Source organism: Agaricicola taiwanensis (assembly GCF_014635245.1).
Taxonomy (GTDB): domain Bacteria; phylum Pseudomonadota; class Alphaproteobacteria; order Rhizobiales; family Methylopilaceae; genus Agaricicola; species Agaricicola taiwanensis.
Window position 1 is genome coordinate 1 of record NZ_BMCP01000007.1, and the last position, 56195, is coordinate 56195.

Below are 56195 nucleotides of genomic sequence, written 5' to 3' on the forward strand. Positions count from 1 at the left end.
AAGGCGCGACCGAGGACAGCATCAAGGCCCATTACAAGGAGAAGACGGGCAAGGATCTGCCCGATGACTTCTTCACGAAGCCTTTCAAAGACCAGCTGACGTTCATTGAAGAGGCGGCCAGCAAGTCATCCGGGACGGACAGCACCAACTGGGGTCCTGACGAAGCCCCGAAGGTCGTCGCGCTGCTTCAAGAGTATGATGAGCTGCGCCGCGTGCCGGCCGAAGAAAGGACGGAGGAGCAAAAGACGCGGCTCCAGGAAGTGAGTACCGAGCTGAAAGAGAAGTACGGTCTCACCTCGTTTGATTTCCTTTTCGGTGCGGGTAATGGCGCCGGCGTCCCAGGAGATCTACCGTACATCGCGCAGCTTATGGGCATGACCGAGACGGAAGGTGCGACGCAGGAGAGCATCTCTGCCTATTACAAGGAGAAGACGGGCAAGGATCTGCCCGCCGACTTCTTCACGAAGCCCTTCGCGGAGCAACTGCCTATCATTGCGGAGGCGGTCGGCAAGCCATCCGAAACCGAGAGTTCCGGCTGGGAGGCCAGTGAGGCCAGCACGGTTATCGACTTGCTGGAAGAGTATCACGAACTGATCAGTGTGCCGGAGGCGAGCAGGACCGATCAGCAAAAGGATCGGATCGAGGAGATTGAGACGGGTCTGGCTAAATACGGCATTACTGATCCGGGCAATCTCTTCAGGACGACCGATTTGCTGCCGGATGGAGTTCCGGGAGAGGACAAAATGATCGCCCTCCTGATGGGTATGGGCGAGCAAGAACGCATCACGCGAGGGAGCATCAGCGAGTTCTACAAGGAGAAGACTGGCAAGGATCTGCCCGCCGACTTCTTCTCGAAACCCTTCGCGGAACAGCTGCCTATCATTGCCGAAGCAGCCGGCGATACTGAATAAATAGCATTAGACTGCTGCGATGGCCCCGCTCCACCGGAACGGGGCCATTTTTTTGCCACGGGATTTCCCGCATCGGTGATGAGTTCGTGAAACCCGCCGCGTCGGCGGGTTTTGCATGTCAATGCCTGAGCTTCACGCTTCCGAAGAGCGCTGGAACGGCGGTCATCTATGATGGTGACGCCCATATTCGTGGTAATGGGCCGCAGGTTTTACCTGAAACGGAACTCTCTCTTCTCCTTTCCATTGGTCTGATGACAGCGGCTGTGCCGCGGAACTTCGACCATAGAAAAAGGAGCAGTCGATGTCCTTCACCGATGTCGTCAATCAACCTTACGTCCTGCCGGACCTCAACGGTCCCGATCAGACCTTTGACCCCCAGGCCCTCGCCGGAGGCCCTTCCTACGGCGCGCAGTGGCCCTACGACGTGGTGCAGGCCAATCGCGTTCTTGAACTCCTGCGCGAGCTCGGGCGCGCCGATAACGATCCCGCGCTGACATCCGCCATCGAGGCGGAACTAGCCGAATTCGGCATCAATGATCCCATGGGCGCGACCACACCCCAGCTCGTGGCGCAGCTTCTGGGGCTGGAAGATTATGCCCATGCGACGCGGGAGAGCGTGGAGCAGCTGCTGGATGGCCGCGGGATCGAACTCCCCCAGAACTTCTGGAACATCGGCCTTGACCAGAATTGGCAGGTGTTGGACGCTCTCGTGGAGGAGAATTCGCGCCCGCCACAGTCTCTGACAAGCGCTTGAGCGGTAATGCCTTGATGCGTGAAAGTGGGAGGAGGCGCTTCCACGGCCGCCGTGCTTCGAGGGCGCGACGGGCCGGTCGGCCTCACTCTCCAGCCAGGGCCGGAGCGGGGCACCCACGCGAACGGGAAAATGGCTTTCAACCGAACGGTTTGCAGCTGCTTTTCCTAGGCTATGCGATCGCGGCGTGATATAAGAAAATCGAAATATTAAGATCATCCCGGAAGAGGGATTGCGCCCGCGCGATGAGCTGATATTTTATTGCCCTTGCTAAATGTCCGGATGAGATTATATTAAGGCCATCGATTATTGCTTGTGACCTTTGGTTGAGCGCCTCGCTCGTTCCGATTTCCCTTTCAACATCGATTGGCCGGATGATGGACGTTCGGCGACATCACTACGCGATTTGAAGGAAAATCGTCATGAATACAGGAACCGTGAAGTGGTTCAATAGCACCAAGGGCTTCGGCTTCATTCAACCCGACCAGGGTGGCGGCGATGTGTTCGTTCACATCTCGGCAGTCGAAAAGGCCGGCATGTACGGCCTCAACGAAGGCCAGAAGCTGCAGTATGAGCTGGTGCAGGACAAGAGGTCTGGAAAGACCTCGGCTGGAAATCTCCAGGCCGTCTGATTTGCATTTGCCTACGCTGACCACGGATGTACTGGCAGCGAATGGCTTGGAAAAGGTCGGGATCAGCCCGGCCTTTTTTGTTTCTTAAGGCGGACTTGCCGCTCGATCGGCCGTGCCCGAGCCTTACCTGAAAGAGGAGCAGCCGATGGCCGCTACCAAGGACAAATTCTTCGATGCCGCCAAGATCCCGCCTCGTGATCGTGCGGCCATCACCGACGACACGGCCAAGGCGATCATCGCAGCGGAGGCCAAGGCCCGCGCGAAGAAGACCGAGAAGCTGCGTGAGCTGCGCCTGCAGGCAGAGGCGGCCAATCCCGCGCCTGCTCCGGCTCCCAAAAAGGCCAAAGCTGCCGCAAGGAAGCGGAAGACCGTGGCGGGCTGAAACGCCTTCCTGTTTTTTCTCCCTGAACCATATGGCGCCTCTCGCCTGAACGACTTGCCAACGGCGGGGAACGCCACCGGCCCATCACGCGTTTCGTCCTCTCCTCAGCGTGCGTTTCGGGAGAGGTGATGGCACCGCGAGCCAACTGGAAGGGCGTCTTGAAGGTTGCGGAGCTTTCCTGCCCCGTGGCCCTCTATACCGCTGCCTCGACCTCCGATCGTGTCGCCTTCCACACCATCAACCGCGCCACCGGTCATCGCGTGCACCGGCAGTTCGTGGATTCCGCGACCGGCAAACCCGTGGAGCGGGAGGACCAGGTCAAGGGCTACGAGCTCGGAGCCGACGACTACATCATGCTGGAAGGCGATGAAGTGGCCGCCGCCGTGCCGGAGAGCGATAAGACGCTTGCGGTCGATACCTTCATCGCCTGCCCCGAAGTCGATGATGTCTTTTTCGACAAACCCTACTATCTGGCGCCGTCCGCTCCTCATGCCGAGGAGGCATTCGTGCTCATCCGTGAAGGCATGCGCGCCAAGAAAGTTGCCGCGCTGGCGCAGACGGTTCTGTTCCGCCGGGTTCGTACGCTGCTGATCCGGCCTCATGGTGAGGGCCTCATCGCCAACACGCTTTCCTTCGATTACGAGGTGCGTTCGGCCAAAGAGGTTTTCAGCGACATCACCGATTTCAAGATCGCGGGCGAGATGCTGGACCTTGCCAAGCACATCATCGACACCAAGAAGGGTGAGTTCGATCCGGCTGAATTCGACGATCGCTACGAGGCGGCGTTGGCCGAGTTGATCAAGGCCAAGGCCGAGGGCCGCAAGATCACGCCGCGCAAGGAGCCGAAGCGCGAGAAGGTGGTGGATCTCATGGAGGCGCTCCGGGCCAGTGCCGGCGTGAAAGAGGCGAAGAAGCAGGCGCCGAAGAAACGCGCGGCAGCCGCCCGCAGCAGGTCCAGAGCGCAAGAGCCGCGGCGGAAGGCGAGCTGATCCATGGCGCTGGAGGCCTATAACGCCAAACGCGATTTCAAGGCCACGCGTGAACCGAAGGGTCGCGTCGCCCGGAAGGCCGGCAACAGCTTCGTTATCCAGAAGCACGACGCGCGGCGGCTGCATTACGATTTCCGGCTGGAGATGGATGGCGTCCTGAAAAGCTGGGCGGTGACGCGGGGCCCGAGCCTGATGCCCGGTGACAAGCGGCTCGCCGTTCATGTGGAGGACCATCCGCTGGATTACGGCACCTTCGAGGGCACCATTCCCAAGGGCGAATATGGCGGCGGCACCGTGATCGTGTGGGATCGCGGCATCTGGAAGCCGATCCATGACCCGCACAAGGGTTACGCCAAGGGGCATCTGGAATTCGAGCTGGAAGGCGAGAAGCTCCGTGGACGCTGGCACCTCATCCGCCTCGCCGGCAAGCCGCGCGAGAAGCGCGAGAACTGGCTGCTCATCAAAGGCGATGACGAATTCGCCCGTGAGGAGGGGGAGGGCGACATCCTGGAAGAACGCCCGGAATCGGTGAAGACCGGCCGCACCATCGACGAGGTCGCGGGCGAAGAGCCCGGCTGGTCGTCGAAGAAGGGGCGGTTGCGGCCCGAGACGGGCGATGAGAACGGGCCTGTTCCGGCGAAGATGACGGCCAAGGCCAAAGCCAAACCGAAATCGTCCACCAAGACTGGGGCCGCCGCCCGTGCTTCGGGGCAAGCGGTCGAGACGGTGGAGCTCGATCCTTCCGCGCTGAAGGGCGCGAAGAAGGGCCCGTTGCCCGACTTTCTGGAGCCCATGCTGGCCAAGCTCGTCTCCGCGCCGCCTTCCGGCGCCGAATGGATCCACGAGATCAAGTTCGACGGCTATCGCCTGCAGGCTCGTATCGAGGCAGGACGGCTCAAGCTGCTGACCCGCAGCGGCCTCGACTGGACCAAGAAGTTCGGAAAGGACGTGGTGGAGGCCTTGAAGGCGCTGCCCGCCGGCACGGCGCTGCTCGATGGCGAACTGGTGGTGGAGAACAGCAATGGAGCGTCCGATTTCTCCGCGCTGCAGGCCGATCTGTCCGAAGGGCGGTTCGATCGTTTCGTCTTCTACCTGTTCGATCTGCTTTACCTCGACGGCTATGATCTGACGCGCGTTCCGCTGGTGGAGCGCAAGCGCCTGTTGGAGCAGCTCATCGGCGGCGAGTCTCGCCTGCTGCGCTATTCCAGCCATTTCGATGAGAACGGCGATCTGGTGCTGAACCACGCCTGCCGTCTCAGCCTGGAGGGCGTCGTTTCCAAGCTTGCCGAGGGGCCCTATCGCGCGGGGCGTGGCCGGTCCTGGATCAAATCGAAATGTTCGCTCCGCCAGGAGTTCGTGGTGGCGGGCTATGTGCCCTCCACAACCTCGCGCAAGGCCATCGGCTCCCTGATCATGGGGGTTTACGACGATGACGGAAATCTCATCCACGTCGGCCGCGTCGGCACCGGCTATTCCGCCGTGGTGGCCGAGGACCTCTTCCGGCGTCTAGAGCGCATGCGGATCGACCAGAGCCCCTTTGCCGCCAAGCTGACGGCGGAGGAGCGGCGCCAGGCGCGCTATGTGCGTCCGGACCTGGTGGCGGAGGTTGAATTTCGGGCCTGGACCGGCGACGGCCATCTGCGCCATGCGGCCTTTCGCGGGTTGCGCGAGGACAAGGACCCCAAGGAGATCCGCCGCGAACTGGCGAAAAGCAGCGCGGCGTCCGCCGCGCCCAAGCCGCCGCGGCGCACGGTGAAGCTGACGCATCCCGACCGGATCTATTGGCCGGAGGAGGGCGTCACCAAGGAGGGGCTCGCGGACTATTACGCCGAGGTGTGGCGGCACATCGCACCCTATATCGTCGGCCGGGCGCTGGCCCTGCTGCGCTGCCCGAGCGGGATCGACGGCGAGAAGTTCTTCCAGAAGCATGCCTGGAAGGGGCTGAACCCCAACATCGTCCTGGTGAAGGATCCCAAGGACAAGGACGATGCACCGCTCGTCAGCATCAATGATCTCGATGGGCTGATGGGGCTCGTGCAGTCGGCCACCCTCGAAATCCACCCCTGGGGCTCCACCGTGGCCAATTGGGAGAAGCCGGACACCATCATCATGGATCTCGATCCCGGCGACGGTGTCAGCTGGGAGGCGGTGATCGAGGCCGCCCACGAGGTGCGGGCGCGCCTGGAGGATGCCGGGCTGACGGCGTTCGTGAAAACCTCCGGCGGCAAGGGCCTCCATGTGGTCGCGCCGCTGAAGCCGAAGGCGGAGTGGCCGGAGGTGAAGGCCTTCACCAAGGCGATCGCCGAGGCCATGGCATTCGATGGTCCCGACCGCTATGTGGCGACCATCACCAAGTCGAAGCGCAAGGGCAAGATCCTGGTGGATTATCTCAGGAACCAGCGCGGCGCGACGGCGGTGGCGGCCTATTCCACCCGGGCGCGCCCCGGCGCGGCGGTCTCCGCTCCGCTCGCCTGGGACGAACTCTCGCCCGGCATCGGTCCGGCCTATTTCACGGTGGAGAACATGCCGACCCGGCTCTCGGCACTGAGCGCGGATCCCTGGGACGGCTTCCGCAAGGCGGCGGCGGTGTGGAAGGCCAAGTAAAGCGCCTAGTCTATCCGCCGCTCGCGACGGTCAGCTCCACCTTCAGGCCGCCTAGACTGGAGCGGTCAAAGCAAAGCTGCGCACCATAGGCCCCGGCGATGTCGCTGACGATGGCAAGACCAAGCCCGGCGCTGCCTGTCTCATCGAAGCGGCGGCCCCGGCCGGCGAGCGCCGCGAGACGGGCGTCATCCACTCCCGGCCCGTCGTCCTCGATCCGCAGCGTCATGCCGCGGGCCTCACGCTCCGCGCTGACCTGAACCCTGGTGCGGGCCGCGCGGAGGGCGTTCTCCATGAGATTGCCCAGGATCTCGGCGAGGTCTTCGGCACGCATGGGCCAGACCATATCGGGCGCCACGCTCATCTCGATGGCGATGTGCTCGCCGCGCGGCGTGCGGGCGAGGGTGCGCGAGACCGCATCCACCGCTGAGGCAAGAGGCACCGTGACCAGTGGGTCTGGCTGATGACGAAGGCGCGCACGGGCGAGCTCCCGCTCCACCGTCCGGCGCATCTGCACGGCCACCGCCTCGATGTCGGCGGCGATCTCCTGTTCACCCTTCGCTCGCAGGCGGGCGACATCGCTGGCAAGCGCCGTCAGCGGCGTGCGCAGCCCATGGGCAAGATCCGCCGCGCGGTCGCGGGCGCGGATCATCTCGGCTTCCTGAGCTTCCAGAAGCGTGTTCACCTCGGCGACCAATGGGGCAATCTCGCTCGGCACCTCCACCGCAAGATGCTTTTCCCGGCCCGCGCGCACTGCGGCCAGAGCTTCGCGCACGCGCGCGAGCGGCTTCAGGCCCAGACCCACCTGCACCCAGGCTGCGATGAGGATGAGAGCGGCGAGGAGGAGAATGCCAGGTATGAGATCGCGTGCGAAACCCTCGCGGAGCGCGGCAAGCTCGGCCCTGTCGATGGCGGCGGCGATGCGGAAGGAGCGCTCGCCTCCAGGCCCGGCCAGTACGACGGTGCGGGCATGGATTAGGGCCTCTGCGCCCTCCGGCGTTGCGCCGCGATAGCTTGCAATGACGCCCGGCGCGGCGGTGGCCGTGGGGGCGGGGAGGGTGCCGTCCCACAGCGAGCGGGAGCGCAGCATCTTGCCTCCCGTCACATCGGTGATCTGCCAGTAGAGGCCGGAGAGCGGGCGCTGGAAGCGTGAATCTGAAGGTTCACGGGCGAGAGTGGGGGCACCCGCGGCATCGATCCGCAGCGCGCCGGCAAGCTGGGCGATATGGGTGTCGAGCTCCTGCCCCAGCCGGCGCTCGACGTGGCGGCCGAAGAGATCGATCAGGCCCGCGCCGGCCAGACCGATGGCAAGGAGCGTTCCCAGGGTGGCGAAGATGAGAAGGCGCAGGCGGATCGAGCGCGACAGCACCTTCATGACGCACTGTCGGGCGCGGACATGATGTAGCCGAAGCCGCGCCGGGTCTCGATGCTGCCGGCCCCGAGCTTGCGGCGGACGCGGCCGACCAGAACCTCGACGGCATTGGATTCACGCTCGTAATGTTCAGCCTGGAGCTGCTCGGCCAGTTCCTGCTGCGGCACCACGCGGCCGGAATGGTGCATGAGATAGGCGACCAGCCGATATTCCTGCGGTGAGAGCGCCACGGCGGCACCCTTCACGGTCACGCGCATCTGGCGCGGGTCGAGCATGATCTCGCCGATCTGGAGCGCGGGCGCGGCATGGCCGTTGTTGCGGCGGATGACGGCGCGCAGCCGCGCCAGCAACTCCTCCATGGCGAAGGGCTTCGGCAGATAATCATCGGCCCCGGCGTCGATGCCCTCCACGCGCTCGGCCCAGGTGCCGCGCGCGGTGAGGACCAGCACGGGAAAGGCGCGCCCGCTCGCCCGCCAGCGCTTCAGCACCGACATGCCGTCCATGCCGGGAAGCCCAAGATCAAGGACCGCCGCGGCATAATCTTCGGTGTCGCCGCGAAACCAGGCCTCCTCGCCATTGGCCTCGGCATCCACCAGATAACCGGCGGCATCCAGCGCGGCGGCCACATCGCGCGAAATGCGGGCATCGTCCTCCACAAGCAGGATGCGCAACGGATCAGTCCTCATCCTCTTCGTCGACATCGAGAATGCGCCCGGTGCGGCCGTCGACGCCGAGTTCAACGATCCTCCCGTTGGGACGCAGGAGGCGGATCTCGTACTCCGGTGCATCGTCATCGCTGTCAAGCTCAACCTCCAGCACCTCGCCCGGATAGCGCGCCCGGACACGATCGAGGATGCGCGCGAGCGGCATGAGACGGCCTGCCTCGATCCCGGCACGCGCGCGATCGGCATCGTCATCGGCCTGGGCGGCGCCGAGACAAAAACCGAAAAAGACGAGCGAGAGGAGGGCGAGCCTGCGCGGGAGCATCCGTCACCCTGGCATGGGCAAGATGACAGAAGGCTGACAGCGGGGCTCAGCGATCCGTCATGGCGGCTCCGGCACAAATGGCTCCACCACGTCACGAGCCAAAGGAGATAATGATGATGTCTGCCATGAAACTCACCGCCGCCACTCTTCTCGTCCTGGGAGGTCTGTCCGCTCCCGCTCTTGCCGATGACGACGACGACCGTCGCTGCGCCTCCGTGCCCCGCGGCGAATGGCTGAGCGTTGCGGAAATCGCCAATCGCGCCAGCGCGGGTGGCTATGAGGTGCTGGGCGTGGAAAGCGACGACGGCTGCTGGGAGGTGAAGGCCTATGACCGCGACCGGCGCCGGGTCGAGGTGCACTATCACCCGGCGACCGCCGAGATGATCTATCAGGATTTCGATGATTGACGGGAAACCCTCCTTCGCTCTCCCCGTAGGGGAGAGCGAAGGGACCTAGCGGCCCTTGCCGCCGGCCTTGCCTCCGGACTTTCCCTTGGGGTCCGATGCCAGGCTCTTCTTCAGCGCGTCCATGATGTTGATGACGTTGCTGGGTTGGGCTTCGGCCTCCGCGGGCGCCTTTTTCACCGGGCGCTTGCGGCCCTTCTTGCGGTCGGCGATGATCTCCAGGAGCCGGCCCTGCACCGGGTCGTCCACCATTTCGGGCGTCCAGTGCTTCGTCCGCTCGTCGATGAGCTTCTTGATCATGGGCATGAGCTTGGAATCGGGTTTGGCCTCCCCGATCCCACCGAAATAGAGCGCGGGATCACGGACCTCGTCACCATAACGCAGGGTCCAGACCACGATGCCCTTGTCCCGGGGCTCCAGCATGACCGCGCGCTCACGGCGGTACATGACAAGCCGCGCGATGCCCACCATATCGGTCGCGGCCATGGCGTCGCGGATCACGGAAAAGGCCTCTTCCCCCACCGGGTCGTCGGGGACGAGGTAATGGGGGCGATCATACCAGACCCAGCCGATGGAATCGCGCGGGGTGAAAATGTCGATGTCGATGGTGCGGGTGCTCTCCAAAGCCACCGCTTCCAGCTCCTCATCCTCGATCAGGATATAATCGCCTTCACCGCGCTCGTAGCCCTTGACCTCGTCATCCTCGTCCACGGGCTTACCGCTGACGCTGTCGACGTAGCGGCTGACGACCCTGTTCCCGGTCTTGCGGTTGAGGGTGTGGAAGCGCACCCGCTCGTTCTCGGTGGTGGCCGGGGTCATGGCCACGCGGCAGGTCACCAGCGAAAGCTTCAGATAACCCTTCCAGAAGGTGCGCGGCGCCACGGATGCCCCATCACGAATGATTGCTTCTCCCGAACGTCCGACATCTTTGATTGTTCCCATGCTGTGCTAGACTACACTTATGAGAATCAAACGTGTCGGCCGCGTCACGGCGGAGGAAATCGCCGACATCGACGCCTCTTTTGATGTGATCTACGAAGCGATGCCACCCTTCGACGGGCCACGGCTTCAGCGGATCGAACCGGTATCGCCCTATCGGAAGATCTATACGCCCGATCCTGAGGATCAGGAGCAGGACGGCGACAAGCTGCTCGCGGTTGCCGAGGGCGGTGGAGGCCGCACCTGCGGATATCTTCGGGTATCGCGAGGCTGGAACGGCTTCGCTGTGGTCGAGGACATCGTGGTGGACCGCGACAGCCGCCGCTCCGAGCTCGGGCGGCTTCTGATGGATGAGGCCAGGCGCTGGGCAAGGGACGAAGGGCTGGCGGGTATCCGGCTGGAAACCCAGAGCAACAATGTTCCGGCCTGCATGTTCTACCAGGCGTATGGCTTTATGCTCGGCGGTTCTGATCGCCATCTTTATGCGGCGCTCGGAGAGAGCCGCCGCGAGACCGCGCTCTTCTGGTACTATTTCCTCCCGGGCGTGCTGCCGGCGGCGTGAGGCCAGGGCTTCCCGTCAAAGCCATTCCATAAAATAGTCATCTTCCGGTCAGCTTCTTATTGCCGCGGAGCACCCGGAACATATGTGGATTCCGTAAAGCCATGGGTGCGGTGGCGGCCGGAGTTGCTCATGAACCTGTTGCAGCAAAATGTCTGGCCATCAGGCGGCGGCGAAATGGGCGCCCTGACCCGTGCGCGGGACTGGAGCGCAACCAAGCTCGGCCCCAGCGAAAATTGGCCGTCACATCTGAAAAGCACGCTTGACGGCATGCTCGCCACCGCACTTCCCTGCACGCTGCTGTGGGGGCGGGATGCCATCGTCTTCTACAATGACGCAGCGCGGGAACTGATGGGGGATCGCCACCCCAAGGCGTTCGGTCAGCCCATCGCCGGCATGAGGATCGATCTCAGGGCCGATTGGGCGAGCGTGGTGGAGCGGGTCTGGCGGGGCGAAACCGTGATGATCGAGGACCAGCCCTATCGCCTTGGGAAGGGCGACAATGAGCGCCACTCCTGGTTCACCCACTACGTCAGTCCTTTGCGTGATGGGAAAGGCGAGATCATCGCCATGTGGGCAATCTCGGTCGATACCACAGCCCGTGTGGACGCCGAACGCCAGCGCAACAGCATCGAGATGGCGCTGCGCGACAGCGAAGAGCGCCACGCTTTCCTGCTGAAGCTCAGCGACGCCTTGCGGCCCCTGAACAGTTCCGCCGCCGTGCAGGAGACCGCCACCCGTATCCTGGGCGAGCATCTCGGCGCGTCGCGGGCCTGCTATGCGGAGATGCTGCCCGGTGACAGCGATTTCATCGTCGAGCGCGATTATCACATACCGCAGGTGCCGAGCATCGCCGGCCGCCACGGGCTCAGTGATTTCGGGCAGCAGCTGCTTGTCCGCTTCCGGGCCGGCGAGACGGTGGTGGTGGACGATATCCGCGTCGAGCCCATGTTCAATGACGTGGAGCGCACGGCCTATGAATACCTCCTGATCCGGGCCTTTGTGCTGGTGCCGCTGGTGAAGGAAGGGCAGCTGGTGGCAATGCTGAGCGTCCATGGCTCGGGGCCCCGCCACTGGACGGCGGCAGAAATCGCGCTGGTCGAGGACACCGCGGAGCGCACCTGGGCAGCGTTGGAGGTAGCCCGTGCCGAGGCCGCCCTCAGGAATAGCGAGGAGCGCTTCCGGCTGATGGCGGATGCGGTGCCCCAGATCGTCTGGGTCACCGACTTTCAGGGCAAGGTGCAGTTCTTCAACCAGCAATGGTTCGATTACACCGGCAGCTCGCCGGATCAGACCGCGACACCCGAGGTCTTCAGCAGCTACATCCATCCCGATGACATCGAGGCGACGAGGTCAGCGTTCGACGTGGCGCGCTGGACCGGCGGCATCTATCGCACCGAACATCGCCTTCGCGGCGCGGACGGGACCTATCGCTGGTTCCTGGTGCGCGCGCAGCCCTATCGCGATCCGGTCACCGGAGTGATCTCGCAGTGGTTCGGTGCCTCGGTCGATATTCATGAACACCGCGCGGCGGAGGCGCGCCTTCGCAAGAGCGAGGAACGCTTCCAGCAATTCGGCAACGCCTCATCCAATGTGTTGTGGATCCGAGACGCCAAGAGCCTGCAGTGGATCTATCTGACACCCGCGTTCGAGACGATCTATGGCCTGACGCGGGAAGAGGCGCTCAAGGGCGACAACTTCCAGCTCTGGCAGGATCTGATCCTGCCCGAGGATCGCGACAGGGCCATCAGCAATGTGCGACGCGTGGTGGCGGGTGAAAGCGTCACGTTCGAATACCGGATCCGCCGGCCCTCAAACGGAGAGATTCGCTGGCTCCGCGACACCGATTTCCCGCTGCTCGACGACGAGGGGCGGTTGCAAAGCGTCGGCGGGATCGGTCACGACATCACCGACACCCATGAGACCAACGATCGGCTGCAGGCGCTTGTCATGGAACTTCAGCACCGGACGCGCAACCTCATGGGTCTCGTCGGCTCGCTGTCGGACAAGACCCTGGAAAATGTCTCATCACTGGAAGAGTTCGGGCAGCGATTCAGGGACCGGCTGGGGGTGCTCTCGCGAGCCAACAACCTGCTTGCCCACGTTGACCGTGGTGGGGACGTCACCTTCGATCAGGTTCTCGACGGAGAGCTTGAGGCCGTCGGAGCTCTCGACGAACCGTTGGGACAGCGTGTTCGTCGCGAGGGCCCCCCGGGTGTGGTCTTGCCGGCCACCGGCGTGCAGGCGCTGGCCCTGGCGCTGAATGAATTGGCAAGCAACGCGCTGCGCCACGGAGCACTTGCCCATGAAAGCGGCGGCGTCGATATCCGCTGGCGTGTGGAACAGGACGGAAATGGCGCCCGTTTGATCCTGGTCTGGAAGGAAACCGGCGTCGCCATCCCGCAGGAGAAGCGGGAAGGCTACGGCCACGAGATCATCGGGAAGGCGCTGCCCTATCAGCTTCGGGCCGAAACGCGCCTGCGCTTCGACGAGGACGGTATCTTTTGCTCCATCGTGCTTCCCCTGAACCCCCGGATCGCCCGGCATGACGCGTGAGTTAAGACGTAGCCGGGTTCTTGTGGTCGAGGATGAATATATCCTGGCGTGCGAGTTGCAGCAGCATTTGGAGGGGGCGGGAGCCGAGGTTGTGGGCCCCGCGGCGACGGTGGATGCGGCTCTTTCGCTTCTGGCGGTCCATGCCGTCGACCGCGCCATCGTGGATATCAGGCTCGGCCGCGACATGGCCTATCCGGTGGCCGATGAATTGAGGGCGCGCGGGATCCCCTTCGTCTTCTTCACCGGATATGAGCCCGAGGCCATTCCCTCAGCCTATGCCGATGTGTTCCGCGGGGATAAGCCGCTGAACTTCAACGAGCTGACGCGCGCGCTGTTTGCCTGATGTCCATGGCCTGATACTCGCGGGCCCGCCGCGAGTATCAGGCGCTATGGCTACAGCATGGGCCGGCCCCCCGTGACGGGCACGATGGCGCCGGTGACGTAGCTGCTTTCCTCGGAAGCGAGCATCACATAGGCGGGGGCGAGTTCTGCCGGCTGTCCGGCGCGGCCGAGCGGGGTGTTCTTGCCGAAGTTCTTCACAGCTTCTTCCGGCATGGTGGACGGAATGAGCGGGGTCCAGATCGGGCCCGGCGCCACGGCGTTCACCCTTACGCCCTTCTCGGCCACCAGCTGCGCCAGCCCTGCGGTGAAATTGGCGATGGCGCCTTTGGTGGTGGCATAGGCCAGCAGCGAGGGCGATGGATCATCGGCATTGATCGAGGCCGTGTTGATGATGGTGCTGCCGGGCGGCATGTGCTTGAGCGCTGCCTGGGACAGATAGAACATCGAATGGATGTTGGTGCGGAAGGTCTTGTCCCACTCCTCCGCCGTGATGTCCTCGATGCTCTCAAAGCTCGCCTGATGGGCGGCATTGTTGACGAGGATATCGATGTGACCCAGTTCCTTCACGGCCCGGTCGATGATGTCGCGGCAGTGGGCCTCATCCTGAATGTCGCCCGGTACCACCACGGCCTTGCGGCCGGCTTCCTTGACCCAGCGCGCGGTTTCATCGGCATCGTCGTGCTCGTCGAGATAGGAAATCAGCACGTCGGCACCTTCACGCGCGAAGGCGATGGCGACGGCCCGACCGATGCCGCTGTCGCCGCCGGTGATGACGGCGGCGCGGCCCTCGAGGCGACCGCTGCCTTCATAGCTCTCCTCGCCATGATCTGGCTTGGGCATCATGGCATCGGTGTCACCCGGCATGGGCTGCTGCTGCGGCGTCTGCGGCGGTTGCGGATATTTCTTGCGTGGATCTTGAAGCATGGGTCTCTCCGAGCTGAAAACCGGGTCGTGGCTCTGCGCGCGGCAGGCCGGAGCCGAATGGTCGGTGGTCATGCACAGAGCAACTAGAAGCCCATCCATCAGTTCCATCGGTGAGACGAATGAGGATCCGGGCGCCGGCGTGTATGTGCCGGCGCTGCCGACAGCATCTGCGTCAGCAGCGCTTGCGCCCAAAATCTGACGAGACGCAGCAGGGCCGCGCCTCGCCTATTGTGTGATGTTCAAGCCAGAACAACCAACGGCGAGCCGAAACGGACCCGCTGGTAGAGGTCGACGATGTCCTGATTGAGCAATCTCACGCAGCCCGATGAAACGGCCTTGCCGATCGTCTCCGGATGGCTCGTTCCGTGCAGGCGATAAAGCGTGTCGCGGTTTCCTTCATGGACGTAGAAGGCCCGTGCGCCCAAGGCGTTGTCGATCCCGGGTGGCTGTCCCTGTCTCCATCTCGCGAGCTCCGGTTGCCGGGCTATCATGGACTCCGGTGGAGTCCAGACAGGCCATTCGCGGCCATAAGCGATGTGGGCGCGTCCGGACCACTCGAAGCCCGCCTTGCCGATGCCGACACCGTATCGCATGGCGGTTCCGCCGTCCTGAACATGGTAGAGATGGCGCTGCGCAGGATCGACGATCACTGTGCCCGGTTTCTCCGACGTCGGATAATCCACCACCTGCCGGTAAAACCGGGGCTCCAGCTTGGTGAGGTCCACGGCAGGGATGGGAAACCTCTCCTCCGGCATGGCCCTGTACATAAGCCGGGCGTGATCAGGAATGGACGTGGGCGGCACTTCATCAGGACGCCGCGGCGGGGGTGGTACAGCGGCGCAACCTGCCATGGACAGGGTGAGAAGACTGCCCAGGGAAGCCAGAACGGCCCGGCGGTCAGGATTTACGGTGAGTTTCATCGATGTCTCAACTGGTCGGACTCAGCCGAGGTCGCACTGCCTCGTCCGGAATGTTCATCCAGCGGGCAGCGTTGATCGGCGTGTTGGGATTGCCCCTCGCGCAGCAGCGCTCCGCAGAGTCTCTGAGGTGAAGTGCCGAGCTCGCTATCGCAGGGGGGACGTGTGGCGAGGAAAAAAGCCGCCAACTCGGCGGTCAGATACTCAAATTCATTTGGCTCTCCAGAGGCTTGCGCATGAAACCTACATGCGTACCCCCTCTGTCATTGGCCTGAGAGTTTCGTTGCACCCTTGTGCGGGGCGCGAACTTACACCGTCGGCGGGAGCGGATGCTCCACTTTCCAGAGTGTTGACTGAGGCGAGCGGTCCGGGTGCCTGAGAGTTTCCGGGGCGGTTGCTCCTTCGGCGGCCGGCACCGCCGACTCTCTCCCGCTCGTCTCCGGAGACCATGGGTGCTCATCTGGGGCTAAAATGTGATCGTGCACCTACGCCGCTAGTCGGGCCCCGGAAGTGTGGCAATTCTGACACTAAACCCGTCGCGAGTTCAGGGATGGTAAGTCCAGCGTCGATCGTCGCAGAAGCAGGCGTTGCCGCGCTGCGCCGATCTAGCGCCCGGCATCATTGTCGCGATCCGGCTTTTTCTCGTCGAGGTGCGGGTTTCGCGTGAGCTTCGGGGGATCGCTCGCGGGAAAAGACTGTTCGAGCTGCCGGTCTAGCTCCTCGTCCAACTCGCGCTTTTCCCGCTCTTCGCGGGTTTCCTTGGTTCCAGGCATTGTTACGGCTCCCAGGTCTTTGCGCCTTCGCCCCATGTTCGGCGCTTCAATGCAAGCGAGTTGGTGATTCAATCTCCCGCTGGCGAGGGAACGTCATCGACGGGTCGGTCGTTCCTCGGCATCCCTGAGAATCGTCGAGGACCGAGGCGGAGCGCTGCACGCACCCCGCCACGGATTGTTGGTCAGGCTTTTCAAATCAGATCACGCCCAGGGCATCCATTGCCTCGGCGACCCGGACGAAGCCGGCGATATTGGCGCCGAGGACATAGTCGCCAGGCGCGCCATATTCATCGGCGGTGGCGGCGCAGGTGTCGTGGATATTTTCCATGATCTGGGCCAGGCGCTTCTCGGTCTGGTCGAAGGTCCAGCTGTCACGCGAGGCGTTCTGCTGCATTTCCAGCGCGGAGGTGGCAACGCCGCCCGCATTGGCAGCCTTGCCGGGCGCGAACAGAACACCCGCTTCCTGGAACAGCCGCACCGCGTCGGGCGTGGAGGGCATGTTTGCTCCCTCGCCGACCGCGATTACGCCGTTCTCGATGAGCTTCTTGGCGTCGCGGCCGGTCAGCTCGTTCTGGGTGGCTGATGGCATGGCGATATCGCAGGGAACATCCCAGATGCAGCCGCCGTCGATGTAATGGCTGCCGGTGCCTTTGCGGCGCGCATATTCGGAAATGCGCTCCCGTTGCGCTTCCTTGATCTCCTTCACGAGATCGAGGTCGATGCCGTTCTCGTCGATCACATAGCCGTTGGAGTCCGAGCAGGCCATGATCTTGCCGCCGAACTGAGCGACCTTCTCCATCGTGTAGATGGCGACGTTGCCGGAGCCGGATACCACCACGCGGCTGCCGTCGAAGCTGCGGCCCCTGGTTTCCAGCATGCGCTGGACAAAATAGGTCGAGCCATATCCGGTGGCTTCCCGGCGTGCGCGCGAGCCGCCATAGAACAGCGCCTTGCCGGTGAGCACACCGGCCTCATAGCGGTTGGTCAGCCGCTTGTACTGGCCGAAGAGATAGCCGATCTCGCGGCTGCCAACGCCGATATCGCCGGCCGGAACGTCAGTGTACTCGCCGATGTGGCGGTAGAGTTCGGACATGAAGGATTGGCAAAAGCGCATGATCTCGCCATCGGAGCGGCCGCGCGGGTTGAAGTCCGATCCACCCTTGCCGCCGCCGAGCGGCATGCCGGTCAGCGCATTCTTGAAGGTCTGCTCGAAACCGAGGAACTTGATGATGCCGACGTTGACCGATGGATGAAAGCGGATGCCGCCCTTGTAAGGTCCCAGCGCCGAATTGAACTGCACCCGGAAACCGCGGTTGATCTGAACGTTTCCCTGGTCGTCGGTCCAGGGCACGCGGAAGATGATCTGGCGTTCGGGTTCGCAGATGCGCTCGATGAGTGCATTGTCCGCATAGGCGGGACGTTTGCCGATGACCCGGCCGAGGCTTTCCAGGACCTCGCGAACAGCCTGATGGAATTCCTGTTCACCGGCATTGCGGCGGATGACTTCGCTGAGTATCGGCTGCAGCTTTTCGTCTACAGATAACAATCCAATCTCCGTATAACCTTCCAACACGAGGGTTTTGCAACCCGGCGTCCTTGAAGCATTCCATGGATGACGACGCAAGTTGGCGGAAGGGGGTAGTCCGGAGAGGGAAGGCCGGTGTCGAAAGGGGAAGGGCGGCGAGATCGGCCGAAAGGCTCGGTTGACGGCCGTCGCCGGCAGGCTTATGTGCACTGCCATCATGATGACGCGCACCTTCCTTTCCGGAGTTTATTACGCACCGCTCCTCAAGCGGTGAACGTGCTCGTCATTTGTTCAACCGCTGCGTCGTCGGTGGTTGAAGCTTCTGGACACTGCTGACGTCTCGGCTTTCTCGAGGTCAGAAACGTGCAGTCCCTTCTCCCTTTCCCGCTTCCCCGCTCTGTCGGCATCATCGGTTTCGGCGCCTTCGGCCGTCTCATGGCGCGGCATCTGGCACCCCATGTGCCTGTGCTGGCCCATGATCCCGCGCCCGTTTTCAGCGATACGGCCATCCCTGGTGTCATCCGCGCCAGCCTTGAGGAGGCGGCCGGCTGCCCCGTCGTCGTGCTCGCCTGTCCGGTTGACCGGCTGGCCGAGGCGGTGGCGGCCATCGCGCCTCATCTTGTTCCCGGCGCGCTCGTGCTCGACGTCGCCTCCGTCAAGCTCATGCCGGCCGAGATCATGCACGCCGGGCTGCCCCTCCATGTCGACGTCATCGCGACGCATCCGCTGTTCGGACCCGAAAGCGCGCGTGAGGGCATCAGGGGCCTCAGGATCGCGCTCTGTCCGCTGCGCGGCGGCCGCAGGCTCGGGCTTGTTCGCGCCTTCCTGTCCGATGTGCTCGGGCTCGATGTCATCCCCACCTCGGCCGACGAACATGATCGGCAGATGGCGGCGGTGCAGGGGCTGACCCATATGATCGCGCGGCTGCTGATGCGCCTGGAGCCCTTGCCCTCGCGCATGACCACGCGGAGCTTCGACCTGATGATGCAGGCCGTCGGCATGGTGCGGCATGACGCGCCGGAGGTGTTCGACGCGATCGAGCGGATGAACCCGCATGCGGCCGGTGTCCGGCGGCAATTCTTTGGGCTTTCCGCCGAGCTTGAGCGCGAGCTGGCGCGGCCGGTGCTGCAGGTCATCGAGGGCGGGGAGGGGAAGCCCCGCGAGCCGATACCCGGCCTCAGAAATCCGCCAGCTTGCTCAGGATCGATTGCTTGACGTTGTCGAGATGCTGGGTGGCCGCCTTGGCGGCGCGGTCGGGATCGCCGCCCTTCAGCGCCTCGACGATCTCCAGATGTTCCTGGCAGATCGCGGGAAAGCGCTCGGGCATGCGCTTCATGGAGAACATGCGCGTCTTGCGCCTGAGATCGGCGATGATCTCGCCCATCAGCCGGTTGCCGGAGGCCTCGGCGATGGTGCCGTGAAGGTCGTCATCGATCTGATGATGATCCGGCACCGTCGGATCCCCGCCATCGCGCAGGGCATGGAGCCGGTGCGCGAGATCGTCCAGCACCTCCGCCGGGATATGGCCGGTGGCGCGGGCGGCAGCTTCCGATTCCAGAAGGCGGCGAATGTGGAGCGCCTCCATAAGGTCCTGGATCGTGATTTCGCGCACGGTGAGCTTGGCCTCGCCACGGCGCTCCAGCACGCGCTCGCCCTCCAGCCGATGCAGCGCCTCACGCAAGGGGGTGCGGGAGATGCCGACACGTTCGGCGAGGCGCCGCTCCTGGATGATGTCGCCCGGCCGAAGCTCCTTGGACATGATCATGTCGAGGATCGTCTCATAGGCCTGCGCGCTCAATCCTCTTGAGCTTTGTCGTTCGCCGTCCACGCCTGCATCCATTTTTTCCGCACGCATCCGAATTTCCCTCTTCCCCTCTTCGATCGACCAGTGGTATACCACTTGTGTTCAGCCTGAATATGTCTGTGTATCAGCCGCTGGGCGGACCTCAAAGAGAATTCAGCCTAGGCGCCAAAATCCGAAAACGGGGGCGCTTCAGATGATGTCGCAACGCGAACACCGCGTGTGACAGAGGGGATCAAACATGAAGAAGCTGCTGCGGCCCTTGGCCGTAATCGCGGGGCTATGCGCGGCTCTGCCCGCCTATGCGGAATTTCCCGAGCGCCCGATCGAGATCATCGTCCCGTTCGCCGCCGGCGGCGGCACCGACATCATGGCGCGCCTGTTCGCCGACGCGCTGGAAAAAGAGATCGGCGGCACCGTCATGGTGATCAACCGGCCGGGCGCCGGCGGCGAAGTCGGCATGGCCGAGGTCGCCGAAGCCCAGCCGGACGGATACAAGCTCGCCATTCTCAACACGCCCAACATTCTTTCCATTCCCATCGAGCGCAAGGCGCGCTTCACGACCGAAAGCTTCGATCTTCTCGGCACCATCGCCGAGGATCCGGGCACGCTCAGCGTCCACGCCAATTCTCCGATCAAGACGGTGAAGGATCTCGTTGCCGCGGCGAAGGAGAAGCCCGGGCAGTTGACCTATGGCACGGCGGGCGTGGGCTCCGCCGGCCACATCGCCATGCTGCTGTTGGCTGAGGAGGCCGGCATTTCCGCCAGCCACGTGCCCTTTACCGGCTCGGCGGGCGTGCGCACCGCGCTCCTGAGCGAAGACATTGAAGTGGCCACCGCCAACCTCGGCGAGGCGCAATCCTTCGGCGCGGGCCAACCCTGGCGCATCCTTGGTGTCATGGCCGACGAGCGTTCGGCCCAGGCGCCCGACCTTCCGACCTTCAAGGAAGAGGGCTTTCCCATCATGGCGGGCTCGCTGCGCGGGCTCGGCGGTCCCAAGGGCATGCCGGCGGATGTGCTAGAGAAGCTGCGCACCGCGATGAAGGCGGTGATGGAAGACAAGGCCTTTCTCGATGCGTCCGCCCAGGCGGCCGTCCCGATCCGCTACCTCGACGCCGAGGGCTTCGCGAGGGCTCTCGAGGAATCCAACCAGAGCATGCTGAAGCTTTGGCAGGCCCAACCTTGGAAACAGTGAACCGTCAGCCCAGAGGAGTGCGACGCATGACGAAAGTGAAGATGCTTCTTGCCGCCGCAGTGGCCGGCGTGCTGTCCCAGGCGGCGCCCGCCGCCGCGGAATATCCCGAACGCCCGATCACCATGGTCGTGCCCTTCGCCGCCGGCGGCGGCACCGACATCTCCGCCCGCACCATCGCCAAGTTCCTGGAGGAGGAGATTGGCGGCAAGATCGTCGTGGTCAACAAGCCGGGCGCCGCCGGCGAAATCGGCCTGGCCGAAGTCGCCAATGCCAAGCCCGACGGCTACACCATCGGCATCATCAACACGCCCGGCATCGTGACCATCCCGATCGAGCGCGAGGCCCGCTTCAGTCTCGACAGCTTCGACATGATCGCCGGCGTGGTGGACGATCCCGGCACCATCAATGTGCTGGAATCCTCACCCATCAAGTCCATCGAAGATCTCGTCAATGCCGCCAAGGAAAAGCCCGGCGAGATCACGGTGGGCACGCAGGGCGTCGGATCGGCCGGGCACATCGGCATCCTGCTGCTGGAGCGCGCCGCCGGCATCGACCTGAAGCCGATCCCCTTCACCGGCGCCTCCACGGCCCGCAACGCGCTGCTTGCCGGCGAAATCCAGGCGTCCATGGCAAACCTCGGCGAAGCGCTGACCTTCGCCGCCGGTGCCCCCTGGCGCATCCTCGGCGTGATGTCGCCGGAGCCGGCAGCCATCGCGCCCGAGGTGCCGACCTTCAAGTCGGCCGGCTACGACATCGAAGGCGGCTCGCTGCGCGGCATCGGCGCGCCCAAGGGCACGCCCACCGAAGTCCTCGACAAGCTCTCGGCCGGGCTCGCCAAGGTGGTGGAGAACGAGGAATTCAAGACGGTGTCCAAGAACACCTATCAGCCGCTGCGCTACGTGCCGCGGGATGAATACAACGAAACGCTGAAGCGTGCCGACACGACATTCCGGGAACTCTGGAAGATCACCCCCTGGAACAAGTGACTGATGGGGCCGGGCGGCGCCTCTCCGCCCGACCCACGATCCTTCTCTCCGACGTCAAACACTTACAGGTTGAACATGCGCACTGATCTCGTCCCCTATGCCGACATCGCCGAATATCTGAAGCGTGAGGACACCGTCCTCATCCCGGTCGGCGCCACCGAACAATATGGCCCGCACCTGGCGACCGGCACCGAGCTTCGGCTGTGCGAGCTCATGGCGCAGCAGGTGGCCGAGATCACCGGCTTTGCCGTCGTGCCGATCATGCCGTTCAACTACTCCTGCATGTTCCTGGATTATCCGGGCACGCTGACCGTGAAGATGGAGACCGTGGAGGCCTATCTGGGTGAGATGTGCCACGGCCTCGCGGAACAGGGCTTCAAGCACTTCTTCTTCGTCAACATCCATGCCGGTTCGCTCGGCCCCATCGAGAGCATCTGCCGCTCGCTGCGCAAGGAGTGGGGCGCCGTCGGCGGCCTCATCGACGTCTTCTCCATCATGCGCGATGTGGCCGGCGTCACCTACACCACCGACAAGGCGCCCACCGGCCATGCCTCGGAAATGGTGACCTCCGCCGCGCTGCACGTCTGCCCTGAGTACGTCTTCATGGACCGCGTCCAGGCGCCGCCTCCGCTGCGCTCCTTCGTGGACGGTGTGAAGACCGTGTCCTCGGGCAAGGTGTCCTTCGGCAAGTCCTCGTTCCAGGTGTTCTCCGACATCTCCGACTACACGCCGCTCGGCATGCAGGGCGACGCCAGCGCCGCCAATGCCGAGCAGGGCAAGGTCATCTGGGAAACCAGCCGCGCCTACATCGCCGAAGCCGCCAAGAAGTTCAGCGGCATGGTCCTGAAGCCCGAGGCGGCGTGATCCGACATGCTTGAGAACAACGTCAAGAAGCTGTTTCAGTCAGGCAAGCCCGCCGTCGGCACCTGGGCGACGCTGGTCGATCACCCCAAGTTCATGCGGCTGCTCGCCGCCACCGGGCTCGACTTCGTCATCCTGGAGATGGAGCACACCGACTTCACCATCCAACAGGTCGGCACCGCCGCCCTGGTGGCGCGCGCCTCAGGCATCACGCCCATCGTACGCCCCGCCGGCACCATGAACCCGCATGACCTGACGCGGCCGCTGGATGCAGGCGCGCAAGGGCTTCTCCTGCCGCGCGTCGACACGCCGGAGCAGCTGGAGGCCATCATCAAGGCCACGAAGTACTATCCGCGTGGCGAGCGCATCCTCAACATGCGCGGCTCGCACACCGACTTCCTGCGCCTGGCCGATCCGGCCGAGCAGATCGCCAAAATCAACGCCGGCACCATCACCGTGGCCATGGTGGAGACCCAGCAGGCGCTCGATGCCTTGCCGGAGATCTGCGATGTCGACGGGCTGGACGCCATCATGATCGGGCCCGACGACCTGTCGCAGGACCTCGGCGTGCCCGGTCTCGTCAAGCACCCCAAGATGGAAGCCGCCACCGAGCGCGTCATCGAGGTCTGCACGGAAAAGAAGATCCCGTGGGGGTTCTCGGTCCAGGACGTCGCCACGGGCAAGAAATGGATCGAGCGCGGCATCGGCTGGATGCCCTTCGCCAATGACGCCAACGTCCTCTTCAACGCCTTTTCCGCCGCCGCTTCCGAGCTGAAGGCGAAGTAACGCTAAAGGGGCCGGAGAGCCCAAGGAGACAAGACCCATGAAAGCCGTTTCGATGTACAGCCCCTACGGCTGGAAGGCGAAGATCGGACTGATCGTCCCCTCGACCAACACCATCAACGAGCCGGAATTCTGGCGCATGGCGCCTCCAGGCGTCACCATCCATACCGACCGCGTCATGCTGCTCGGCAAGGCCACCGAGAAGTCCTACTTCGAGATGGCGGATGCCCTGTCGCAGGCCTCCGACCGCCTCGCCACGGCGGAAGTGGATGTCATCGCCTATGGCTGCACCTCGGGCTCCATCATCTGCCCGCTGCCGGAACTGCTCGACCAGATGGGCTCGCGCACCAAGACCCCGGCCACCGCCGCCGCCGGCGGCGTGGTCGCCGGCCTGCGCGCGCTTGGCGCCAAGAACATTGCCGTGGGCACGCCCTACGTCACCTTCGTCAACGAGAGCGAGAAGCGCTTCCTGGAGGAAGACTACGGCTTCAACGTCGTCTCCATGCACGGCATGCAGCTGGGCGAGACGCAGGAAGAGCGCCGTGGCATAGGCCGTGTGCCGCCGCAGCAGGTCTATCGGTTGGCGCAGATGATCGACCGCCCCGAGGCGGACGCGCTCTTCATCTCCTGCACCAACCTCGCCTCGCTCGACGTGATCGAGGACATCGAGCGCGATCTCGGCAAGCCGGTGGTGATTTCCAATCAGGCCTGCTTCTGGTCATGCCTGCGCCTGCTCGGCCTGCCGACGCCGGTGGAGGGCTATGGCCGGCTCATGCGTGAGTGTCTCGACCCCATCACCATGGACGCCTTCAAGCCCGGCATGAAGCGCCTCATCGCATGATTGTCGAACCCGATCTTGCCTTGGCGGAGCATCTCTTCACGAGGCTGCACGACCTCTCCTTCGATGGCGTGGGCATCACCCGCGACGCCTATGGCGCGGGCGAGCAGAAGGCGCACGACCTGGTACGCAAGGCAGCCGAGGAGATCGGGCTTGAGGTGAAGCTCGACGCGGCGCTGAACCTCTACATCACGCTGCCGGGGCGGAACCGCTCCGCCCCTGTCATCATGACCGGGTCGCATCTCGACAGCGTGCCGCGCGGCGGCAACTTCGACGGCGCGGCCGGTGTGCTGGCGGGCCTTGCGGTGCTGGCCGGCTGGAAGAAGGCCGGGCATGTGCCGCCGGTGGATGTGACCGTCATGGCGATCCGGGCCGAGGAGAGCGCCTGGTTCCCCATCTCCTATCCCGGCAGCAAGGCGGCCTTCGGCAAACTGCCGGCGGAAGCGCTGGGCCTGCCGCGCGCGGACAGCCAGCGCAGCATGGCCGAGCACATCGCCGCCCTTGGTGGTGTTCCGGAACGGCTGAGCCATGGCGCGGCCGCCCTGAAGCCGGAAAACATCGCCTGCTTCGTCGAAACGCATATCGAGCAGGGGCCGGTGCTGATCGAGGAGGGGCTTCCCCTGGGGATCGTCACCGGCATCCGCGGCAGCTTCCGCTATCGCGAGGCGCGGGCACGCGGCGCCTATGCCCATTCCGGTGCCACGCCCCGGAGCCATCGCCGCGATGCAGTCGTGGCCGTTGCGCGGCTGGTCAATGCGCTCAATGACGACTGGGAGGCGTTGGAGGCGGAAGGCCGCGACCTCGTGGTGACCTTCGGCCGTTTCTCCACCGATCCGGCGCAGGCCGATTTCTCAAAAGTCTCGGGCCGCGTCGACTTCTGCATCGATGTGCGGTCGTTCGAACCGGAGACGTTGAAGGAGATGGAGCAACGTCTCAAGCGCCATGTGAAGGCCATCTCGGAGGAAACCAAGGTCACCATCGATCTCGGCCCCCGCACCTCCAGCGATCCGGCCACCATGGCTCCCTCCTTGAGGGCTTTGCTCATGCAGCGGGCGGAGATGCTCGGTATCGCGGCAAAGGAGATGCCCTGCGGTGCGGGCCATGACGCGGCGGTCTTCGCACTCCAGGGCGTGCCCACCGCCATGCTGTTCATCCGCAATGCCAACGGCAGCCACAACCCGCTGGAACATATGGAGTTTGCCGATTTCGCCGCCGGGGCGCGCCTGCTCGCCAGCGCGCTCGACATGAAATCTGGCGTCAATCTTGCCTCTGCTGATCAGAACGAAAGGCCCGCCGTCGATGCCTAAATGTCTTATCCTCCAGCCCATCCATCCCGCCGGCGTCGACGTCCTCAAGGCGGCCGGCATCGAGGTTGTCCATGCGTCCTCCGCGGCCATGGACGTGGTGGCCGCCGAGATCGGCGATGCCGACGCCATCATCACCCGCGACGCCGGCATCAATGCCGTCGCACTCGATGCCGCCAAGAGGCTCAAGGTCATCGCCAACCACGGCATCGGCACCAACAAGATCGATCTTGCCCGCGCCAAGGAACTGAACATCCCCACCGTCTTCACGCCCACCGCCAATGCGCGGTCTGTGGCCGAGCACACGCTGATGCTGATGCTGGCGGTGGCCAAGCGCACCGTTGCCGCCGACCAGGCGACCCGCAACAACGACTGGCGCTTCAAATATTCCGGCGGAATGGTCGAGATCTCGGGCAAGACCATGGGCATCATCGGCTTCGGCACCATCGGCCGCATCACGGCGGAAATGGCGGCCGCGGGCTTCGGCATGGACGTGCTGGTCTGGTCGCCCTCGACCCCGAAGGAGACGCTGGAAGCGAGCGGTTTCCGCGTGGCGGGAAGCCTTGAGGACGTCCTGAGGCAGTCCGATGTGATCTCGCTGCACCGCCCCTCGCGCCCCGACACCAGGCATATGATCAATGCGACGACGCTGAAGCTGATGAAGCCCGGCGCCATCCTCGTCAACACGGCACGCGGCTCGCTGATCGACGAGCAGGCGCTCTACGAGGCGCTGCGTGATGGCCAGATCCTTGGAGCGGGCCTCGACGTCTATGACCCCGAGCCCATGTCGACCGACAACCCCTTGCTGACGCTTCCCAACATCGTGCTGGCGCCGCATGTGGCAGGCTCCACCGAGGATGCCCTGCGCAACGCGGCCACGCAGTGCGCCGAACAGATCATCGATGTTCTTGCTGGCCAGCGACCGCCGCACATCGTCGACGTCTCCGTGTGGGAGACGCGCCGCCTGCCTTCCGCCGCGGAGGCCTGACCTGACATTCCGGGATGGGCCAGCGATCGCTCATCCCGCCCAAAGGAGAGCCGGACATGCAGAACTGGCGCATCGACAAGACGGATCTGGTCGGCGGCGGGCTGATGGCCCTCGTCGGCTTCCTGGTCTTCCTTGAAAGTCTGAACTACGACATGGGCGACATGGCCTCCATCGGGCCGGGCTTCTTTCCCCGTGCGCTCGGAATCATCGTCGTCATCTGCGGCCTCGGCGTCGCCGCCATGGCTTTCCTGCACGACGGCGTGCTGCCGAAGCCGAACTGGCGGGCCGTGGCCACCATCGCGGCCTCCATTCTTGCCTTCGCGGGTCTGATCCAGACCTTCGGCCTCGTCCCGGCGATCTTCGCCACCGTCATCCTGGCACGGCTGGGCGAGGCGGGGTTCAACTGGCGCCAGACGGTGCTCACGGCGATGGGTCTGTCGCTGTTCTGCTACCTCATCTTCGTCCTCGGCCTTTCCATTCCCTTCGCTGTCGTCAGGTGGCCGCTATGATGGAATCCCTTGCCAGCATGGGCGGCGGCATTCTCCATGCCCTCGATCCCATGACGCTGCTCTACTGCTTCGTCGGCGTCACGGTCGGCACCTTCGTCGGCGTGCTGCCGGGGATCGGGCCGCTCGCCACCGTCTCCATGCTGCTGCCGCTCACCTTCTATCTTGAGCCGACGCAGGCTCTGGTCATGCTGGCCGGCATCTACTACGGCTCGCAGTACGGCGGCTCCACGGCCTCGATCCTGCTGAACCTGCCGGGGGATGCGGGCGCAGCGGTGACCTGCCTTGACGGTTATCCGCTGGCGCGGCAAGGCAAGGCCGGAACGGCGCTGTTCGTCACCACCATCGGCTCCTTCATCGGCGGCTGCTTTGCGATCACGGTGCTGGTGCTGCTGGCGCCGCCGCTCGGCCGCATCGCCGTCTCCATGAGTTCGGCGGAATATTTCTCCATGATGCTGCTCGGCATCATCGCCGCCGTCACGCTGGTCAATGGATCGGTGCTGAAGGGCGTCGCCATGGTGGCGCTCGGTCTCGTGCTCGGCCTCATGGGCACCGATGTCATGTCGGGCACCATCCGTTTCGCCTTCGATATCCCCTACCTCTATGACGGCGCCAGCCTGGTGCTGGTGGCCATGGGGCTGTTCGGCGTATCGGAAGTGCTGGCCAGCATGGGAGCGGCCGACAACGACTGGGTGGCCAGCCAGAAGATCAGGCTGCGCAACCTGATCCCGAGCCGTGACGACATGAACCGAAGCTGGGCGCCCATCGCGCGCGGCTCGGTCCTCGGCTCCATCATGGGCATCGTGCCGGGCGCCGGCACCACCATCCCGGCTTTCCTGTCCTATGCCTTCGAAAAGCGCGTCAGCCGCACGCCGGAGCGCTTCGGCAAGGGCGCCATCGAGGGCGTGGCGGCGCCGGAGACGGCCAACAACGCGGCCGCGCAGACGGCCTTCATCCCGACGCTGACACTCGGCGTTCCCGGCGGGCCCACCATGGCGCTGATGCTGGGCGCGCTGATGATCCACGGCATCACGCCCGGGCCGCAGCTCATCACGCAGCACCCGGATGTGTTCTGGAGCCTTGTCGGCTCGTTCTGGGTCGGCAACCTGATGCTGCTGGTGCTCAACCTGCCCATGGTCGGCATCTGGGTGTGGATGCTGAAGATCCCCTATCGCATTCTCTACCCCGGCATCCTCGTGTTCATCTGCCTTGGCGTCTACAGCGTGAACTACTCCTTCGTGGATGTGATCATGGTCTGTGCCTTCGGCGTGGTGGGCTACATTCTGATGCTGCTGCGCTTCGAGCCGGCGCCGCTGCTGCTGGGCTTCGTGCTGGGGCCGATGATGGAGGAGAACCTGAGGCGCACGCTCCTCATCTCCAACGGCGACTTTTCCGTCTTCATCGAGAGACCGGTGAGTGCCGGGCTGCTTCTGGTCTGCGCCGGCCTCCTCGCCATGTCGCTGTGGGGCGCTGTCAGCGGCCGGCGCAAGAAGCTGCCACCATCGGACGAGAGCATGGCGATCGAAGCCCACAAGGCCTGAGCGTCTCGGGCCTCTAGTGAAAGACAAGCCGGGCATCGTGCCCGGCTTTTTCTTTGGGAAATCTGCGCAATAGTCGGTTCCGTCTTGCCGGAGCGCGAATTCTTCGGCTAAGTCGGACGATCCTCCCTGTCCGGCGGTGGCCGCCCCGGGCGCATCTTCCGGTGTTTCGATGTCTCTCGTTGTCATCCTCATCGCGCTCGTCGCCTTCATCGTGGTCGCCACGACCTGGGCAAAACTCAATCCGTTCCTGGCACTTCTCGTTGCCGCACTGATGGGCGGATTGGCCTACGGTATCCCGCTGACAGATCTGCCGAAAACAATCGGGACGGGCTTCGGCAACACGCTTGGCGGCATCGGCATCGTGATCGCGCTGGGCACCATCATCGGTGTCATCCTGGAAAAGTCGGGCGGGGCCATCAGCATGGCCGAGGGCGTGATCGCGCTGATCGGCCAGCGGTTTCCCACGCTGACGATCTCGATCATCGGCTATCTCGTTTCGATCCCTGTCTTCTGCGACTCCGGCTTCGTCATCCTGAATTCGCTGAAGAATGCGCTTGCAAAGCGGATGCGGGTTTCGGTGGTGGCCATGAGCGTGGCGCTCGCCACGGGGCTCTATGCCACCCACACCTTCGTGCCGCCGACACCGGGGCCGATCGCCGCCGCCGGCAATCTCGGTCTTGCAGATAATCTTGGCCTCGTCATCCTTGTCGGCCTGGTGGTGTCGGCTGTTTCAGCGCTTGGCGGCCTGTTGTGGGCGAATATCTGGCTGCGCAAGGATGACCACCTCCTCCTGAAGTCGGGCGAGGGCAGCGAACTCACGGACCCTGACATCGACTACCAGGCGCTGCGTGCGCGATACGGTGAAATCCCCAGCGCCGGCCGTGCCTTCGCGCCGATCATCGTGCCGATCCTTCTGATCTGCCTCGGCTCGATCGCGGCCTTCCCCGCGAATATCTTCGGCGAGGGCGCACTGAAGGCCGGTTTGATGTTCCTGGGGCATCCCATCCTCGCACTCCTGATCGGCCTTGCATGCGCCTTGCCGTTGCTGAAGCCGGGCAACAAAGCGCAAACCTTTGCCGACCAGGTGCAGGAGGGGCTCGTCGCCGCCGCGCCGATCCTGCTGATTACCGGCGCAGGCGGTGCTTTCGGCGCCGTGCTGAGCGCCTCGCCCCTCGGCTCCTATCTGGGGCAGACGCTGTCGGCCCTCGGCCTTGGGCTCTTCATGCCGTACCTGGTGTCCGCCGCCCTCAAGAGCGCGCAAGGCTCGACCACTGTTGCCCTGATCACGACCTCCGCGCTGGTGGCGCCGATCCTGCCGCAGCTCGGGCTCGACAGCGAGATGGGCCGCGTCCTGACCGTCATGGCGATCGGCGCCGGCGGCATGACGGTGTCCCATGTCAACGACAGCTTCTTCTGGGTCGTGTCGCAGTTCAGCCGCTTCACCCTGCCGACGGCGTTCAAGGCGCAGACCGGAGGCACCCTGGTTCAGGGTGCCTTTGCCATGGTAGCGGTGTGGGTGCTGAGCTTGATGTTCCTCTGAGCGTTGAGCCGTTGAGCAACTCTCTTCAGGTGCCGTCGGACGAGAGTATCGCGGCCGAGCAGGCAGGGTCTGCCATCGCGTGACAAAAGATAAAGCCGAGGTGTTCAACCCGGCTTTGTCGCGGCTGAGCGAAACGCAGCTATCCCGGATATTCCAGGTCTTCCGGCTTCTGGGTGGCACGGGCCCAGGAAACATAATCGCCGTATTGCTCGCGGATGATATCCCGCAGAGCTTTCCATTGCTCGGTGTCGCGCTCTTCCAGCGCCTCTCTCACGGCGTCACGCGCTCTTCCGGAGATCGTGCCCCAGCCGTCTTGCCGGAAGGCATTCTGCACACGGTTGCCGATGATGCCGGGAAGGTCATCGAACAGGTAATCGTCGGAAAAATGATAGATTTGCAGCAGGCGTGACACCTTGGCCTCATCGCCTCTCGCTTCGAAGGTATGAAGGTAGTGTCTGACAATGGTCCGCAGATAACCCTTCGCCTCTTCGTCGAGCACAGGAATCTCGTGATATGGAATGCTCATTCTGTCCTTGAACCACACCGCCAAAGCGTTCAGCGCGTTTTCGTAGTCCTGCGCGCTCGGGTACGCTTCCGGGTCATAAGAGTAGGCAACCAGCGCATCGTTGAGGATGGCGTTGTTCTCGGTAACGCCGCTGGCTCGGATCTCCTGGATGGCCTTTTCCGTCCAGCCGCCCTTCCTGCTGAGGATGTGGTCGCGCAACTTCGCGGATTCCTCGGGCGAGACACCTGCGCCCTTCAGCCAGTCATCGACGACGCGGGTGAGGGCGCCCGACCACCGGGGCCGGCCTGTTCCTTCCGCAAAGCGCAGGAAGAACAGAGACGAGTAATCATACTCGCCGTTCTGCACACGCTCGATCATGTTCCGCTCATAGATGGCGTGCCCCGCCGCCTCAGGGCTCTCCTTGCGGTCGATGACGCCCTTGTTGATCACGTTCCCTTCGGTGTCTTCCTGATGGAAGCGGATGACGCCGAGGAACTCATCATCCGAGCTGAAATAGGTGACGACGCCGGGCTTACCGGAAAGGAACTCGAAATAATCTTCCTCGGTCGTGATGACCTGGTAGCCGGCACCCTCCGACGAGCGCTTGTCCCAGCGGTGGTCGTCCGCCTCAGCCTCCATGCGGCGGATTTCCTCGTAGCGGGTCCACCAGTCCGCAGGATTCATGGCGCTGACACCACCCCAGTCACCGTCTTCATCGAGCTCGTCAAGGGAGGCGTAGGCAAGGCGCGTTTCATACCCGCGATAGGCATCGTAGCCGCGCTGCGTCCGTGTCAGGAATTGATAGGGGCCAAGGCCCACCGTAAGGGCCTCTTCGCGGTTAACGGGCGAATCGCGCAACTGCGCGATGTCGAAGGTCTGAAGGTTCACTTCACCCGTGGTGGCAGCATGATAGGCATGCAGCATTTCGTGGGCGAAGAGGCTGTCGCCCATCATGATCAGGCCATCCAGTTCGGCGCTGGGGAGGTCCTCCGCGGCGAGACGGATGACATGCTGGCCCAAGTCTTCCTCGAAATCGTATTCATCCGCGAGTTCGGTATGTTCCTCAACCCTCTCAATCACGACGGGATAGGCGCCGTTCTGCAGCGCCTGCAGGATTGCGGGGCCCTCCTGCCAGCCGGCGAAAAGGTCGAAGTAGTCGACCACCGTGTTGATGAAGTCGATCTGGTCGGCGCGGTCGACATAGGCATCCGCGAAATGTCCATAGATCGTGAAGTTGCCGAACCGGAGCGACACCGTTGGATGTTCAAATTCGCCGCTGTCGTCCTCGACCCATTCCGCCTGGCCCTCGATGCCGGCACGGTTCATGATCTCGGTGAAGCGGTCGATCAACTGCTGCTCGACCGGCGCATCGCCCCATTCGTTCGCCGCATCCAGCTCGTTGACGTCATCAAAGAAGGTGCGGCGGTCAAGGCCGCGCTCCAGGCGGTAGCCATTGAGGGCCCCGTTCCGGCTCCAGAAGCTGCCGAGGCCGATGGCGCGCGCCCAGTTCTCCTCCACCATGATGCCGTTGGAGTTGATCATGGTGTCGGTGTCGAGCCCCTCGAACATGTCGGCGGCGCGGATCAGATATTCCATCATCACCACGTCTGACGGCGACTGCTCTGGGCTGCCCCAGCTTTCTCCCGCCGTTGTGGCGTCGATGCCGCCGTCGCCGGTGAGGCGAATGGTGACGTGTCCGGTGAACGGATCGCGGTCGATGGCGTTGAAGTTGGCGTCGTGGCGCAGCGTGACCAACTGTGGCGCGCCGAAGAGGCGGTCAATGGTCAGGCGTCCGGTGTAATGGCGGCCGGCTTCGCGCAGGTTTCGGAGCTGCCCCATGATGAAGCCGACCTGCTCGGCCAGTGTGCGCTCAGCGCCGCCATCGATCACGATGCTGCCGATCTGAACCACGGCGCGTTCGTTGGCCGTACCCGCATCGCGGATCTGCCAGTTGAGCATAACCTCGTAGCCGAGGCGCTCGGAAAGCTCGCGTGCTATCTCGCCCGCTTCTCGCTCCTCGTCTTGATAGGGGCGAATGGCATAACCGCCGCCGAATTCAGCGGGCGAGGGAGCAGGCGGCGGGGGAGGCATGGCACCCATCCCTTCAAGTAGGGCGCCCCAACCGAGCGCCCCGTAAGGGCTTGCGATATAATCCGTGTTGCCGCGCTTCTTTAGCCTCTGCTCCAGTTCCAGGGGCGTTTCGCCGTGGCCATTGCTCGCCTCAGGGTTGCCACCGTTCTCCTTGAAGATTGCGAAGATCTCGTCACTGGCAAGCGCTGCGGAATGCATGGCAGTATTGCCATTGAGTTCATCGGCCCGATTGATGACCTCGGCGCGCTCCTCTTCAGGGATGGCGTCGAGCAGGGCCTTGACCGCCGCGACGTCGCCATGTGCCGCAGCGCGCGACAAGAAGGTAATGCCCTGGCGGTACTCGCCCTTGGCGGATGCTCCCGCGTTCAGAAGCGCCGTTATTCCCTCGATGTTGCGATCCTCGACCGCCTGCCCGAGTTCGCCCGTCATGCGGCCCAACAGATAGCGGGAGATGGAGATCAGGCTGGGGTCGGTCGCGTTCTCAACGCCCTCAATCGCCAGGTCGAGCGCGCTCTTGCCATTCTCATCGAGCTTCGCCATGTCGATCCGCCCGGTCTCGACCAACAGGCGGACGATTTCCTGGTTATTGGGTGCGGTCAGCGCCAGATGGAGCGCGGTGCGACCCTTGGCGTCCACGCCGTGAATAAGCCCCTCGGGCAACTTGGAAAGCCGGTCGCGGACCGCGTCGATGTCCCCCTTCTCGATGGCTTCGGCCAAGGCCCCGTCGAGTGATGATGTGTCCTCGTCCTGGTGGTCACGCGCAGAGGCGACGGACCGGGCGAAAACGGGATCTGCTTGTCCGTCGAAGCCGACATGCAAATCTTCCGGTGACGTCAGTATATTAATTTTCCTCATGTGAGATATAACCGCATCTTTCGTTTGTGGCGCGGTGCTATGATCTACAGATAGATTTGGCACAACACTCTTTTTCATTGGGCTCCGTCTCTGCGGCGATTTTGTTCAAAATCGGGCGCTCATACGTATTGGGGGTGGAGAGCTCATGTTAGTTATTCTTGAAACTATTAGTTGATACTTCAGCTGCGAACGCTGCTCCGCCTCTGACGGCGGCGCGCACGGTCATCGAGCCGTCGCTCGCTGGGGCGGAGCGGCTGCTTGTCCCCGCCGCGGCTGTCACGCCGGGCAAATGGCTCCGATCATTCTGCTCCATTCAGCGGAACGTTAGCGGCGCCAGCCAGTTGTTTCACCTGAACGCGGCAGCTCGCTCCCACTATGCGTGTCGAGGCTGGGCCGCGCTTAAGGAAGAACATCAATCCAGGGGAGTGGCGCTATGAGCAGCACCGATACCAGCGGGTCGCCCCGGCAAGCATCGCCGGAGAACGACGAGACAGTCCGCGTTCACACAGAAGGTTTTGCAGGTGATTCAGCCTCGCGCGGATCGCAGCAGGGATCATCCGGCGCCAATTTTCGCGATGACGCGCAGAAGGCCCGGGAGAAGATCGGCGAGGGTGCATCCTCGGCAGCAAGGGACATGAGGGCTCGTGCAGCCTCTTTTGCTGACGAACAGAAGGAATATGGCGCCGACCGCCTCGAGGGTGTGGCCCATGCGGTCGACAGTGCCGCCTCCGATCTCGAGAAGGAGATGCCGCAGGCGGCCGGCCTGGTCCGAGACGCGGCGCGCGGCCTCAATGATTTCTCGCGCAACCTGCGCGAACGCAGCACGGGCGACATGCTCCATTCCGTCAGCGATTTCGCGCGACGTGAACCGGCGGCCTTCTTCGGCGGTGCGGTTCTTGCCGGATTCGTGCTGTCACGGTTCCTGAAAAGCACCGCCGACCGGCCAGTGGACACCAGCAGCCAAAGCCAGGGCTTCCGCTCACAGGACCGGGGGCGTCAGTCCTCTACACGGCCTGATGTGGCACGCCCGGATGAGCGCGGCAGCTGGCCGGAAATGGAGGAGGCCGACGTTTCGGTGGCCTCATCCTCGGAGGTGACCTGGGACCGGCCTGCGGACTCGCCCTCGTCGCGAGCGACGGCTGGCGACAAGGCGGACCAGCCGAGCGTCAGCCCACGCGATGTAAGCGCGACCGAGCCCGGCATGGGCTACACAAATCCAAACGCATCCCGGCAGTGAGGAGGGTGACATGGCAATCCAGGACGACAACCGTTCCATCCCGGGCCTTCTGACGGGCCTGGTCGATCAACTGACGACACTGCTGCGCAAGGAGGTGCAGCTGGCCAAATCCGAAGTTTCGGAGAAGGTGACCCAGGTGAGTGCCGCCGCCGGCGCGCTGGCCGTGGCGGCCGGCCTCCTCATCGCCGGCCTGGTGGTTCTTTGCCAGGCGCTGGCCATGTGGTTGACGCGGTTCGACCTCTCGCCCGTGGCGGCTTCCGCCATCGTGGGTGCCGTCGTGGTCATCATCGGCATGCTCTTGCTGATGAAGGGCATCAGCAGCCTCAAGCCCTCCAACCTCGCGCCACGGCGCACACTGGAACAGACGCAGCGCGACGTGAACATGGTGAAGGAGCAGGTGCGATGAACGAGACTTATAAATCCTCCAGCGAGCTGGAGCGCGAGGTCGAGGACAGCCGCGCCCAGGTCAACAACACCCTGAACGAGATCCGGGAGCGTATGAGCCCGGGCCAGATGGTGGATGAGGCGCTGGCCTTCGCCAAGAACAATGGGGGTGCCGAATTCGGCCGCAACCTCGCGGTCCAGGCACGGGACAATCCCCTGCCGGTGCTTCTCATCGGAGCCGGCATCGCCTGGCTGATGAGCGGACGAAAGCCTGCCACCATGAGCAGCTATGCACAGAGCGCCGGCACTTCGCACGATCATACCTCGTCCAGTGGTCCCAGCACGCTGAGCAAGGTCGGGGACGCGCTGACCCGCACCGCGCATGACATGCGTGAGGCGGTGACCGGTGCTGCAGGCTCGGCCCGGAATGCCGCAAGCGGCGCCTATGGGTCAGCCCGCGATACCGTCAGCGGTGCCTACGACTCGGCGAGCGACGGACTTGCCTCTGGGCGCGACATGTACCATCAGCGGCGCGAGCAGGGGCAGGCCCTGGTCAATGACGTGAGCCAGCAGCCGATGCTGGTGGCCGCGCTGGGTCTGGCCGTCGGCGCGGCGCTCGGCGGCGTTCTGCCGGCGACACGCACCGAAGACCGGCTGATGGGCTCGGCCGCGGATGATCTGAAAGCGCGCGGCGAAAATGCCGCGTCCGAGGGTTATCAGCGCGGACGCGAAGTGGTGAAGGCCGCCGTGGAAGAGGGCGAGCACGAGGCGGAGAAGCAGGGGCTGATGCCCTCGCGCGCGAATGGTACCGGCCATCAATCTGCCGGGCAGGACGAGAACACCGCCCGGATGTGAGGGTCCTCGCATTCACCGGAACAGGGGGCGCAGCCGTGGGCTGCGCCTTTTTTTTTGGGGCGCCGACACCGTTCAAGAAACCGTGTCTCGGTTCTTCGGATCGATGCCGGAACATCGCGGTGGCCCAGTCATTGAGACTGCATGTGCGGGAGGCAAATTTCCCTGTCCCCGCCTTTCACCAACTGCGATGCGCCTGCTGCCTCTCGTCTGGGGTGGGGCTCAATGTCCGGCGCGCGCTACAAGAGAGGAGACAGCCAATGAAAACCCTTACCGCCGCTCTCATCGGATCAACCATGCTTGCCGGTGCCGCCATGGCACAGTCCGGATCTCCCGGCACCAGCGCCCAGCCTGCCGGAACGCCACAAGGCGCTGGAACCACCATGAGCCAGAACGTCGAAATGCGCGACGGCTTCATCGTTCAGCAGAAGGAAGATCAGATCCTCGGGTCGAACCTGATGGATGCCGACATCCGGGGCGCAAATGGCGAGGAAATCGGCGAGGTCGAGGACGTTCTCCTGGATCGTGAAGGCCGGGTGATCGGTGTTGCCGTGGAGGTTGGCGGCTTTCTCGGCATGGGCGAGAAGGAAGTCGCCATTCCGGTTGACCAGCTTGAGTTCGTCACACGCGACAGCAACACCGCCGCGAATGCGGCAGGCGGCAACGCCGCTTCCACCAGTCCGACGGAAGGACGCGCATCGACCGCGGCCAGCAACGCAGCCGGCGCCGATGCTGCAGCTGGAAACACAGCCGCCCGGAACAACCCTGCAGCCATGAACACCCCGGCCGCAGGCACCAACAATGCTGACGGCACGAACGCATCAGCTAATGCGAACAATGCGTGGAACTGGAGCAGCAGCACGCTCGACCACATCAAGGTCAACTTCACGCGAGAGCAGCTGGAGAAAGCGCCGGAGTTCCAGACCGCCAATGATGACTGATCGTCAGTCGTCGGACGGCAACCTGGGGGGCTTCGCGCCCCCCTTTCTTCATGATGAGCGTGTTACCGTCCAGTTCAGGGCCTCTCCGCCCTTGAAGACCACGATGTCGATGCCATCGTTCGTGGTCACGCGTTCAGGCGCCGTGGAGGGCTTCTGCTCGATGGTCATGGTGCCCTCGTTGACGGGCAGGCCATAGAAGGCGGGGCCGTTGCGTGAGGCGAAGCCTTCCAGGTGCTGCAGGGCGTTCTCCTCATGGAAGACCTGCGTATAGACCTGCATGGTGGTGGGCGCGTTGAACAGGCCGGCGCAGCCGCAGGCGCATTCCTTCAGATGAATGGCATGGGGCGCCGTGTCGGTGCCGAGGAAGAAGGTCTTCTCGCCCGAGGTTGCGGCCTTGCGCAGGGCGAGGCGGTGCTTCTCGCGCTTGACCACCGGGAGGCAGTAGTGATGCGGGCGGATGCCGCCGACCAGGAGGTCGTTGCGGTTCAGCACCAGATGATGCGGGGTGATGGTCGCGGCCATGCGGTCGGGATTGGCTCGCACGAAGGCAACGCCATCCTCGGTCGTCACATGCTCCATCACGACCCTGAGGCCCGGGTGGCGCCGCAGCACCTCCGATAGCACCCGGTCGATGAAGACCTTCTCGCGGTCGAAGATATCGACGTCGTGATCGGTCACCTCGCCGTGCACCAGCATGGGCATGCCGATCTTTTCCATGCGCGACAGCGCCGGCTCGATGGCGTCGAGCGAGGTGACGCCATGGGCGGAATTGGTGGTGGCATGGGCGGGATAGAGCTTGGCCGCCACCCAGACACCCTCGCGATGGCCGCGCTCCATCTCGTCGGGGCTGGCGCCATCGGTGAGATAGCAGGTCATGAGCGGCGTATAGCTGTGGCCGGCGGGAACGGCCGCCTTGATGCGCTCGCGATAGGCCGCGGCGGCATCCACCGTGGTGATTGGGGGCACCAGGTTGGGCATGACGATGGAGCGGCCGAATTGCGCCGTGGTGTGCGGGACCACCGCCTTCAGGATCTCGCCATCGCGGAAATGGGTGTGCCAGTCGTCCGGCGTGGGGATGGTGAGGGTTATTTCGGCTGTGGACACGGACGGGGCCTCCGGCGGCGGGTTGTGTTGCCCGCCTTATGGCACGAAGAACCCGCCTGGCCAATTCGACCGAGAACCTTCTGGCGACTTGTGAACTGACGCCGTCAGGCGGTGCTTGAGAGCTTCATCAGCACGATGCCGGACACGATCAGGGCGCCGGCTGCCAGGCGCATGGGCGTCGCGGCCTCACCCAGCACGATGACGCCGACGGCGAAGGCGCCAACGGCACCGATACCTGTCCAGATCGTGTAGGCGGTTCCCAGCGGAAGCGTTCTCATGGAAATCGACAGCAGCGCAAAGCTTGCGATCATGGTGACCAGGGTGATGACGCTCGGCCCGAGCAGCGTGAACCCGGCGGACTTCTTCATGAAGAAGGCCCATACGATTTCAAGCAGACCGGCGAGAACGAGATAGATCCAGGCCATGAACGGCCCTCCTGAAGTGGGCCGGGTCGTCCCGGGATGATATCCGATGGCGCGGGTCGTCCCACACGAACCCGAACTAGCAATCAGGATATCAGCCGTCAATTCGGTGCTGCTTTTCCCGGCGGCTGAGCCTCGCCCTAACGAAAACGCCCGGCGCGGGACCGGGCGTCTTGTTGCATCTTGAGGAGCGGCGCGGCCTACCGAACCTGGTCCACGTCACGCACGGCGCCACGCGCGGCGCTGGTGGTGAAATGAGCATAGGCCTTGAGCGCGGAGGAGACCTTGCGCTTGCGTGCGCCGGGCTTCCAGGCGTCGGCCCCGCGGGCCTCTTCGGCGGCGCGGCGCTCGCGGATCACCTCGGGCGCCACCGCTAGGTGGATGGTCCGGCCGGGGATGTCGATCTCGATGATGTCGCCATCCTGGACCAGAGCGATCAGGCCGCCCTCGGCGGCTTCCGGCGAGACATGGCCGATGGACAGGCCCGAGGAGCCGCCGGAGAAGCGACCGTCGGTGACGAGTGCGCAAGCCTTTCCGAGACCCTTCGATTTCAGGTAGCTCGTGGGATAGAGCATCTCCTGCATGCCGGGTCCGCCGCGCGGGCCTTCATAGCGGATGACCACCACTTCGCCCGGCTTCACCTGACCCGTCAGGATGCCGCTGACGGCATCGTCCTGGCTCTCGAACACCTTCGCCGGTCCTGAGAACTTCAGGATGGATTCATCGACACCGGCGGTCTTCACGATGCAGCCGTCGACGGCGAGATCGCCGGTGAGAACGGCGAGGCCGCCGTCCTTGGAGAAGGCGTTTTCGGCATTGCGGATGACGCCGTTCTCGCGGTCGATGTCGAGTTCATCCCAGCGGCGGTTCTGGCTGAAGGCGGTTTGCGTCGGCACGCCGCCTGGCGCCGCGCGATAGAAGTCACGCACGCTCTCGCTGGTGGACTGCACGATGTCCCAACGCGCCAGGGCCTCTTCCATGGTGGCACTGTGAACGGTGGGAAGTTCGGTGTGCAGGAGACCCGCGCGGGCAAGCTCGCCCAGGATGCCCATGACGCCGCCGGCGCGATGGACGTCTTCCATGTGCACGTCGGATTTCGCCGGCGCCACCTTGCAGAGGACAGGCACGCGGCGCGACAGCCGGTCGATGTCATCCATGGTGAAGTCGATCTCACCTTCATAGGCCGCCGCCAGGAGGTGCAGCACCGTGTTGGTGGAACCACCCATGGCGATGTCGAGGCTCATGGCGTTCTCGAAAGCCTTGAAGTTGGCGACCGAGCGCGGCAGCACGCTTTCATCGTCGGTCTCGTAGTAGCGACGCGTGATGTCGACGATGAGGTGGCCGGCCTCCACGAAAAGGCGCTCGCGATCGGCGTGGGTCGCCAGCGTCGAGCCATTGCCCGGCAGCGAGAGACCCAGCGCTTCGGTGAGGCAGTTCATGGAATTGGCCGTGAACATGCCCGAGCAGGAGCCGCAGGTGGGGCAGGCGGAGCGCTCGATCTTCTGAACCTCTTCCTCGCTGACCCGGTCATCGGCGGCGGCAACCATGGCATCGACCAGATCGAGTGCCACTTCCTTGCCTTTCAGGATGACCTTGCCGGCCTCCATGGGGCCGCCCGAGACAAAGACGGTCGGGATGTTGAGGCGCAGGGACGCCATCAGCATGCCGGGGGTGATCTTGTCGCAGTTGGAGATGCAGACCATGGCGTCGGCGCAATGGGCGTTGACCATATATTCGGTCGCATCGGCAATCAGCTCGCGCGAGGGCAGCGAATAGAGCATGCCGTCATGGCCCATGGCGATGCCGTCATCCACCGCGATGGTGTTGAATTCCTTGGCGACGCCGCCCGCCTTCTCGATCTCGCGCGCGACGAGCTGGCCGAGATCCTTCAGATGCACATGGCCCGGCACGAACTGGGTGAAGGAGTTCACCACCGCGATAATGGGCTTGCCGAAATCGCTGTCCTTCATGCCGGTGGCGCGCCACAGGCCGCGGGCACCGGCCATGTTGCGGCCGTGGGTGGTTGTGCGGGAGCGATAGGCAGGCATCTTGCTATTCCTGACGTTCTCTAGGACACGAGGGGCGACATATAACCCCTTTTTTCGCGGCGTGCGAACAGGTTGGCGTCGCACCGCGCGCAGCGGACCTTATGGATCAGGGGTATATGGGGTCTGACGGCGGCGATCGCGAGGGTATGTTTGCTTTTGTCGCGCTCGCACCGCCGGCTTCTAGGGATCGCGGTGGAAAATGATGGATTGATGCACGCCGGTGCCGGCGAGGGTGCCGTCACCCACCGCCAGCGCCACGGCGCCTGCGGGCCGGGCCGCGTCGCCGCAGGCATAGACGCCCTGAACGCTGGTTTCCTTGAACTCATTGGTCTGGATGTAAGGGCCGAGCGGGCCCTCCTCGAAGGCGCAACCCAGCTGTTCGGCCAGCGGGCTCGCCATGCTGGTACGCGTCAGGGTGAAGAGGCCGCAGAGCGATATCACGCGCCCGTCCTCCAGCTCCACATCGGCCCTTTCGCCGCTGATCCGCCTGATCCTGGTGGTCTCGACTTTGGCGCCGCGCCGTTTCAGTTCGGCCGCCTGTTCCTCATCAGGTGTGAAGGCGCCGTTGAGGAAGAAGATGGTCTCGCCCCAGTCCGGCAGCATGAGGGCATGGTGCATGGATCCTTCGGAGGTGGCGAGCACACCGATGGATCCCTGGTCGAGTTCATAGCCGTGGCAGTAGGGGCAGTGGAACACGGCCACACCCCAGCGCTCGGCAAGGCCGGGAATGGCGGGAAGCTCGTCGCAGACGCCGGTGGCGAGGATCAGCCGCTGGGCCTCATGATCCTTGCCGGCGGCGGTGACGTGGAAATCGTGGCCGATGGCAGAGGCCTTGTCGGCATTGGCGTCGAGCCAGTTGACCGTGGGATAGGCCATGAGCTGCGCCCTGGCATCGGCCAGGATATCGCCCGGAGCGCGGCCGTCCTGACCGAGGAAGCCGTGCGAGCTTTTGGCGAACCGATTGCGGGGGCTGCCCCCGTCGATCACCAGCACCTTGCGGCGGGCGCGGGCGAGCTGCAGCGCCGCGGCGAGGCCGGCGTAGCTGCCGCCGACGATGATGACGTCATGGATCATGCGGGTTTCCGTTTTCATGTAACTTCAATTGATACGTGAAGCGTCCGATGTCAAGTTTCAGGCGCGGCTCCAGTCGAAACAGCCGGAGGGCAGGGCCGTTCCGCTGACGAGAAGCGCGCCATGGCGGTAGAGGCGCCAGCGCCTGTCGGCGGGGATGTCCAGCACGACGACACCCATGGCGGCATCCGCCCAGACAAGGCGGGCGTCGGTCTCTGCCAGCGCCGCCATGACGTCGGCCGGCTCGATCCCGGCCCGGAAGACGGCGGTGGCGAAGGCTTGCCCGGGTGGCGGGCGCAGCGCCCAGAGGCCCGCGGCGCCGGTGACGAGACCGAGGATGGCCACCAGCGCCGCCGGACGCAGCCCTCGGCCCGAGCCAGTGCTGCGTTGCAGCCACCAGCCGAGCACGGCTGGAAGCAGGCCGAACAGGGTGAACCAGAGAAGATCCCAGAACAGCGGCACCTCGCTGTCGAGCCTGATGCGGTGGATGCCGAGCAGCCAGTGCGAGAGGAGGCCGTCGATGATGTGCCAGAGGCCGAACCCGATCAGGAGCGCGCCGATGGCGGGCCTCGGACCCGTTGCGGACAGCCTGCCGCGCGTGCGCCAAAGACCCCAGAGGCCGAGGGCGGCAATGAGATACATCAGCGCGTGGAAATAACCGTCCCAGAGCACCTGGAGGCGCAGGTCCGCCATGCCCGGCACGAGGCTGAGGAGATGATGCCACTGCAGGATCTGGTGCAGAAGGATCCCGTCGAAGAAACCGCCGAGGGCAAAGCCGAGCGTCCCGGCCCAGCGGGTGGGTGCGGCCATGGTTGTTCCCTCCTGGCGTGCCATACCGAACTGCCGGTTAAACGATCGTTCGAGGAGGATATGTTCCGAAGATAGCGGGACGCGGCGCGCCTTGGCCGGTCCGCGATGTTCTTTCCGCGGGATGACCGGGCTGCCGATCGGCAAGGCACGTCTGCTGTTCTCCGGTGGGGGAATGGTTCTGCCGCAACCATTAGTATAAATCGGAAGAATTTCTGTTAATATTATAGTAACGATCTATGCTCTCGAGGCGGCGGTGTACTTCCTGCAACCAATGGAGAGACGCTGATATGTGTGGTGGAACGGAGGGTGCTATCCTCCCCAACTTCGAAAACCTGTTTCTGAACCACGAAAACATCAATCTTCGGGACAACACCGAACTGCAGCTGGACTGGCAGGAGGTGGTCGCTCAACAGGCTACCCCGACCGAGACCCGCTGATCGGCCGATATCTGAGGGCGCCGCGAGGCGCCCTTTCTTTTCATGAGACCTTCAAAAGCGCAGCGAAATTGCCTTCCGGCGGCTGGGCTTATAGATGTCCTTCATGGAAAGTCGCTTCCTGGAAAGCCTTATCGCCGTGGTCGACTACGGCTCGATCAGTGGTGCTGCCCGGCATCAGAACCTGACGCCGGGGGCCGTGGCGCAGCGCATCCAGGCGCTGGAGGAGGAGATCGGGGCCAAGCTCATCGAGCGCTCCGGCCGCCGGGCGCATGCCACCGAGGCCGGCGTACAGGTGATCAAGAACGCGCGGCCCATCCTGCAGGCGATCCGTGAGCTGCCGACGCTGATCACCAACAAGTCCATCTCCGGTACCATCCGCATCGGCGCCATCGGCACGGCCATGACGGGCCTGCTGCCGCCGATCCTGAAAGAACTGTCGGTCTCCTGCCCGGATCTCGACATCTACATCGAGCTTGGCGAATCCAAGAGTCTCTATCGCCAGCTCATGGCACGGGAGCTCGACTGCGGCTTCTTCGTGCAGCCGGATTTCAAGCTGCCCAAGGCCTGCGAGCGCTTCATCCTGCGCCAGGAGCCGCTGGTGGTGCTGGCCCCCGCCACGCTGGACGAGCGCGACCCTCATGCGGTGTTGGCGCGCCAGCCCTTCATCCGCTACGACCGCAACAGCTGGGGTGGCCGGCTGGCCGATGCCTATCTCCAGCGCCACGAGATCGCACCGCACGAGCGCTTCGAACTCGACGCGCTTGACGCCATCGCGGTGCTGGTGGACCGGGGGCTCGGCGTCTCTCTGGTGCCAGACTGGCAGCAGCCCTGGCCGGCCGGGATCAAGGTGAAGAAGCTGCCGCTGCCGGATGTGAGCGTGACGCGGCAGATCGGTCTGTTCTGGATGCGGTCTTCGCCCTGGGAGAGCGTCATCCAGATGATGATCGCATCGGGCAGGGGCGGATAATTCAACATGAGAGGTCTGCGATAATCGTCATGCCAGGCCTTGTGCCTGGCATCCGCGCCTTATCTGCGGCTGCGGCGGAAAGAAATTCGTGGATGCTCGCCACAGGGGCGAGCATGACGACTGAAGTGTTGTTGAATTCGTCGTGACAGGGTCGGGGTGTAAAGACTCCCACTGGTCTTGGCCTCATGCTTCGACCCTTCGAGACGATCGCTGACGCGATCCCTCAGGGTGAGGTCGCTTGCAGCGACCCTCCGCATGAACGCAATGGGGGGTGGCACCCTCCAACAAGAGCCGGCCATAGCAAAGGCCTCATCCTGAGGAGCCGCCAGAGGCGGCGTCTCGAAGGATAAGCCACGCACTCCCTGATAGAAGTGTCAGGGATGTCTCCGAACATCTGTCAGATATGCCTCCAGGCCAAACACCGAGCCTTGGCCGTGACGTGGGCTTCTGTTCCGCTGTCAGGCGTTGGCGACCTCAACCGTTACATGCGAGAGCCCCGGGATGTGCGCGAGCTTTTCCCGGTAATGAGCCGGAGGTTGTGGATCTGCCGTGACCAGCGCCACAATAGCCCCATAGTGGCCCGGCCCGAGCCGCCAGACATGGAGGTCCGTGATCTCGTCGCCGGTGCCCTCGATGGCCTCGCGGATCTTGGCTGGTCGGTCCTCGCCTTTGGGCAAGTAATCCAGCAGCACGCCGCCTGCGTCCTTGACCAACCCAATCGACCAATGGGCGATGATGAGGGCGCCGACAACGCCCACGGCGGGGTCGAGCCAGAGCCAGCCGTAAAGGCTTCCGGCGAGGAGCGCGACAATGGCAAGCACCGAGGTCAGCGCGTCGGTCAGAACGTGAAGGTAGGCCGCGCGCAGGTTGTTGTCCCGGGCACCCGCCCGAGGTTCCTCGTGATGGTGATGATCGTGCCCGTGATCGTGGCCATGACCATGGTGATGATGGTCCTCGCGCAGCAGCCAGGCCGAGACGAGGTTGACCGCCAGTCCGAGCACCGCAACCGCGATGGCCTCGGTGAAATCGATCGGCACGGGCGCGGCAAGCCGCTGAAAGCTCTCCCAGCCGATCAGCAGCGCAACGAGGCCGAGCACGATGGCGCTGGCGAAACCGGCGAGATCGCCCATCTTGCCGGTGCCGAAGGTGAAGCGGGGATTGTGCGCGTTGCGGCGGGCGTAGCGATAGGCGAGCGCCGTGATCAGCATGGCGGCGGCATGGGTCGACATATGCCAGCCGTCGGCTACGAGGGCCATGGAGCCGAAGATGGTGCCGGCGGCGATCTCGGCCACCATCATGACAGCGGTGAGGGCGATGACGAGCCAAGTGCGGCGCTCGTTGCGGGTGTGGCCCTCGCCGAGGAAGACGTGGTCGTGCCTCTTGGGGTCCATCATTTCAGATACCTCCTGACGACCTCGATCAGCTCATCGGCGGCCTGCGCCCGGACGGTGGCGTCGCCCTCCTCGGCGGCATGCTCGCGGATGTGATGTTCGATCAGTTCGGCGGTGAGGCCGCTCATGGCCCCGCGCACGGAGGCGGTGAGGTTCAGGACCTCAGCGCAATCAGCATCCGCCTCCAGCGCGCGCTCGATGGCATCCATCTGCCCCTTGAGACGGCGCACGCGGGCGAGGAGCTTGGCCTTATGTCTGATCGTGTGGCTCATAGAATAGGGGGGTACCCTATTCTCGGTATCGAGTCGAGGCTGTTTCGTCGGCGCTGGACGAACCGAACTTAGCTGGGGCCGTTTGGTGGCCAGTCAGTTGGCGGTTGAGCCGATCAGGCGGCCGTAGCCGCTTTTGCCGTATTTCCGGATAGCCAGTTCGCCAGATCCGGGATGTCGTTGAAGAGATGGTCGGGCGCCGCTTTGACCAGTGCGTCCTGCGAAGCATAACCCCAGGTGACGGCGGCGCAGGTGATCTTCACCTTGCGGGCCGCTTCGATGTCGCGCGTTTCATCGCCGATGGCGAGCACCTCGGCCTTACGGTAGCCCTGCATCAGATTCCGGAAGCGACTAGCCTTGCCGAAGAGGCCGACGCCGCAGGAAAAATATGTAATGTGCTGCGCAGAGGGACCGAGAACCCGCCGGACGTTCGCCTCGGCATTGGAGCTGACAACTGCGATATCCACGCCCCGTCGTGCCAGTTGTTCCAGCAGGCCCGCCACGCCGCCGAACATTGAGATTGATGCCGCGGCATTCCGCTGCCTGAGATCGCGCGCGATCCGTGACAGGCTTCGGCGCGGGATGCCGAGCGCGGCGATGATGTCCCGGGTGCTTTTTGAGCGGAGCTCCTGTCCTTCGGCCTCACTCAGCTGTCGGAAACCATGTTGCGCGGCAACCCCATTAAACACGCTGAAAAACCAGGGCGCGCTGTCGGCTATGGTGCCGTCGAAATCGAAGATGACCAAGCTCAGCGTGCCGCAGGGCTGATATTGACCTTCCTGTTTCTTGCGAACACGGGCGCTGTTCGGCGACAGCAGATCATAGGCGATGCTGTTGAAGAGCGCGAGGTTTTCACTGCCGGATCGTCTGTAGAGCACACGTCCGCGCGGAACCAAGAGCCACGTCACCGCAAAAGCGGCAAACGTGATAAACACCGTGAGTCCGAGGAAACAGAGGAGGCTTATCTTTAGAAGGAGATCATGGTTGTAGCGGCCCTGCAAGTAGTCTTGCAAGCCATAGAAGGTGGCAAGCAGGGCTACGCCCAAGGCAGTCTGCTTCGCGACGTTAAATGTCAGGAGCGCGAGATATCTTGCTTTTAGTGCCGCCATTGAGAACTCACAACGGGTGGTGATGCCGCGAGATTCTTCGGCGAGCTGAAGCAGTTAGCACCACTCTGCCGAGTTTTGTCGATTGAAGCAAGCAAAGCTGATCGGTGAGCCAGAACTGCACTGGGCTATTCATCTGGCCGCAGCATCGCCACACCTAAAACATGTATCTCGTGGTCACACTGCAACTTTTCCTAAGCGTCAGGCATTCCGGGGGTCACATAGGCGTGCTCGGTTCGGTCGGAGCCGCCTCATCTGACCATTGGAGAACATCATGGCCGATCGCACAAAGCCCGTTACGCCGCGCAACGAGGGCGATCATAGCGCCCCGCATCTCAGCCCCGTTACCCCAGCGGAAGATATACGCACCATCATGATCAACCGCGTGTCCTGGGGCGCCGTCTTCGCCGGCGTGGCGCTTTCGCTGGTCACGCAGCTCCTGCTCAACATGCTGGGCGTTGGCATCGGCCTTGCCACGCTTGACCCGGCGACCGGGGACAATCCCGCCGCCTCCAGCTTCTCCATCGGCGCCGGCCTGTGGTTCACTGTCGCCGGCATCATCGCGGCACTGGTCGGCGGCTATGTCGCCGGGCGGCTTTCCGGCAAGCCGAAGGAATCCACCGCCGGCTGGCATGGCCTTACCACATGGGCGCTGACTACGCTCGTGATCTTCTATCTCCTGACCTCGACGCTCGGCACCGTTCTCGGCGGCACCTATCGCACCATGACCGATGCCTTCGGCGCCGTTGCTTCCACCGCCGGCTCTGCCGCGCAGACGGCGGCCGAGGTGGCCGGCCCGAACCTCGGCGGCATCACCGATCCCTTCGCCTCCATTGAGAACTCCGTGCGCAGCGCCACCGGCGGCAATGATCCGGCCGCACTGCGCGACGCCGCGGTGGCGGCCGTGCGGGCGGCGGTGACCGGTGATCAGGCCCAGGCGCAGGACGCGCGTGAGCGTGCGGCCCAGGCGATCGCCACGGCGCAGAACATCCCGATCGAGCAGGCCCGCACCCAGGTGACGCAGTACGAGGAGCAGTATCGCCAGACCGTGGAACAGGCGCAGCAGCGGGCCACCGAGATCGCCGATGCCTCGGCCGCCGTGGGCTCGACCGCCGCGCTCCTGAGCGCGCTGGGCCTGATCCTCGGCGCCATCGCAAGCTGGTTCGGCGGGCGCATGGGCGCTGTCGATCCCACCGTCAGCGGCTACACCGGCGGCACGGTCTCGGGTCGCATGTAAACGCGCGTCTTTGATCCCTTAAAGGCCCGGGGTCTCTGCCTCGGGCCTTTTCCTTCCGCGGATCCGAATGCGCGGACAGGGCTCTCTCTACAGCGGCGAGGGAACAGGCGGGGGAACAGGACGTTGCTTTGTGACGCCGGCCCGAGGGACGGAGCCAGGCGTGGTAAAGCTGAGCGTTTTTCATGATCATCGCCGACGACCGTCTTGCCGGTCGCATCCTCGCCAGCGCCTCCGATTTCGCGATCATCAGTCTTGATCGCGACCGGAAGGTCACGAGCTGGAACCCCGGCGCGGAGAAGCTGCTGGGCTGGAGCGCCTCCGAGATAATGGGGCAATCGGCCGATGTCATCTTCGTTCCGGAAGATCAGGAGGCCGGTGCTCCCGCCGACGAGATGCAGGTTTCGCTGTCGGTGGGAACCGCCATCGATGAGCGGTGGCACATGCGCAGGGACGGCACCCGCTTCTGGGGCTCTGGACTGATGATGCCCCTGATTGATGAAGCCGGGGAGACCGATGGCTTCGTCAAGATCATGCGGGACCGGACCGCCGAGCGCGCCGCCGAGCAGCGCTACAACGCGCTGACCGCCACCTTGCCCGGCTTTCTCCTGGTGGCCGATACCAACGGGCATATCATCGAGACCAATCAGGTGTTCCGGAACTTCACCGGGCGCGACGCGGCGGGGCTTCATGGCGACCGCTGGCTGGAGACGGTCCACCCGGACGATGCCGCGGGACTGGCGGCTCAATGGACGGGGGCCATCAGCAGGGGTGAGCCTTTTCACGCGCGCCTTCGCTTCCGCGGCAGGGACAACGACTATCGCTGCTATGCCTGCCGCGCCGAGCCGGAGCGGGACGAGGAGGGGCGTATCATCCGGTGGATGGGGACCTGCCTCGACGTCGAAGACGAGGCCCGGGCGCGCGCCGCTCTGGAGCGGCTGACGCTGACACTGGAACAGAGGGTGGTTAAAGGCTCAGAGGACCTCGCCTCCGCCATCGACAGCCTGCAAAGCGAGGTCAGCGACCGGATAAGAGCGGAGGAGGCGCTGCGACAAGCGCAGAAGGTAGAGGCCATCGGTCAGATCACCGGCGGTGTGGCGCATGACTTCAACAATCTTCTCACCGTCATCCGCGGAAGCGCCGAACTTCTCGGCAGGCCGGATCTGTCATCGGAGCGCCGCGAACGCTATCGCAAGGCCATCATCGAAACGGCCGATCGCGGCGCGACCATGACGGCCCAGCTCCTTGCCTTTGCGCGGCGGCAATCGCTGGAGCCTGTGGTGTTCGATGTCGCGAAGCAGCTCGACATGCTGGAGCACCTGCTGGCCACGACGCTGGGGCCGCGCGTCGACCTCGTTATCGAGGTCCGCTGTACCTCCTGCACCGTCCTTGCCGACAGCAATCAGTTCGACACCGCGCTCCTGAACATGGCCGTCAATGCCCGTGACGCCATGGAGGGGGTCGGCAGGCTCATCATCTCGGCTGACGTTTCCGAGGGCATTCCGCCGGTGCGGCGACATGCGGCGCGCCCCGGCCGCTTCGTCACCATCGCCGTCTCCGACACCGGCCCCGGCATTCCTCCCGAGCGGATCGACCGGGTGTTCGAGCCCTTCTACACCACCAAGCCGGTTGGGCGAGGCACGGGGCTCGGTCTTAGCCAGGTGCACGGCTTCGCCAAGCAATCCGGCGGAGAGATCGAAGTCGGCAGCGGGGATGAAGGGGGAAGCCGCTTCACCCTCTATCTTCCTCATGCGGAAGCGGGGACGCCGGTCACAGAGGAAGCCGAGAGCTCATCCGCCTCGCAGCAGGTCGAATATCGGGGAAACATCCTGGTGGTGGAAGACAACGAGGCGGTGGGGCAGTTCGCCACCGAGCTTCTCAAGGAACTCGGCTATTCCGCGACCTGGGTGAAGGACGCCGCCGCGGCGCTCGACATCATGGCCTGGCAAAGCGAGCGCTTCGACGCTGTTTTCTCCGATGTCGTCATGCCGGGCATGTCTGGCATCGAGCTCGCCCGGCGTCTGCGCGAGGAGCGGCCGGCGCTGCCGGTCGTGCTTGCAACCGGCTACAGCGATGCCCTCGCCGAAAATGGCACGAATGACTTCGAAGTCTTGCAGAAGCCCTATTCCGCCGCGCGGCTGGCGGAGGCGCTGAAACGCGCGCTTCCTTCCGATTAGTGCGCGACCTCTCCCCGCCGCCAGTAGGACACGACCAGGTGCTGGTCACGCGGCAGGCCGATGCCTGCCCGGAAATGGCGGCGAAGTTCCCTGAAAGCGCCGAATTCGGCACCGACCCAGGCGAAGGATTTGGCTTGCGGCAGGGCGATATCGGGCACGTCGCGGGCGAGGCTGCCACCCCTGGAGCGGTGCAGCCAGCGCAGGTCGATGTTGGCTCGTGTCTCGATCAGCTGCTCGTCGCCGGGCTCTTCCACCTCGATCATGGCGACGCCGCGGGCCTCGGGTGGCAGCATCTCCATGATGCGGGCGATGGCGGGCAAGGCGGTCTCGTCTCCGGCGAGAAGATAGAAGTCCGCCTCGCCGACGGAGCGGCCGCCGGGGCCGGTCATGCCGATGACATCGCCGGGCCTGGCGCGGGCGCCGAAGCGCGAGCCGGGACCGCCGTGGTCGTGCAGCACGAAATCGATGTCGATCTCGCCCGCCGCGACGTCGATGCGCCGGATGGTGTACTTGCGGGCCGCGAGTTTGGCCTCGCCTTCCGGCCAGGCGATGGTCCCGTCCGCCTTGAGGCTGGGCCATCGCGGCTGGACGCCATCAGGCGGCAGCAGCAGCTTCACGTGGAGGTCGCTCGCCGTGGCGTAACGGGAAAGGTTTTCGCCGTGGAGCGTCACGCGGCGCATGCGTGGTCCGATCTCCATGGCATGGCGAACCGTCATCAGCCGGAAGCCGGGCGGCGTGGTCGCGTCATTGCCGTCGCCGGTCCAGATGATGGAGGGCGCCGCCGCGCTGAATTCGATGACGTGAAAGGCCAGCATGCCGCGCAATTCGATGAGGTCGTCGAGCGCAGGCGCCGTGGCGGTCAGGACCAGCTCCGCGCCTTCGCGCCTGAGGCTGGCGCTGCCCTTGGGGAAGCGTGCCTCGCCGTAGCCGTCGCGGATCGTGACCTCGGCGTCGTGTTCCTCCAGATGTTCGCAGGTCCTGGCGATGATCGTGTCATCGGCGGCGCCTGCCACCCGGGCGGTCGCGGTGAATGTCATGAGGGGCCTCCGGTGGGCGCTGGGCCATCGACAGCGATCTGCAGGAATCCGCGGGAGCAGTTCTCCACGCGCGCGGAAATGGCATAGACCTTCGCCAGCATGGCCGGCGTGATGGTTTCGGCGGGCGCGCCTTCGCTATGCAGCCGTCCGTGATCCAGCACGATCAGATGGCGCGCCCAGCGGGCGGCAAGCGCCAGGTCATGGAGCACGATGACGACATTGAGCCCCTCGTCTGCGAGAGCCTTCAGCGTGGCCATGACGTCGACCTGATGGCGCAGGTCGAGCGCGCTGGTGGGCTCGTCCAGCAAGAGAAGCTGCGGCGAGAGCATGAGTGCCTGGCCCAGGGCCACCATCTGGCGCTGGCCGCCGGAGAGCTCCGCGATGGGGCTGAGCGCGATGTCGGTGATACCGAGGCGCTCCAGCACCGCCACAGCCTGGCGGCGCACCTCCGCCAGCGGGGTCACGGCGCCCTGCGTCGCCGGCGAGGCCTTGAAGGCGCCGATGAGGGCATCGAGCACGGTGAGGGTGACGCGCTGCGGGAGGCTCTGCGGCATGAAGGTGATGAGGCGCGAGCGGGCAGCGAGCTCCATCTTCAGGAGATCGTGTCCGCCGAGGGTGAGGGAGCCCTGCGCCGGTATGAGCCCGGCAAGCCCGCGCAGCAGGGTCGATTTGCCGGCGGCGTTGGGGCCCACGAGCGCGGTGATGCCGCCGGCGCGGACCGGCTCCAGCGTCAGCCCCTCGATGATCGTGCGGCGGCCGTAGCCGACGCGAAGGTTGCCGATGCGCAGATCAAGCCCCATCACATGCGCTCGCGCTTCAACAGGATGAGGCCGACGTAGACGGGCACGCCGACCACGGCGGTGACGACCCCGATGGGCAGCAGCGCGCCGGGCACCAGAAGCTTGGCCGCGACCGAGGCGCCGGACATGAGTATGGCGCCGGTGAGGGCGCTGGCGGGCAGGAAGAAGCGATGGTCCTCGCCGATGAGGAGCCGGGCGATGTGCGGCCCAACGAGCCCGATGAAGCCGATGGAGCCCACGAAGGCGACAGCGGTACCGGTGAGGATGCTGACGCGCAACAGCGACAGGAAGCGCAGGCGCGAGACATCGATGCCGAAGGCGCGAGCGCGCTCGTCGCCGAAGCGCAGCGCGTTCATGCGCCAGGAGGCCTTGAGGGAAAAGGGCAGCATGGCGGCGATGACGGCGGCAAGGATCGCGACGCGGCTCCATTCGCTGCGGGCGAGGCTGCCCATCATCCAGAACACCACCTGCTGCAGCGCCTGGGCGGAGGCCATGAACTGCATGAGCGACAGGAGCGCGTTGAAGGAGAACACGAGCGCCGTGCCGAACAGGATGATGGTATCCGCGCCATGGCCGCGCAGCCGGCTGAGCACCTGCAGCAGCATGGCCGCCAGGAAGGCGAAGAGGAAGGCGTTGGAGGCGATCAGCACATCGGGCGGGAGGCCGGGAAAACCAATGCCGAGCACGATGGCGAGAGCCGCGCCGAAGGAGGCGGCCGAGGCCAGCCCAAGCGTGAACGGCGAGGCCAGGGGATTGTCGAGCACCGACTGCAATTCGGCCCCCGACAGCGACAGAGCGGCGCCGACCAGCACCGCCATGAGCGCCGAGGCAAGGCGCACGTCGAAGATGATGACACTTTGCGTGCGCGTGAGGCTGGATGGATCGACCAGCCCGCGCAGCGTGTCGAGCGCGGTGAGGGAGGAAGGGCCGGTGATGAGGTCGCAGAAGAGGGCGACAAGGGCCAGCGCCGCCAGCGCCAGCGTCAGCAGGAAGCGGCGGCGGATGAGTGCTGTGTGAGCCTCGATTGCCTGTTCAGCGGTCGTCATGGCAGGTCGATCATCAGGATCACAGCGAGACGGTGAAGCGCCCGGTGAGGGGCAACGCGAGGTAGCGCTGGTTGATTTCGGCCAAGGTCGCCTCAGGATCAAGGTCGGAGAAGAGATCCGGGTGCAGCCAGCGGGCGAGCGCTTCCACTGCGATGATGTTGACCGGCGTGGCGTGCAGCAGGTGCCAGAAACCGTGGACATTGCCTTGGGCGACTGCGTCGATCTCCGCCACTTCGGAGCCGGCGACGGCGGAGAGGAGCGTGCGGTGGGCTTCCTCCTCCTTGACCTCTGGGCCGATGACGAGACCCTGTGTGCCCCGCAGATGCGGGCCGCCGGTGGTCACGAAACAGTCGATGGGGTGTGAGAGGACAAATTCCCGGTTGGCGCGGATCCAGGGCGTGGTGGTGGAGAGCTCCGCCCCGATATTCTGGCCGCCGGCAAAGGTGATGAAGGTGCCGAGGCCGGCCTCTCCCGGCACCCAGCAGCAGTTCCAGCCGGGTGCGCCGGCCATGGACTGGAGAAGCACCGAGGGGCGCTGCGGGCGGGCCTCGGCCAGCCGGTCGGCGATGCGCTTCAGCCGCGCCTCATGGAAGGCGGCGAAATCTTTGGCCTTGTCGCGCGCCTCGCCGCCCAGCGCGGCGCCAAGGCGGCGCATGGAGGGCGCGGTGTTGGCGAGGGGATCGTGGAAGAAATCGACGAAGACCACCGGCACGCCCACATCCTTCATGCGAGATAGCACCGAGGTGGATGTCGGGCCGGGGCCATAGCAGCCGCCGAAGATGGCGAGATCAGGCTCGGCCGCCAGCGCCAGTTCCACCGAGAAGGTGTCAGGACTTGCCATGCCCACCACCTGGGCCTCCGCCAGGGAGGGGGTCTTGCGCTGGTAGGCTTTAAAGATCTCGGGGCTGTGGCGGGTGAGATCGCCCTGCCAGGCCGCGATGAGGCTTGCCGGATCCGGGTGGATCAGGGCGAGGGCGAGAAGGATGTGGCCGTCACCGAGGAGAAGCCGCGACGGAGGCGGCGCCGCCCAGGCCGGCGGGACGGCCGCAGCCGCGAGCGCGGCGGCCATGAGGCCTCCGAACGCGCGGCGCGACACTCCTTCAGATGGCGGTCGGGTCAATGGTCACCAGCGATAGGTCAAAGTGCCAAGCACGGTGCGGCTGTTGCCCCAATAGCAGGTGTTGAGGTCATTGCACGAGGAAACATACTCCTTGTCGAAGAGGTTCGACACGTTGAGCGCCAGTTCCGCGCCCTTCAGCTTCGGGCTCGCCTTGCCGAGGTCGTAGCGGGCGGCGAGATCGACGAGGGTATAGCTGTCGGTCTCGAAGGTGTTGGCGGTGTTGGCCCAGCTGCCGTCGACATGGCGGATGCCGCCGCCTATGGAGAGGCCCTGAAGCGCGGCGTTCTGGAAGGCGTAATCGAGCCAGAGCGAGGCCGTGTTGTCAGGCGTGATCGGCAGTTCATTGCCGATCACGGCCGGATTGATGTCGTCGGTGATCTCGGAATCGAGCACGGTCCAGGCTCCAAGCAGTGTCAGCCCGCGCGTGAGCTCCATGCGCGCCTCGAACTCGAGCCCTTTCACCTTGACCTCGCCCACCTGGGTCTGCGTCGGGGCGGCGCCCGCGATCACGTCCTGCTGGGTGATCGAGAAGCCGGAGACCTGCAGCATGCTGTTGCCCCAGCTCTGCGGCTGGTACTTGATGCCTGCCTCCCACTGTTCGCCCGTCGTCGGGTCCGGCGCCGAGCCATCCGCCAGCGCGCCGACATTGGCCTGGAAGGAGGTGGCATAGCTGACGAAGGGCGCGAGCCCATTGTCGAAGTTGTAGATGAGCCCGGCGCGGCCGGAGAAGGCCCTGTCATCGGTGGACAGGTTGCGGGCAAGAGGATTGGCTGCGGGAGCGCGGTTGGTGAACTCCCCGTCTACCCAGTCATGCCGGCCGCTCAGCATTAGCGTGAAACGGTCGAACTTGATCTGGTCCTGGAGATAGACGCCGACCTGAGTCTGGCTCTGGTCCACATCATTGGTGATGGTGCTGATGGGGCCGGGCAGGCTGACGATGGTGCGCGTGAAGGGATTATAAAGGCCCGTCGAGCCGCCGGAGGTGCCGAAGAAATAATCGATGTCGAGGTGGCGGTAGTCGAGGCCGGCCAGCACGCGATGGGCGACGGGACCGGTATCGAAGGAATATTCGAGCTGGTTGTCGACCGAGAAGGCGTCAACGCGGTCGCGGATTTCGACGCGGCGGGTGGTGATGTTCTGCAGCTGACCGCCGCCAAAGCCGAAGCCGCGAATGGTCTTCAGATCATAGTCGACGGTCGAGAACCGAAGGTTCTGCCGGAAGGTCAGATCATTGGTGACGTCGTGGCGGAACTGATAGCCGACCGATGACTGCTCCAGGTTGAAGTCGTCGTAGTCAGGATCGCCCAGAAAGGTGTCGCGCGGAATGCGGCCATTGGGATTGTAAGAGAAAGTGCCTTGCGAGGGCAGGAACTGCAGCGATCCGGAATCGAGGTTCTGGTAGTTGCCGAGCAGGGTCAGCTCGGTGGCATCACTGGGCCGGATGGTGAAGCTCGGCGCCACCGCGATCTGGTCGTTGTCGACGTGATCGACGGAGGTCTCGCCAAGACGGCCGGCCGCGATGAAGCGGTAGAGGAAGCGCTTGTCGGCATCGATGGGGCCGGAGATATCCAGTTTGGCCTGGCCGTTGGTGGGATGACCGCCGGACAGCTGCACCTCGCCCTGGTGCTCATCGGTCGGAAGCTTGGAGACCTGATTGTAGATGCCGCCTGGCGGCGTCTGGCCATAGAGCACGGAAGCCGGGCCCTTCAGCACCTCGATGCGCTCCAGGAAGAAGGGGTGGGTGCGGCCCCAGGCATAGGTGCCGCGCGGCAGCGGCAGGCCGTCGAGATAATCGGGCGACTGGAAGCCGCGGATCTTGATCCAGTCGGCGCGCGGATCGTTGCCATAGATCTCGGCGGTGATGCCGGGGGTGTAGCGCAGGGCCTCGCTGGCGTTCTGCGCCTTCTGCATCTCGATCTGGGCTTTCGGCACGACGGAGATCGACTGCGGTGTCTCAATGATGGCGCTGTCGGTCTTGGTGCCGGAGGCACTGCGTTTTGCCACCGTGCCCTCGACCGGGCCGTTGGCGCGCTCGCCGCTGACCACGATGGCGGGAAGTTCCACTTCCGGCTGGCTTTGCGCGAGAGCCGGCGAAAGGAACAGGACGAGAGAGGTTCCGGCCAAAAGGCCGCCACGTACAGACTTCAATACATCCCGCGACGGAACCATTTCCCAGCACCTTTCCAATCAAGAACCACACGCCCCAGTGGCGGTTGTGTAGTGGTGCGGATTATGGAAAGGCAACGAGGTGAGGATTCGGGTTTCTTACTATTTCATGCGCAGGAATTTAAATCAGTTTGAAAGAGTAGAAGGTTGGAATAATTCCAAAATCTTATATTGCTCGAGAAATACTTCTTTGGATTTATTCCAGATTTTCCTGGTAA

53 protein-coding genes and 1 riboswitch (1 of these 54 running past the window's edge) are annotated in these 56195 nt (G+C 64.3%); of the genes, 29 read left to right on the plus strand and 24 right to left on the minus strand.

Annotated elements, in window-relative coordinates:
* From IEV58_RS16730 to ligD, 6 genes are all read left to right on the plus strand, one after another.
* Window positions 1-911 (plus strand): hypothetical protein (locus IEV58_RS16730; RefSeq protein WP_188410970.1); only part of this gene is annotated, 911 nt, incomplete at its 5' end.
* A 301-nt stretch (window positions 912-1212) separates the two neighbouring features.
* Window positions 1213-1665 carry a hypothetical protein gene (locus IEV58_RS16735; RefSeq protein ID WP_188410971.1) on the plus strand — a complete coding sequence of 151 codons (453 nt, stop codon included), beginning with the start codon at window positions 1213-1215 and terminating at the stop codon, window positions 1663-1665.
* Window positions 1666-2084: 419 nt separating this feature from the next.
* On the plus strand, window positions 2085-2294 hold the full coding sequence (locus IEV58_RS16740) for a cold-shock protein (protein ID WP_188410972.1): 210 nt from the start codon (window positions 2085-2087) through the stop codon (window positions 2292-2294).
* Window positions 2295-2439: 145 nt separating this feature from the next.
* Window positions 2440-2676: a hypothetical protein gene (locus tag IEV58_RS16745; protein WP_188410973.1), complete on the plus strand. Its 237-nt coding sequence runs from the start codon at window positions 2440-2442 to the stop codon at window positions 2674-2676.
* A gap of 128 nt (window positions 2677-2804) precedes the next feature.
* Window positions 2805-3665, plus strand: a complete 861-nt coding sequence (ku, locus tag IEV58_RS16750; RefSeq protein ID WP_188410974.1) for a non-homologous end joining protein Ku — start codon at window positions 2805-2807, stop codon at window positions 3663-3665.
* A 3-nt stretch (window positions 3666-3668) separates the two neighbouring features.
* Window positions 3669-6269 carry a DNA ligase D gene (ligD, locus tag IEV58_RS16755; protein ID WP_188410975.1) on the plus strand — a complete coding sequence of 867 codons (2601 nt, stop codon included), beginning with the start codon at window positions 3669-3671 and terminating at the stop codon, window positions 6267-6269.
* 10 nt (window positions 6270-6279) lie between these two features.
* On the opposite strand, the gene IEV58_RS16760 is transcribed toward ligD, so the two are convergent.
* The 3 genes from IEV58_RS16760 to IEV58_RS16770 are packed head-to-tail and all read right to left on the minus strand — an operon-like array spanning window position 6280 to window position 8625.
* The gene (locus IEV58_RS16760) at window positions 6280-7641 is read right to left on the minus strand and encodes a sensor histidine kinase (protein ID WP_188410976.1); all 1362 of its coding nucleotides are present in this window, start codon (window positions 7639-7641) and stop codon (window positions 6280-6282) included.
* The gene (locus IEV58_RS16765) at window positions 7638-8309 is read right to left on the minus strand and encodes a response regulator transcription factor (protein WP_188410977.1); all 672 of its coding nucleotides are present in this window, start codon (window positions 8307-8309) and stop codon (window positions 7638-7640) included. The genes IEV58_RS16760 and IEV58_RS16765 overlap by 4 nt, the downstream gene beginning before the upstream one ends.
* A gap of 4 nt (window positions 8310-8313) precedes the next feature.
* A complete protein-coding gene (locus IEV58_RS16770) occupies window positions 8314-8625 on the minus strand; it encodes a PepSY domain-containing protein (protein WP_188410978.1) in 312 nt (103 codons plus the stop codon).
* Window positions 8626-8750: 125 nt separating this feature from the next.
* On the opposite strand from IEV58_RS16770, the gene IEV58_RS16775 reads away from it, so the two are divergent.
* The gene (locus tag IEV58_RS16775; RefSeq protein ID WP_188410979.1) at window positions 8751-9032 is read left to right on the plus strand and encodes a PepSY domain-containing protein; all 282 of its coding nucleotides are present in this window, start codon (window positions 8751-8753) and stop codon (window positions 9030-9032) included.
* Between the two features lie 45 nt (window positions 9033-9077).
* Here IEV58_RS16775 and ku (IEV58_RS16780) read toward each other — a convergent pair whose 3' ends face one another.
* Complete coding sequence (gene ku / locus IEV58_RS16780; RefSeq protein WP_229729554.1) at window positions 9078-9971, minus strand: non-homologous end joining protein Ku; 894 nt, start codon at window positions 9969-9971, stop codon at window positions 9078-9080.
* A 19-nt stretch (window positions 9972-9990) separates the two neighbouring features.
* Here ku (IEV58_RS16780) and IEV58_RS16785 point away from each other — a divergent pair, with 19 nt between their 5' ends.
* The 3 genes from IEV58_RS16785 to IEV58_RS16795 all read left to right on the plus strand — a co-directional run bounded on the left by IEV58_RS16785 (window position 9991) and on the right by IEV58_RS16795 (window position 13426).
* Complete coding sequence (locus IEV58_RS16785) at window positions 9991-10530, plus strand: GNAT family N-acetyltransferase (RefSeq protein WP_188410980.1); 540 nt, start codon at window positions 9991-9993, stop codon at window positions 10528-10530.
* A gap of 129 nt (window positions 10531-10659) precedes the next feature.
* Window positions 10660-13083: a PAS domain S-box protein gene (locus tag IEV58_RS16790; RefSeq protein ID WP_188410981.1), complete on the plus strand. Its 2424-nt coding sequence runs from the start codon at window positions 10660-10662 to the stop codon at window positions 13081-13083.
* The gene (locus IEV58_RS16795) at window positions 13073-13426 is read left to right on the plus strand and encodes a response regulator (RefSeq protein ID WP_188410982.1); all 354 of its coding nucleotides are present in this window, start codon (window positions 13073-13075) and stop codon (window positions 13424-13426) included. The genes IEV58_RS16790 and IEV58_RS16795 overlap by 11 nt, the downstream gene beginning before the upstream one ends.
* 50 nt (window positions 13427-13476) lie before the next feature.
* On the opposite strand, the gene IEV58_RS16800 is transcribed toward IEV58_RS16795, so the two are convergent.
* The 4 genes from IEV58_RS16800 to gdhA form a co-directional block, all read right to left on the minus strand.
* Complete coding sequence (locus tag IEV58_RS16800; protein WP_188410983.1) at window positions 13477-14349, minus strand: SDR family oxidoreductase; 873 nt, start codon at window positions 14347-14349, stop codon at window positions 13477-13479.
* 239 nt (window positions 14350-14588) lie between these two features.
* Window positions 14589-15269 (minus strand): L,D-transpeptidase, encoded by a 681-nt coding sequence (locus IEV58_RS16805; protein WP_229729555.1) that lies wholly within the window; start codon window positions 15267-15269, stop codon window positions 14589-14591.
* 350 nt (window positions 15270-15619) lie between these two features.
* A riboswitch (glycine riboswitch) is annotated at window positions 15620-15708 on the minus strand.
* 163 nt (window positions 15709-15871) lie between these two features.
* Window positions 15872-16039, minus strand: a complete 168-nt coding sequence (locus tag IEV58_RS16810) for a hypothetical protein (RefSeq protein WP_188410984.1) — start codon at window positions 16037-16039, stop codon at window positions 15872-15874.
* A gap of 196 nt (window positions 16040-16235) precedes the next feature.
* Window positions 16236-17585, minus strand: coding sequence for an NADP-specific glutamate dehydrogenase (gene gdhA / locus IEV58_RS16815; RefSeq protein WP_188410985.1), 1350 nt, complete (start codon window positions 17583-17585; stop codon window positions 16236-16238).
* A gap of 342 nt (window positions 17586-17927) precedes the next feature.
* Between gdhA and IEV58_RS16820 the strand changes: the two genes are divergently transcribed.
* Window positions 17928-18779: a prephenate dehydrogenase gene (locus IEV58_RS16820; protein WP_229729556.1), complete on the plus strand. Its 852-nt coding sequence runs from the start codon at window positions 17928-17930 to the stop codon at window positions 18777-18779.
* On the opposite strand, the gene IEV58_RS16825 is transcribed toward IEV58_RS16820, so the two are convergent.
* Window positions 18742-19419 carry a GntR family transcriptional regulator gene (locus tag IEV58_RS16825; RefSeq protein ID WP_188410986.1) on the minus strand — a complete coding sequence of 226 codons (678 nt, stop codon included), beginning with the start codon at window positions 19417-19419 and terminating at the stop codon, window positions 18742-18744. The two genes, IEV58_RS16820 and IEV58_RS16825, sit on opposite strands and share 38 nt — an antisense overlap.
* 187 nt (window positions 19420-19606) lie before the next feature.
* Here IEV58_RS16825 and IEV58_RS16830 point away from each other — a divergent pair, with 187 nt between their 5' ends.
* The 10 genes from IEV58_RS16830 (at window position 19607) to IEV58_RS16875 (ending at window position 29907) form a co-directional block, all read left to right on the plus strand.
* The gene (locus IEV58_RS16830) at window positions 19607-20560 is read left to right on the plus strand and encodes a tripartite tricarboxylate transporter substrate binding protein (protein WP_188410987.1); all 954 of its coding nucleotides are present in this window, start codon (window positions 19607-19609) and stop codon (window positions 20558-20560) included.
* Window positions 20561-20586: 26 nt separating this feature from the next.
* Window positions 20587-21546: a tripartite tricarboxylate transporter substrate binding protein gene (locus IEV58_RS16835; protein WP_229729557.1), complete on the plus strand. Its 960-nt coding sequence runs from the start codon at window positions 20587-20589 to the stop codon at window positions 21544-21546.
* A 75-nt stretch (window positions 21547-21621) separates the two neighbouring features.
* The gene (locus IEV58_RS16840; protein ID WP_188410988.1) at window positions 21622-22410 is read left to right on the plus strand and encodes a creatininase family protein; all 789 of its coding nucleotides are present in this window, start codon (window positions 21622-21624) and stop codon (window positions 22408-22410) included.
* 6 nt (window positions 22411-22416) lie between these two features.
* Window positions 22417-23193, plus strand: a complete 777-nt coding sequence (locus IEV58_RS16845) for an HpcH/HpaI aldolase family protein (RefSeq protein ID WP_188410989.1) — start codon at window positions 22417-22419, stop codon at window positions 23191-23193.
* Between the two features lie 37 nt (window positions 23194-23230).
* Complete coding sequence (locus IEV58_RS16850; protein WP_188410990.1) at window positions 23231-24031, plus strand: maleate cis-trans isomerase family protein; 801 nt, start codon at window positions 23231-23233, stop codon at window positions 24029-24031.
* A complete protein-coding gene (locus IEV58_RS16855) occupies window positions 24028-25335 on the plus strand; it encodes a Zn-dependent hydrolase (protein WP_188410991.1) in 1308 nt (435 codons plus the stop codon). The genes IEV58_RS16850 and IEV58_RS16855 overlap by 4 nt, the downstream gene beginning before the upstream one ends.
* A complete protein-coding gene (locus IEV58_RS16860) occupies window positions 25328-26320 on the plus strand; it encodes a hydroxyacid dehydrogenase (protein WP_188410992.1) in 993 nt (330 codons plus the stop codon). Before IEV58_RS16855 ends, IEV58_RS16860 begins: the two co-directional genes overlap by 8 nt.
* A 56-nt stretch (window positions 26321-26376) precedes the next feature.
* Window positions 26377-26829, plus strand: coding sequence for a tripartite tricarboxylate transporter TctB family protein (locus IEV58_RS16865; protein ID WP_188410993.1), 453 nt, complete (start codon window positions 26377-26379; stop codon window positions 26827-26829).
* Window positions 26826-28367 carry a tripartite tricarboxylate transporter permease gene (locus IEV58_RS16870; RefSeq protein WP_229729558.1) on the plus strand — a complete coding sequence of 514 codons (1542 nt, stop codon included), beginning with the start codon at window positions 26826-26828 and terminating at the stop codon, window positions 28365-28367. Before IEV58_RS16865 ends, IEV58_RS16870 begins: the two co-directional genes overlap by 4 nt.
* Before the next feature lie 169 nt (window positions 28368-28536).
* Window positions 28537-29907 (plus strand): GntP family permease, encoded by a 1371-nt coding sequence (locus IEV58_RS16875; protein ID WP_188410994.1) that lies wholly within the window; start codon window positions 28537-28539, stop codon window positions 29905-29907.
* Between the two features lie 139 nt (window positions 29908-30046).
* Here IEV58_RS16875 and IEV58_RS16880 read toward each other — a convergent pair whose 3' ends face one another.
* Window positions 30047-33358 carry an ankyrin repeat domain-containing protein gene (locus tag IEV58_RS16880; protein ID WP_188410995.1) on the minus strand — a complete coding sequence of 1104 codons (3312 nt, stop codon included), beginning with the start codon at window positions 33356-33358 and terminating at the stop codon, window positions 30047-30049.
* 433 nt (window positions 33359-33791) lie between these two features.
* Here IEV58_RS16880 and IEV58_RS16885 point away from each other — a divergent pair, with 433 nt between their 5' ends.
* The 4 genes from IEV58_RS16885 to IEV58_RS16900 all read left to right on the plus strand — a co-directional run bounded on the left by IEV58_RS16885 (window position 33792) and on the right by IEV58_RS16900 (window position 36772).
* A complete protein-coding gene (locus tag IEV58_RS16885) occupies window positions 33792-34595 on the plus strand; it encodes a hypothetical protein (RefSeq protein ID WP_188410996.1) in 804 nt (267 codons plus the stop codon).
* 10 nt (window positions 34596-34605) lie between these two features.
* Complete coding sequence (locus IEV58_RS16890; protein WP_188410997.1) at window positions 34606-35001, plus strand: phage holin family protein; 396 nt, start codon at window positions 34606-34608, stop codon at window positions 34999-35001.
* Entirely contained in the window at window positions 34998-35834 is an 837-nt protein-coding gene (locus IEV58_RS16895; RefSeq protein WP_188410998.1) for a DUF3618 domain-containing protein, read from the plus strand. The genes IEV58_RS16890 and IEV58_RS16895 overlap by 4 nt, the downstream gene beginning before the upstream one ends.
* 257 nt (window positions 35835-36091) lie before the next feature.
* On the plus strand, window positions 36092-36772 hold the full coding sequence (locus IEV58_RS16900; protein WP_188410999.1) for a PRC-barrel domain-containing protein: 681 nt from the start codon (window positions 36092-36094) through the stop codon (window positions 36770-36772).
* 48 nt (window positions 36773-36820) lie between these two features.
* Here IEV58_RS16900 and pyrC read toward each other — a convergent pair whose 3' ends face one another.
* From pyrC to IEV58_RS16925, 5 genes are all read right to left on the minus strand, one after another.
* Window positions 36821-37876: a dihydroorotase gene (gene pyrC, locus IEV58_RS16905; RefSeq protein WP_188411000.1), complete on the minus strand. Its 1056-nt coding sequence runs from the start codon at window positions 37874-37876 to the stop codon at window positions 36821-36823.
* Between the two features lie 104 nt (window positions 37877-37980).
* On the minus strand, window positions 37981-38301 hold the full coding sequence (locus IEV58_RS16910; RefSeq protein WP_188411001.1) for a DMT family transporter: 321 nt from the start codon (window positions 38299-38301) through the stop codon (window positions 37981-37983).
* 197 nt (window positions 38302-38498) lie between these two features.
* A complete protein-coding gene (gene ilvD / locus IEV58_RS16915; protein ID WP_188411002.1) occupies window positions 38499-40346 on the minus strand; it encodes a dihydroxy-acid dehydratase in 1848 nt (615 codons plus the stop codon).
* A 180-nt stretch (window positions 40347-40526) separates the two neighbouring features.
* Complete coding sequence (locus tag IEV58_RS16920; protein WP_229729559.1) at window positions 40527-41438, minus strand: NAD(P)/FAD-dependent oxidoreductase; 912 nt, start codon at window positions 41436-41438, stop codon at window positions 40527-40529.
* A gap of 39 nt (window positions 41439-41477) precedes the next feature.
* Window positions 41478-42227, minus strand: a complete 750-nt coding sequence (locus IEV58_RS16925; protein ID WP_188411003.1) for a DUF2243 domain-containing protein — start codon at window positions 42225-42227, stop codon at window positions 41478-41480.
* 287 nt (window positions 42228-42514) lie between these two features.
* Between IEV58_RS16925 and IEV58_RS16930 the strand changes: the two genes are divergently transcribed.
* Complete coding sequence (locus tag IEV58_RS16930) at window positions 42515-42664, plus strand: hypothetical protein (protein ID WP_188411004.1); 150 nt, start codon at window positions 42515-42517, stop codon at window positions 42662-42664.
* A gap of 103 nt (window positions 42665-42767) precedes the next feature.
* Window positions 42768-43631, plus strand: coding sequence for a LysR family transcriptional regulator (locus IEV58_RS16935; protein ID WP_188411005.1), 864 nt, complete (start codon window positions 42768-42770; stop codon window positions 43629-43631).
* A gap of 458 nt (window positions 43632-44089) precedes the next feature.
* Here IEV58_RS16935 and dmeF read toward each other — a convergent pair whose 3' ends face one another.
* From dmeF to IEV58_RS16950, 3 genes are all read right to left on the minus strand, one after another.
* A complete protein-coding gene (gene dmeF, locus IEV58_RS16940) occupies window positions 44090-45025 on the minus strand; it encodes a CDF family Co(II)/Ni(II) efflux transporter DmeF (RefSeq protein WP_188411006.1) in 936 nt (311 codons plus the stop codon).
* Window positions 45022-45294 (minus strand): metal/formaldehyde-sensitive transcriptional repressor, encoded by a 273-nt coding sequence (locus IEV58_RS16945; protein ID WP_188411007.1) that lies wholly within the window; start codon window positions 45292-45294, stop codon window positions 45022-45024. Before IEV58_RS16945 ends, dmeF begins: the two co-directional genes overlap by 4 nt.
* A 113-nt stretch (window positions 45295-45407) precedes the next feature.
* The gene (locus IEV58_RS16950; RefSeq protein WP_229729560.1) at window positions 45408-46337 is read right to left on the minus strand and encodes an HAD hydrolase-like protein; all 930 of its coding nucleotides are present in this window, start codon (window positions 46335-46337) and stop codon (window positions 45408-45410) included.
* A gap of 334 nt (window positions 46338-46671) precedes the next feature.
* On the opposite strand from IEV58_RS16950, the gene IEV58_RS16955 reads away from it, so the two are divergent.
* Window positions 46672-47634, plus strand: a complete 963-nt coding sequence (locus IEV58_RS16955; RefSeq protein ID WP_188411009.1) for a PhnA-like protein — start codon at window positions 46672-46674, stop codon at window positions 47632-47634.
* A 182-nt stretch (window positions 47635-47816) separates the two neighbouring features.
* Window positions 47817-49808 carry a hybrid sensor histidine kinase/response regulator gene (locus IEV58_RS16960; protein ID WP_188411010.1) on the plus strand — a complete coding sequence of 664 codons (1992 nt, stop codon included), beginning with the start codon at window positions 47817-47819 and terminating at the stop codon, window positions 49806-49808.
* On the opposite strand, the gene IEV58_RS16965 is transcribed toward IEV58_RS16960, so the two are convergent.
* From IEV58_RS16965 to IEV58_RS16990, 6 genes are all read right to left on the minus strand, one after another.
* Window positions 49805-50845 (minus strand): siderophore-interacting protein, encoded by a 1041-nt coding sequence (locus IEV58_RS16965; RefSeq protein WP_188411011.1) that lies wholly within the window; start codon window positions 50843-50845, stop codon window positions 49805-49807. The two genes, IEV58_RS16960 and IEV58_RS16965, sit on opposite strands and share 4 nt — an antisense overlap.
* The gene (locus IEV58_RS16970; protein ID WP_188411012.1) at window positions 50842-51645 is read right to left on the minus strand and encodes an ABC transporter ATP-binding protein; all 804 of its coding nucleotides are present in this window, start codon (window positions 51643-51645) and stop codon (window positions 50842-50844) included. The genes IEV58_RS16965 and IEV58_RS16970 overlap by 4 nt, the downstream gene beginning before the upstream one ends.
* The gene (locus IEV58_RS16975; protein WP_188411013.1) at window positions 51645-52691 is read right to left on the minus strand and encodes a FecCD family ABC transporter permease; all 1047 of its coding nucleotides are present in this window, start codon (window positions 52689-52691) and stop codon (window positions 51645-51647) included. The genes IEV58_RS16970 and IEV58_RS16975 overlap by 1 nt, the downstream gene beginning before the upstream one ends.
* Window positions 52692-52710: 19 nt before the next feature.
* Entirely contained in the window at window positions 52711-53760 is a 1050-nt protein-coding gene (locus IEV58_RS16980) for an ABC transporter substrate-binding protein (RefSeq protein WP_188411014.1), read from the minus strand.
* A 54-nt stretch (window positions 53761-53814) separates the two neighbouring features.
* A complete protein-coding gene (locus IEV58_RS16985) occupies window positions 53815-55959 on the minus strand; it encodes a TonB-dependent siderophore receptor (RefSeq protein WP_229729561.1) in 2145 nt (714 codons plus the stop codon).
* A gap of 214 nt (window positions 55960-56173) precedes the next feature.
* Window positions 56174-56195, minus strand: partial view of a helix-turn-helix transcriptional regulator gene (locus IEV58_RS16990; protein ID WP_188411016.1) — the 3' end only. Its footprint extends 863 nt past the window's final position; 22 of the gene's 885 nt are visible here — the last part of the coding sequence; the start codon falls outside the window, past its right edge; the stop codon is at window positions 56174-56176.

Excerpts from the sequence above, each read along its gene's own strand:
- IEV58_RS16735 (WP_188410971.1), top strand. The coding sequence starts at position 1,213 with ATGTCCTTCACCGATGTCGTCAATCAACCTTACGTCCTGCCGGACCTC.
- IEV58_RS16740 (WP_188410972.1), top strand. The coding sequence starts at position 2,085 with ATGAATACAGGAACCGTGAAGTGGTTCAATAGCACCAAGGGCTTCGGC.
- IEV58_RS16745 (WP_188410973.1), top strand. The coding sequence starts at position 2,440 with ATGGCCGCTACCAAGGACAAATTCTTCGATGCCGCCAAGATCCCGCCT.
- ku (WP_188410974.1), top strand. The coding sequence starts at position 2,805 with ATGGCACCGCGAGCCAACTGGAAGGGCGTCTTGAAGGTTGCGGAGCTT.
- ligD (WP_188410975.1), top strand. The coding sequence starts at position 3,669 with ATGGCGCTGGAGGCCTATAACGCCAAACGCGATTTCAAGGCCACGCGT.
- IEV58_RS16760 (WP_188410976.1), bottom strand. The coding sequence starts at position 7,641 with ATGAAGGTGCTGTCGCGCTCGATCCGCCTGCGCCTTCTCATCTTCGCC.
- IEV58_RS16770 (WP_188410978.1), bottom strand. The coding sequence starts at position 8,625 with ATGCTCCCGCGCAGGCTCGCCCTCCTCTCGCTCGTCTTTTTCGGTTTT.
- IEV58_RS16775 (WP_188410979.1), top strand. The coding sequence starts at position 8,751 with ATGAAACTCACCGCCGCCACTCTTCTCGTCCTGGGAGGTCTGTCCGCT.
- ku (WP_229729554.1), bottom strand. The coding sequence starts at position 9,971 with ATGGGAACAATCAAAGATGTCGGACGTTCGGGAGAAGCAATCATTCGT.
- IEV58_RS16785 (WP_188410980.1), top strand. The coding sequence starts at position 9,991 with ATGAGAATCAAACGTGTCGGCCGCGTCACGGCGGAGGAAATCGCCGAC.
- IEV58_RS16790 (WP_188410981.1), top strand. The coding sequence starts at position 10,660 with ATGAACCTGTTGCAGCAAAATGTCTGGCCATCAGGCGGCGGCGAAATG.
- IEV58_RS16795 (WP_188410982.1), top strand. The coding sequence starts at position 13,073 with ATGACGCGTGAGTTAAGACGTAGCCGGGTTCTTGTGGTCGAGGATGAA.
- IEV58_RS16800 (WP_188410983.1), bottom strand. The coding sequence starts at position 14,349 with ATGCTTCAAGATCCACGCAAGAAATATCCGCAACCGCCGCAGACGCCG.
- IEV58_RS16805 (WP_229729555.1), bottom strand. The coding sequence starts at position 15,269 with ATGAAACTCACCGTAAATCCTGACCGCCGGGCCGTTCTGGCTTCCCTG.
- IEV58_RS16810 (WP_188410984.1), bottom strand. The coding sequence starts at position 16,039 with ATGCCTGGAACCAAGGAAACCCGCGAAGAGCGGGAAAAGCGCGAGTTG.
- IEV58_RS16825 (WP_188410986.1), bottom strand. The coding sequence starts at position 19,419 with ATGCGTGCGGAAAAAATGGATGCAGGCGTGGACGGCGAACGACAAAGC.
- IEV58_RS16830 (WP_188410987.1), top strand. The coding sequence starts at position 19,607 with ATGAAGAAGCTGCTGCGGCCCTTGGCCGTAATCGCGGGGCTATGCGCG.
- IEV58_RS16835 (WP_229729557.1), top strand. The coding sequence starts at position 20,587 with ATGACGAAAGTGAAGATGCTTCTTGCCGCCGCAGTGGCCGGCGTGCTG.
- IEV58_RS16840 (WP_188410988.1), top strand. The coding sequence starts at position 21,622 with ATGCGCACTGATCTCGTCCCCTATGCCGACATCGCCGAATATCTGAAG.
- IEV58_RS16845 (WP_188410989.1), top strand. The coding sequence starts at position 22,417 with ATGCTTGAGAACAACGTCAAGAAGCTGTTTCAGTCAGGCAAGCCCGCC.
- IEV58_RS16850 (WP_188410990.1), top strand. The coding sequence starts at position 23,231 with ATGAAAGCCGTTTCGATGTACAGCCCCTACGGCTGGAAGGCGAAGATC.
- IEV58_RS16855 (WP_188410991.1), top strand. The coding sequence starts at position 24,028 with ATGATTGTCGAACCCGATCTTGCCTTGGCGGAGCATCTCTTCACGAGG.
- IEV58_RS16860 (WP_188410992.1), top strand. The coding sequence starts at position 25,328 with ATGCCTAAATGTCTTATCCTCCAGCCCATCCATCCCGCCGGCGTCGAC.
- IEV58_RS16865 (WP_188410993.1), top strand. The coding sequence starts at position 26,377 with ATGCAGAACTGGCGCATCGACAAGACGGATCTGGTCGGCGGCGGGCTG.
- IEV58_RS16870 (WP_229729558.1), top strand. The coding sequence starts at position 26,826 with ATGATGGAATCCCTTGCCAGCATGGGCGGCGGCATTCTCCATGCCCTC.
- IEV58_RS16875 (WP_188410994.1), top strand. The coding sequence starts at position 28,537 with ATGTCTCTCGTTGTCATCCTCATCGCGCTCGTCGCCTTCATCGTGGTC.
- IEV58_RS16880 (WP_188410995.1), bottom strand. The coding sequence starts at position 33,358 with ATGAGGAAAATTAATATACTGACGTCACCGGAAGATTTGCATGTCGGC.
- IEV58_RS16885 (WP_188410996.1), top strand. The coding sequence starts at position 33,792 with ATGAGCAGCACCGATACCAGCGGGTCGCCCCGGCAAGCATCGCCGGAG.
- IEV58_RS16890 (WP_188410997.1), top strand. The coding sequence starts at position 34,606 with ATGGCAATCCAGGACGACAACCGTTCCATCCCGGGCCTTCTGACGGGC.
- IEV58_RS16895 (WP_188410998.1), top strand. The coding sequence starts at position 34,998 with ATGAACGAGACTTATAAATCCTCCAGCGAGCTGGAGCGCGAGGTCGAG.
- IEV58_RS16900 (WP_188410999.1), top strand. The coding sequence starts at position 36,092 with ATGAAAACCCTTACCGCCGCTCTCATCGGATCAACCATGCTTGCCGGT.
- IEV58_RS16910 (WP_188411001.1), bottom strand. The coding sequence starts at position 38,301 with ATGGCCTGGATCTATCTCGTTCTCGCCGGTCTGCTTGAAATCGTATGG.
- ilvD (WP_188411002.1), bottom strand. The coding sequence starts at position 40,346 with ATGCCTGCCTATCGCTCCCGCACAACCACCCACGGCCGCAACATGGCC.
- IEV58_RS16920 (WP_229729559.1), bottom strand. The coding sequence starts at position 41,438 with ATGAAAACGGAAACCCGCATGATCCATGACGTCATCATCGTCGGCGGC.
- IEV58_RS16925 (WP_188411003.1), bottom strand. The coding sequence starts at position 42,227 with ATGGCCGCACCCACCCGCTGGGCCGGGACGCTCGGCTTTGCCCTCGGC.
- IEV58_RS16930 (WP_188411004.1), top strand. The coding sequence starts at position 42,515 with ATGTGTGGTGGAACGGAGGGTGCTATCCTCCCCAACTTCGAAAACCTG.
- IEV58_RS16935 (WP_188411005.1), top strand. The coding sequence starts at position 42,768 with ATGGAAAGTCGCTTCCTGGAAAGCCTTATCGCCGTGGTCGACTACGGC.
- dmeF (WP_188411006.1), bottom strand. The coding sequence starts at position 45,025 with ATGATGGACCCCAAGAGGCACGACCACGTCTTCCTCGGCGAGGGCCAC.
- IEV58_RS16945 (WP_188411007.1), bottom strand. The coding sequence starts at position 45,294 with ATGAGCCACACGATCAGACATAAGGCCAAGCTCCTCGCCCGCGTGCGC.
- IEV58_RS16955 (WP_188411009.1), top strand. The coding sequence starts at position 46,672 with ATGGCCGATCGCACAAAGCCCGTTACGCCGCGCAACGAGGGCGATCAT.
- IEV58_RS16960 (WP_188411010.1), top strand. The coding sequence starts at position 47,817 with ATGATCATCGCCGACGACCGTCTTGCCGGTCGCATCCTCGCCAGCGCC.
- IEV58_RS16965 (WP_188411011.1), bottom strand. The coding sequence starts at position 50,845 with ATGACATTCACCGCGACCGCCCGGGTGGCAGGCGCCGCCGATGACACG.
- IEV58_RS16970 (WP_188411012.1), bottom strand. The coding sequence starts at position 51,645 with ATGGGGCTTGATCTGCGCATCGGCAACCTTCGCGTCGGCTACGGCCGC.
- IEV58_RS16975 (WP_188411013.1), bottom strand. The coding sequence starts at position 52,691 with ATGACGACCGCTGAACAGGCAATCGAGGCTCACACAGCACTCATCCGC.
- IEV58_RS16980 (WP_188411014.1), bottom strand. The coding sequence starts at position 53,760 with ATGGCCGCCGCGCTCGCGGCTGCGGCCGTCCCGCCGGCCTGGGCGGCG.